Origin of the sequence: Bradyrhizobium sp. ma5, assembly GCF_042258955.1 — a bacterium.
Lineage (GTDB): Bacteria > Pseudomonadota > Alphaproteobacteria > Rhizobiales > Xanthobacteraceae > Bradyrhizobium.
The window spans coordinates 6,676,300-6,730,957 of sequence record NZ_CP170156.1 but is presented as its reverse complement, the minus strand read 5'-3'; the positions used below and the strand labels follow the sequence as shown (position 1 = coordinate 6,730,957).

The window sequence follows — 54,658 nt, the reverse complement described above, 5'->3', positions numbered from 1 at the left end:
TGCTTCACGCTGTCGGCCGAGCTGATGTCCGGCTTTGGCGCGCCTGATTTCACCGCAATGCCGATCGGGGATTTCACGAGGTCGACGCGGCTGTCGGCCACCACCTTGCCCTGCTTGATCAGGTCGCCCAGCGCATAGCCGACCATGATCAGCACGTCGGCCGGCTCGCCGCGCGCCAGCCGCACCGGAATGGCGTTGGTCGTGGTGCCCATCGACGGCCCGAAGGCGGTCACCACCTTGTGCCCGGTCTTGCGCTCGAACTCCGGCACCAGCGCCTTGTAGGCCGCGGTCAGCCCGCCCGAGATCATGACATGGACTTCGGCGGCCGATGCGGCTGACGTGAGGGCGAGGGCGCCGATGACGGCGAGCGTGAGGGTGCGGAAGGTGGCGCGCATCGAGTTTCTCCCTGGACGATTCTTGGGAAACGGGTCGTCTTGGCGGGGGAGACTACTGTGCAGTGGAAAGCGTGGCTAGCCGCCTTAGTCATTGCGAGGAGCGAAGCGACGAAGCAATCCCTCTATCCCCGGGTGGGGATATGGATTGCTTCGCTTCGCTCGCAATGACGGGGAAAGAGCGTCGGGGCGTCTCTCACGAATTCACATGCACGAAATCGCGCAGCAACGGGTAGATCTCGTTGTTCCAGCGCTTGCCGGAGAACACGCCGTAATGGCCGACGCCGGCCTGCATGTGGTGCACCTTGCGATAGGTGCGCACGCCGGTGCAGAGGTCCTGGGCGGCGAGCGTCTGCCCGATCGAGCAGATGTCGTCCTTCTCGCCTTCCACCGTCATCAGGCCCATGCGCCGGATCGCCGCCGGATTCACCGGACGGCCGCGATGCATCAGCATGCCCTGCGGCAACAGATGCTCCTGGAACACGTCGCGCACCGTCTCGATATAGAATTCCGCGGGCAGATCCATTACGGCGAAATACTCGTCGTAGAAGGTCTTGATCAGCTCAGCCTTGGCAGTCTCGCCCTTGGCGAGATGGTCGGCGAGGTCAATGTGCTGCTTGATGTGGCGCTCCAGGTTCATCGAGACGAACGCGGTCAGCTGCACGAAGCCGGGATAGACCTGACGCAGCGCGCCCTTGCACTGCATCGGCACGTAGTTGATCAAATTGTCCTCGAACCATTTGATCGGCTTGCTCTTGGCAAATTCGTTCACCTTGGTCGGCAGGATCCGCGTGTCGATCGGGCCGGCCATCAGGGTCAGCGACGCCGGCCGCGCCGGATGATCGTCCTCCGACATGATCGCGGCAGCCGCCAGCGCCGACACCGAAGGCTGGCAGATCGCCACCATATGCGCGCGCGGGCCGAGCTGGCCGAGGAAGTCGATCAGATGGTCGGTGTAGTCCTCGAGCCCGAAGCGGCCCTCCTTGCGCGGAATGTCGCGCGGATTGTGCCAATCGGTGATGTAGACGTCGTGGTCCTGCAGCAGCGTCTTCACGGTGCCGCGCAGCAGCGTGGCAAAATGTCCGGACATCGGCGCCACCAGCAGCAGCCGCGGCTGCTCCGGTCCGTCCACCTTCCTGAAATGCAGCAGCGAGCCGAATGGCGTCGCATAGGCGACCTCCTCGGTCACCTGGTATTCCCGGTTGCCGGAGGACACGCTGCCGATGGCGTAGTCGGGGCGGGCGTAGGTCAGGGTGGAGCGCGAGATCAGCTCGAGCGCCGCCGCGAGCCGGCCGTAGACCCGGTCGGCGGCGCCCTGCGGCACCAGATTGAGGTATTTCAGCGCCGCCGCAGCCCCGGTCCGCCATGGCGCCGTGAGGTCCATGTGGTTCTGATAGGCTTGGTACATCATTGACATCATACGCATCCGCCCCTGGCAGGGATGGATATGCAATATCGACGCCAGAGAGGGGTCGGGCTGCCCGGCAAATTGGCACGTGGCTTGCTGCAAAAATGAACGGCTTCGGGGGCGCGGCGGCTTGGGCCGGCGCGCGCGGCCCGGGGGTAAGGACGCGTTCAGGGCGTGAGGGACCGGTATGGCGAAGGCGACACTCACCATCAGCAGCAAGAATTATTCGTCCTGGTCGCTGCGCGGCTGGTTGCTGGCGAAATTCGCCGGGCTGGAGTTCGAGGAGGTGGTCACCGCGCCGGATGACCCCACGGCGCGGGCCGAGCTGCTGCTGCTGTCGTCGTCGATCCTGGTGCCCTGCCTGCGCCACGAGGGCGCGACCGTCTGGGACACGCTGGCGATCGGCGAGTATCTCAACGAGATCATGCCGCACGCCGGGCTGCTGCCGGACGACCGGATCCAGCGCGCGCATTGCCGCTCGATCTCGGGTGAAATCCATTCCGGCTTCACCACGCTGCGCTCGTCGCTGCCGGTCAACCTCAAGGGGCATTTTCCCGGCTTCAAGATCTGGTCGCGGGCGCAGGCCGATATCGACCGTGTCTGCTCCATCTGGCGCGATTGCCTTAGCCGGTCAGGCGGACCGTTCCTGTTCGGCGAGCGCCGCACCATGGCGGACGCGATGTATGCCCCCGTCGTGACCCGCTTCATGACCTATGACGTGAAGCTCGACCCTGTTCTGACGGCGTATGCCAGGACCATCATGACGATGCCCGAGATGCAGCAATGGATCGAGGCCGCGAAGGCCGAGCCTGCCGACGTCGAGGAGCTCGAGGTCGAATATTAGGCAACGCGCGCCGGGTCCTGCCGGCGCCGGCGGCTCAAGCTCCAGGCAGGCCTTGCTCAATCGACGTGCCGTCGCCGCCCGGCATCGGCACCGCGCGGCGATCGGGCGCAGCGCGCGCCGAACGCAAATTCAGGCCTTGCTCCAGATGCTTCCGCTGAGATGGCCGAGCATGGCGAGGCCGATCGCCGCAGCACAATCGGGCTGGCAAGGATTTCGCATAGCAATAAGCGAGCTGTGACCGCGACGATGCGACGCTGCCGAAAATTTGGACGCTGAGCCGGCGCCGCGATCTCGCGAACACGAGAACCGTGGAGGCTTGAAATGAACCAGCACGCCGCAGTCAGCAAATTCTCCCACGTCAAACCCGGTGACACCGAGTTCAAAGGCGGAGGTCTGCGCGACTTCTTCCTTTATCGCGATCTCGGCATCGCCGACGCCACCGGCGGGCAGGTGATCTGCCATCTGGTCAAGGCCAATCCCGACCTGCCGCCGGAAGAGGGCACCGGCTGGCACAAGCATCTGTGCGATTTTCAGATCGTCATCATGACCAAGGGCTGGGCGCGCTTCATGTACGAGGACAAGGAGACGCTGGTCGAGGCCGGCGACGTGATCCATCAGCGGCCCGGCATCACCCACTATCTGTTCGATTACTCGAAGGACATGGAATACCTCGAGATCGTCAGCCCGGCCGACTTCAAGACCGTGGATGTGCCGCCGGCAACCGAGACCGTGCCGCCGGTGACGCCGTGGAAATGATCGCCAAGGAGGATCAGAGGAGGGTTCGCAAATGTCGTCCGCGGAGGAATTAACCTTTGTCGTCGGCCGCTGGCTGCGGCCGATCGTCATGCTTCTGTGTGTGGTGCGCCGCCTCGGGCTGATGACCACATCTAGCCGTGAACAACGGAGTACGTCGCTTGATCAGTGATTCGGACGCGGTTCGTTCCATCCGCGTTCCAAATCTTAAAACGCCTCGCATGCGCGTTGCGTTTTGAAACAGTGCGCGCCGATGCGCGCCTCAGGCCATGCCTGCCTGCTTCACGCGCGGCGTGCGCCAGGCGATGACATTGACCTCCAGCGGGCCACCGGTCGTGTCATTACGCCACTGGCCGTCGATGAAGCGGCAGGCGAACGGCAGCTGATACGTTCCGCTGTGATCCTCACAAAGCACTTCCACGCGTTGTTCCGGCGAAGGTTCGCCATTGCCGTCGAATTGCGCCAGCCGTTTTTCGCGCGTAGCCATACGATCTGTCTCCACTGCCCAAGGTCGAGCCAAAAGGGGTCGAACCAAACAAGTTCCGAAGGCCCCCGTCCCCACGAGTAGTCCCCGTAATGAGTGAAGCACACCGCTCGAATGCGGTTTCAGTGTGGTATGTCTGCCCCGCTTTCAGCGTCGCGAGCACAAATCTGTGAATGACGCATGTGATTGGGGGATGCCGATGATCGCGCGTTTCGTTGTTGCCTTGCTGGTGCCGCTTGCACTCGGCGTCGTCGGAACCGCGCATGCGCAGGACGTTCCCGGCATCGAGATCTGCACCGTCGAGAAAACCATGGAGCGGCGCACCAGCTGCCTGCAGAGCAATGTCGATTTCCTGCAGAAGACGATCAGCAAGCTCACATCGGATCACCAGCAGAAGCTCGACGCCGCCAACCGGCAGATCGAGAGCCTGAAGAGCACAATCGCGAGCTTGCAGAAGCTCGTCACCGATTTGCAGGCGGCGCAGGTCAAGCTGGCCGACGACCTGAAGAAGAAAGCCGACGCGCCACCGGCCAAGGATGCGGCGCCTGCGGCGAAGGACGGGACGAAGTAGAAAATCGTCGTTGCGAGGAGCGAAGCGACGAAGCAATCCATGCTTCAGCACGTGCGGTACTATGGATTGCTTCGCTTCGCTCGCAATGACGGCAGAGAGTGTGGCTCGTCACGCCACCCGGTATTTCTCCATCACATCGCGATCCGGTTCGTAGCCGAGCCCGGGGCCTTGCGGCACGGCGACATGACCATTGGCGTCGACGTCGATGCGGTCGCCCCACAGGCAGGCGGGGCGCTTCATGAAGAACATTTCGATCAGGCCTTCGTCGCGGATCGCCATCAGATGCAGCGTGGCGAGGAAACCCGGCCCGAAATAGGGCGAATGCGGAATCACCTGGACGCCGAACTCGTCGGCGAGCACGGCCACGCGCAAAAATTCGGTGACGCCGCCGACCTTGATGACCGACGGCTGGGCGTGACTGACTGCGCCCGCCGTCATCATCTGGCGGAATTGATGCACGGTGCAGGCGTTCTCGCCGGCGGCGATATCGAGCCGGCCTTCTCTGCGCACCTCCGCGAGCGTCGCGAAATCCTCCGGCGGCCAGACCGGCTCCTCCAGAAACATCGGCGCAGCCTGCTTGCAGTCGCGGGCGAACTGGATCGCCGCCGGCCCATCCAGCGGGCAATTCATGTCGACCATCAGCGGCACGCCGGGGCCGATCGCTTCGCGCGCCGCAGCAACGGCCGGCACGGTGGTCTCGTGCAGCTTGATCGCGGCGTAACCGAGCTTGATGGCCTTCTTGCATTCGGCGGCGATGGGCGTGGGATTGCCGATCCGCATCAGGCTCGCGTAGGCCGGAATCGTGCTGCGCTTGGCGCCGCCGATCAGTTGATGCAGCGGCACGCCCTTCACCTTGCCGGCGAGATCCCACAGCGCGATGTCGAGCGCCGAAATCGCAAACATCGTGATGCCGTAGCGGCCGAACAGATGCAGATTGCGCTGGATCTGCTCCATCGCGGCGGGAATGCTGGCCGCATCGGGCACCTCGAGGCCGCGGGCCTGCGGCGCGATCATCTCGGCCACCGCCGCGCAGCTCGTCTTCGGGCAGACATAGGCGAAGGCATCGCCCCAGCCGGTCAGGCCGGCATCGGTCGAAACCTCGACCAGCACCATGTCGAGCGCCGAGATCGCGGAAGCGCCCTGGCGGAAGCTCGCAGGGCCGGCGTCATAGGGAATGCGGATGTGGTGGGCGCGGACGTCGGTGATCTTCATTGTTGTTGTCCTTCCGATCGCAGGCTTGCTTGTGACGAGTCTTGCTCCTGACAAGTCTTGCTCGTCAATCGTGTCGAAGACGTGGATGCCCGGCGTAGCCGCCGGGCATCATGAACTCCGGACCTGTGGGGAGGGCTGCTACGAGCTCTTCTCGCCGCTCATGACGGGCCCGAACCGCTCCCAGCTCTCGCCCTTGAAGCGCATCATCTGCAACTGCTCGATCGGTGCATAGTCGTCCGGTCCGGTCTTGATCTTGGTGCCGGGTAGATAGATGCCGATCTCGAAGTTGAGGCTGGCCGCCTGCTTGATCAGGTTCTCGCGGGTGAGGTTGTCGCCGCATTGCCGCAACACCTGCTCGAGCCCCTTGGCGACGCCGTAACCGAACACGGTCGAGGCGTCGTTCTGGTCGCCCTCGGGATACCACTTGGTCATGAAGGCGCGCCACTCGTTCATGGCCGGATCGGTCTTCCACTCGTGATCCGCGGGATCCTTCAGATACTGGGTCGACAGGATGTCCTGGCTCGCCTCATAGCCGGCCGGCTTCATCACGCCGCCGATCGAGACGGAGACGTTGGTCAGGAACTGGACCGGATGCCAATCGAGCTCGGCGGCCTTCTTGATCGCCTGCGCCGCGAATTTCGGCGTTGCGATGTTGACGAAAATGTCGGGATTGGCGCCCTTGATCTGCACGATCTGCGAATCCACCGTCGGCGACGTGGTCTCGTAGGAGGATTCAACGACGATCAGCTTCTTGGCCGCATCGCCGAGCCCGTCATGCAGGCCGGTCAGATAATCTTTGCCGAAATCGTCGTTCTGGTAGAGCACGCCGATGGTCTTGCCAGGATATTTCTGCAGGATGTATTTGGCATAGATGCGGGCCTCGACCTGGTAGCTCGGCTGCCAGCCCATGGTCCACGGAAAATTCTTCGGATCGTTCCACTTGGCGGCGCCGGTGGAGACGAACAGCTGCGGCACCTTCTTGGCGTTCATGTATTTCTGGATCGCAGTGTTGCCCGGCGTGCCCAGCGGATTGAAGATCAACAGCACCTCGTCGCTCTCGACCAGCTTGCGGGCCTGCTCGACCATCTTCGGCGGGCTGTAGCCGTCGTCGTAGGAGACGAAGTTGATCTTGCGGCCGTTGATGCCACCCTCGCTGTTGAGCTTGTTGAAATAGGCCGCTTCCGTCTTGCCGATCGTGGCATAGGCGGATGCCGGGCCCGAATAGGGCATGATGTTGCCGACCTTGATCTCGGTGTCGGTCGCACCCGGATCGTATTTCTTCTGGGCGTTGGCGGCGCTGGCGACGGCGATCGTCAAAAGCCCCGCAAGCGCCGCAGACTTGACGCAGTTGACATAGCTCAGGCGATGGTGGTGCATCATTGTCCTCCCTGACATGCTGGCCGCGGCTCGTGCAGTCTTGATTTTCGGGCAGCTTGGTGAGCCGTCGGATCGATGCAACTGCGAGTATGCACGATTGTAACATTGTTGCCAGCGACGGCTTTGCGGTAAAATTTCGCAGAGCGGAACCACAGTTTCGCCGTTGCGCAGCAAGGACTGTCAAATGCCGTGCGCTGCGGCCATGCATGATGCCCGAGCTTTGCAGGAAGGCGGTCGTCCATGAATCCAGCCCAGAAGGCGCTCTGGTACATCGAAAGCCACCTGCGCACGTCACTGACGCTGGATGATATCGCTGTTGTCGCCGGGGTCTCGCGCTTCCATCTGGTGCGGGCGTTCGCGGAGGCGACCGGCTTTTCGGTGATGCGCTACGTGCGGGCGCGCCGCCTCAGCGAGGCCGCGCGCGAGCTCGCGGCCGGTGCGCCCGACATTCTCACGCTCGCGCTGGATGCGGATTACGGCTCCCACGAGGCATTCACCCGCGCGTTTCGCGACCATTTCGGCGTCACGCCGGAGACGGTGCGCGCGACGACGTGTCTGACCAAGCTCAAGCTCCAGGAGCCGATCACCATGATCTCGACCGCTCTCGATCACATCGATCCGCCGCGTATCGCGATCGGCAAGGCCTTTCTCGTCGCCGGGGTTGGCGAGCGCTACAATCACGCCAATGACAGCACGGCCGGCATTCCGAACCAGTGGCACGGCTTCCACCAGCAATTCGCGCATATTCCCCGCCAGGCCGGTGACGTTGCCTATGGTGTCGGCTGCAACGGCGACGATGCCGGCAATTTCGACTACATCGCAGGCGTCGAGGTCGCCGATTTCTCCGACCTGCCGCGCGAGTTCGCGCGGGTCCGGATCCCGGCGCAGAAATACGTGGTCTTCACCCACGCCGACCACATCTCGACCATCCGCCGCACCGTCAACACGATCTGGAATCGCTGGCTGCCGCAATCCGGCATGACGGTCGCCGACGCGCCGAACTTCGAGCGCTACGACGAGAAGTTCGACAAGAACAGCGGTAATGGCGGGCTGGAGATCTGGGTGCCGGTCGAGGAGTAGCGGCCGGTGTGGTGGTTGCGCGGGAGGCGAGACGTGCGGGAGAACTTTTCAGATGAACGTCGACAGATATGAAAAGCCGGTTGCCATGAGCGATCCGGGACGTCACGCCGCTCTATTCGATGGCCTGCCGCGGGGCGCCGGCGCGCTTGCGACGACAGTGCAGGGTCTGCTGATCCATCAGCACATCGCTCCGGCCTATGGGGTTACGCTCGGCGGCGACCAACAAGCGCAATCGCAGGTCCGTGCCGTCGAGACGATGCTGGATGAAATCGTGACGCGCGATGCGCGGCCGCTTGCCGTGGCGCGTGCCGTCAACGAACGGCAGGTCGGCGTGTGCAGGCACTTCACGCTGCTTCATGTGGCGATGTTGCGCACGCAGGGCATTCCGGCGCGTGCCCGTTGCGGGTTCGGCGCCTATTTCGAAGCGGGAAAATATCTCGACCATTGGGTGACGGAGTACTGGAACGAGGAACGGAAATGCTGGGTCTTGTTCGATTCCCAGATCGACGATCGGCAGCGCGAGCTGTTCAGGATCGGGTTCGATGCGGCGGATGTGCCGCGAGATCAGTTCCTGGTCGCCGGCGATGCCTGGTCGCTCTGCCGCGAGGGGAGCCGCGATCCCGGCGCCTTCGGCATCCTCGACATGCACGGACTTTGGTTCATCGCCGGCAATCTTGTCCGCGACATCGGCGCGCTGAACAATCGCGAGATGCTGCCGTGGGACGTTTGGGGCGCCATGCGCATGCAGGACAACGAACTGGACCTCGCCTTCTTCGACCGGCTGGCAAGCGTCAGTCGCGAGCCCGATGCTCACGTCGATGAACTCGGTGCGCTTGATCGTGATGAGCGGGTGCGTATTCCCGGAGCCGTGTTCAACGCCGTGCTCGACTGCGTGCAGGAGGTGTAGACGAAGGTCGCGGGCGGGCCGGACTTCGAGCGCTATGACGAGAAGTTCGGCAAGAACAGCGGTAACGGCGGGCTCGAGATCTGGGTGCCTGTCGAAGGGTAGGGCGCTTTCTCCAAGCATGGAACGGTTGCCATTCGAGCGACCCCAGCAGCCTTTGGGGGCCTGATGCGGCGGCTGCTGGGGCCATCTACCGGCCCGATGCGCCGAGCCAGGTTCGCGAGGGCTCCACTTGGACCAAGGCTATGGCGGCTGTTGCGACGCGGGCCACCGAGCCAATCTTTTGGCCGCATCCATGATCTGAATATGTGAGTGGATTTGCAGCTTCCTGAGCAAACGAACGCGCTGGACCGATATCTGCGCTTCGGTCCCACCGATCTGCGCGGCAATCTGAGCATCGCACCGCCCGAGGGCCATGCGCCTCAGGAGCTTCTTTTCGCGCGGGCTCAGGAGCAGCACGGGACGCCTTCACGACACGAACATCGCAATGCCGATAATGACGAGTGGGCTTAGCCCCATCAGAACGATGCAAACGCTCTCAAGTATGTCACTGTCCATGACGCAACTCCTGCGTTGGGACTGGAACCTACACCCGGTGGAACTCGGCGAGCTAGTGCACTTTGTGCCTCGGAAACCAACCGAAACAACTGGGACTGCTGCACTGCGGACCTCCGTTGAACGCGATGGGCCGATGGATTGATCTATCTCAATCTCCGTTCGAAATGCCGACCCAGCCTTGCTCGCAATCCTGCGATACGTCCAGGCGATCGGGAGGTGGGGCATGTATCGGCATCTTCTCATTTCGGTAGATGGCTCGGAACTGGCGGGCTGAGATGTCGGAGGCTTCGGATTCCCTGTTCGGGAGCGTGCTGGATCCGATGGAACGGATCTCCGAAACCCTGTTCGGCCTGATCATGGCTCTCACCTTTATCTGCTCGCTCGGCATCGCAACCGGGACAAACATCAATCTCAAGACCATGCTGATCGGTGCGCTCGGCTGCAACCTTGCCTGGGGTATCGTTGACGGCGGTCTTTATCTGCTGGGCCGGATCAACAGTCGGGGAGGCAAGCTTCGAATGCTCCACGCGGTGCGGCAGGCGCCGGATTCCGAGACCGCGCACAGCGTCATCGCTGACGCACTGCCACCGGAATTGGCGGCGGTCTTGCCTGCGCAGCAATTGGAAGCGATACGGCAGAAACTGCAACGTTTGCCTGAGACGTCCAGCGGACCGAAACTGACGAAGCGTGATTGGATTGGGGCGCTGGGTCTTTGCTTGCTGAGCTTCCTTTCGACCTTCCCGGTGGTCATCCCGTTTCTATTCCTGAGCGACGCCAGATTGGCGCTGCGCGTCTCCTACGCCGTCGCTATCATCATGCTGTTTTGCTGTGGTTACGTGTTCGGAATTCAAAGCGGGTTACGGCCCTGGGCCGCTGGCCTTGCGATGGTGGCAGTTGGTGGTGCGCTGGTTGGCATAGCGGTGGCTCTTGGAGGATAGCGACGGTGAGGCGGCCCGGTGCTGCATTGGTTCGTCGGTTGCGTGATGCCATATGCACCGCGTTGGTCGGGATGTGCCTTGCACCAGTGACCGGGGCTCTCGCACAAGCCAATCCCCCAGGTCCCGGCAGTGCGATCGGGCTTGGTAACCGCGGATGGTCGGCGGCTGATACCAACCGTGATACCACGACAAACGAACTCGAATTCAGCGCCCGCGCGGGCGTTGCATCCGACTACATCTATCGCGGGACCACGCTTTCCGATCATGGGCCCGCGGCAGGTGCCGCCTTCGAAACAAGATTTGGTGCGGTATACGCAGGAACTACCGTGGCCACCGTCAAGCTACCGACCCAGCCGGCCGCCGAGTTGACGTTTGCCGGCGGGGTCCGCCCGAAGATCGCAAACATCGATTTCGATCTTGGCGTCACCTATTTCGCTTATCCCAGTGAACGGCTTCCCGGTGAGACGAACGGCATAAACTATTGGGAAGCGGTTATTCGCGGCGATCGTCGCATCACCGAAGACATCCATATCGCGGCCGGCTACGCCTATTCGCCTGACGTCTCGAACACCGGCGCCTGGAGCCAGTATGCCGCGGCCGGTATCGGCTACGATGTGCCAGGCCGGCTGCTGCCGCAGGACCTGGCCGTGTCGTTCACGGCTGCTGCCGGCTATTCCTGGTTCGGCAATCAGGCCGCGCAACTCGGCGGCTTCCCGCTACCTGCCTATCTCAACTGGCAGGCGGGCGTGACCTTCACACACAAAGCCTTCAATCTCGATCTGCGCTACTACGACACCAATCTGTCGAGGGAGAACTGCTTTGTCTTCACGGGCGATCCGAATGCGCGTTCGGGTGGCCACGTGAATCCCGTCACCAACCCTGACGGCCTGGTCTCGAACTGGTGCGGCGCGACGTTTGTTGCGAAGGCCTGGTTTGCCTTCAACTAGCTCTCGGTGGCGGCTCGCGTGTCTGCTACCGAGCGAAAGCGGATATCGTGAGCCTCGGGACGCCGCGGCCGCTCGCTCAAGCACTTGCGTCTCTGAATACTGGATCACCCGTATGCGCATGCGCGGGTGATGACACCGCGCTGTTTGAAAGGTTGAGCGGAGGACCATCTTCATCGTCGTCCTGGCGAAAGCCAGGACCCATTACCCCAAATGGCAATCGTTCCGCGACGCTGGGGCCGCGATCTCTTTCACAATCAAATTCGGTGGCTATGGGTCCTGGCTTTCGCCAGGACGACACTGTCTTTGATGCTCGAAAGTGCCTAGATCAGTGCGATCTTGCGAGGCAGAACGCGACGACCTGTTCCAGCGCCGTCTTCATCGGCGAGGACGGGAACAGCGCCAGCGCGTCGACCGCCATGGCGCCGTAGTGGTGGGCGCGGCTGATGGTGTCTTCCAGTGCACGGTGCTTGGTCATCAGCCCGATCGCGTGATCGAGATCGGCTGCTCCGATCTCGCCGCGCTCCAGTGCGCGGATCCAGAACTGGCGCTCGGTGTCGTTGCCGCGGCGGAAGGCGAGCACCACGGGAAGCGTGATCTTGCCCTCGCGGAAATCGTCGCCGACATTCTTGCCGAGTTTTGCGGATTTGCCGCCATAGTCGAGCACGTCGTCGACGAGCTGGAAGGCGATGCCGAGATTCATGCCGACCGAGCGGCAGGCGGTCTGCTCGGCCTTGGGCCGGTTGGCGATCACGGGACCGACCTCGCAGGCGGCGGCGAACAGCTCCGCCGTCTTGCCGCGGATCACGGCGAGATACTCGTCCTCGGTGGTCGCGGTGTTCTTGGCGGCGGCAAGCTGCATCACCTCGCCCTCGGCGATGGTGGCGGCGGCCGCGGAGAGAATGTCGAGCGCGCGCAGCGAGCCGACCTCGACCATCATCCGGAATGCCTGGCCGAGCAGGAAGTCGCCGACCAGCACGCTGGCCTCGTTGCCCCACAGCATCCGCGCGGACAATTTGCCGCGGCGCAGCTCGCTCTCGTCGACCACGTCGTCGTGCAGCAGGGTCGCGGTATGCATGAACTCGACCGCGGCGGCGAGCTTGATATGGCCGTCGCCTGTGTAGTCGGCGAGTTGGGCCATCGCCAGGGTCAGCATCGGGCGCAGCCGTTTGCCGCCGGAGGAGATCAGATGATTGGCGACCTCGGGGATCATGGTGACTTCGGAGCCGGTCCGCGAAAGGATGGTCGCGTTGACGCGCTCCATGTCGGCGGCGACAAGTCCCACCAGCCCGTCGATCGAAGCATTGGACGGGCTTTCGAAGGGTACAATAACCGCCACGCTGGTCTCCAATTTTGCCGAATTCGCACTAGCTCAGCTATAACAATAGAAACTGCGCGGTGCAGCGGCAAGGCCACGAAGTTGTTGACATGTGACGCATTGGCCGCACAGCCGGGCGGAGAGGAGAGTGGGTTTTGCGGGAATTGGTACGGACCAATGACGTGGTGCTGGTCTCCGCCGTCGGAGCGCTGCTCGACAGCGCTAACATCCATCATCTGGTGCTGGACCAGAACATGAGCATCATCGAGGGCTCGCTCGGCGTGCTGCCGCGGCGGATCCTGGTGCACGAGGACGACAACCACGAGGCCCGTCAGCTCCTGACCGATGCCGGCCTGGGCCACGAATTGCGGGCCGATGACTAGGGCATCTTCAAGCGAGGTGGGCTCCGGTTCGCGTCAAGAAAACGCGTCAAAAAACCAGTCTCCGGCCGCCGAGATCACCGAAGACGGATTCCTCGGCGGGCAATTGCGGCTGCGGCAGCCGCGCAGCGGCCACCGCGCCGGCCATGACGCGATCCTGCTGGCCGGGGCGACGCCGGCGCGATCAGGCGACCGGGTCGTCGATCTCGGCTCCGGCGTCGGCGCCGCCGGGCTTTCGGTGGCGCGGCGGGTCAGCGGGATCGATCTGGTTCTGGTCGAAATCGACCCTGCATTGGCCGAGCTTGCCCGGAATAACGCCACCGCCAACGCGATCATGGCCGAGGTGATCGTGCTCGATGTCGAGGCCGGCGCTTCAGCGTTCGATGACGCCGGACTGGCGCCCGACAGCGCCGACGTCGTGCTGATGAACCCGCCGTTCAACGATGCCACCAGGCACCGCGCCTCGCCGGACGGCGTCCGGCAGCGCGCCCATGTCGCGACCGCGACGACGCTCGCAGCCTGGGTTCACGTGGCGCGGCGGATCCTCAAGTCGAACGGGCAGCTTGCGATGATCTGGCGGGCCGACGGGATTGCCGAGGTGCTGGCCGCGCTGGATCGCGGCTTTGGCAGCCTCGAGATCCTGCCGGTTCACGGCGAGGCGACGTCGCCGGCGATTCGAATCCTGGTGCGGGCCACCAAGGGCGGCCGGGCGCCGACGCGGCTGCATGCCGCGCTGTTGCTCAATGAAGAGTCAGGTGTGCCCAATAAATGGGTGCAGGAGATTTTGGCTGGAAAGGGAGAATTGCCGCTGGCGCGGCGCTAACGGGCAGGCGCTGCCCGCATCGTCATTGGCACAAAGTTACTGCGGGGCCGTTTCTGACTGGCGTTCAGGCCTGGATGTGAAGTGGATCGCCGTGAGGAGCGTACCGATCAGCAAAATCAGCAGGTAGATCTTCATGGTTTCCTCTCCGCCCGCGCGTTGCAACCCCAATGACAAAATGCAAAACGCGTTCCACGAAATCCAATGACACTGGCGTGATAAAAAGTGGTTAATCCGAGGTAACGGCATGAGTGAACAAACAAGTGATCGCCAGGGGCATTCTGGAGGACGTTCGGGACTGCTCGAACGCGTGCAGGGAATGTTGCCGGCACGTTTCCGGCGCGGCATGGCCGTGGTGCCGGTGGTGCGGCTGTCGGGCGTGATCGGCGCGGTGACGCCGCTGCGGCCCGGCATGTCGCTCGCGGGCGTCGCCAAGATGCTGGAGCGCGCCTTTGGCACTCGGAATGCCAAGGCGGTTGCGCTGGTGATCAATTCGCCGGGCGGCTCGCCGGTGCAGTCGCGCCAAATCTATCTGCGCATCCGGCAACTGGCCGCCGAGAAGAAGCTGCCGGTGCTGGTGTTCGCGGAGGACGTCGCGGCCTCCGGCGGCTACATGATCGCCTGTGCCGGCGACGAGATTTACTGCGACCCGTCGTCGATCCTCGGCTCGATCGGCGTGGTCGGCGGCAGCTTTGGTTTCCAGGAGGCGATCAAGAAGATCGGGGTCGAGCGGCGGCTCTACACAGCCGGCAGCCATAAGGCGATGCTCGATCCGTTTCTCCCCGAGAACCCCGATGACGTCGCCCGGCTGAAGTCGATCCAGCGCGAGATCCATGCAACCTTCATCAACCTTGTAAAGCAGAGCCGCGGCAGCCGTCTGAAGGCTGCCGACGACGTGCTGTTCACCGGCGAGTACTGGGCCGGCGAGACCGCTGTTGGCCTCGGGCTTGCCGACGGCATCGGCGACCTGCGCGCGACGCTGCGGGCCCGGTATGGCGAGAAGGTGCTGACCCCGGTGATCGCGCCCGCGAGCGGCATGTTGTCCGGCCTGCTCGGCCGGCGGGCGCCCGGCGCGGGGTCGATGGCGGCACTGGACGGGCTCGCAAGCCTGCCGGACGATTTGATCTCGGCGGTCGAAACGAGGGCGATTTGGGCCAGATTCGGGCTGTGAACACGGGGATTTGAGCGCGCCATTTTGCCCCAAAAGCGCGATTGCGGCGCAGGCCGCCTTGCGCAAGAATACCTTCCATTGGGGGCCTGACAGACGTGAACGACAAGGATCGACCGATGCCGCCGCTGATTGCATTCGCAGGCGTCCTGGGTGGCCTGGCCGTGGTCCGCTGGGCATACAAGACGGCCGTTCGGATCAACCAGGAACTGGAAGAGGCGCGCTTGTCCCGCGTGGCCGAGCCCACGCGTGCGAGCGAAATCAAGACCCTGCGCCGCGACCCCGTCACCGGGGCCTATCGGCCGGGCTAACAGCTTTCGGATTCCGCAAGATGGCGGTGCCGGATTTTCCGGCATCGCCTTGATTCCATTGGCTGCCGCCGATACGGTCCCGCGCGCTTCAAAACCCCCTCGCGAGACCTGTACTGACGATGGACGCCCTGCCTGACCACATGCGCCCGGAACGTTCGTTCCAGGGCTTCATCCTGGCTCTCCAGCGATTCTGGGCCGAGCAGGGTTGCGTCATCCTGCAGCCCTACGACATGGAAATGGGCGCCGGCACCTTCCATCCCGCGACCACGCTGCGCGCGCTCGGGCCAAAGCCGTGGAATGCGGCCTATGTGCAGCCATCGCGGCGGCCCAAGGACGGCCGCTACGGCGAAAATCCCAACCGGATGCAGCACTACTACCAGTTCCAGGTGATCATGAAGCCGTCGCCGCCGAACCTTCAGGACCTGTACCTGAAGTCGCTCGCGGCCATCGGGATCGACGCCGCCGTCCATGACATCCGCTTCGTCGAGGACGACTGGGAGAGCCCGACGCTGGGCGCCTGGGGTTTGGGCTGGGAATGCTGGTGCGACGGCATGGAGGTGTCGCAGTTCACCTACTTCCAGCAGGTCGCCGGCGTCGAATGCGCGCCGGTCGCGGGCGAGCTCACTTACGGGCTCGAGCGGCTCGCGATGTATGTGCAGGGCGTCGACCGCGTCTACGACCTCAACTTCAATGGCCGCGAGGGCGCCGAGAAGGTGACCTATGGCGACGTCTTCCTGCAGGCCGAGCAGGAATATTCGCGGCACAATTTCGAATACGCCGACACCGCGATGCTGTTCGAGCAATTCAGGATGGCGGAAGAGGCCTGCCGCAAATATCTCGCCGCCGGCTGGCAAGAGAATTCTAAGAATCCGGGTGGCAATCAAAAGGAACATCTGATGGCCTTGCCGGCCTACGACCAGTGCATCAAGGCGAGCCACGTGTTCAACCTGCTCGACGCCCGCGGCGTCATCTCGGTGACCGAGCGGCAGAGCTATATCGGGCGGGTGCGCGATCTGGCGAAGGCCTGCGGCGAGGCCTGGATCCACACTGAAACGGGCAGGGCGGTCTGATGCCCGATCTTCTCCTCGAACTGTTCTCCGAAGAAATTCCCGCGCGCATGCAGGCCAAGGCGGCGGACGATCTGCGCCGCATGGTGACCGACAAGCTGGTCGCCGAGGGCCTCGTCTATGAAGGCGCCAAGGCGTTCGCGACCCCGCGCCGCCTGGCGCTGACCGTGCACGGCATTCCGGCGCGCCAGCCCGATCTGAAGTCTGAACGTCGCGGTCCGAAGATCGGCGCCCCGGATGGGGCGGTGCAGGGCTTTCTGAAAGCGACCGGTCTCAACTCGCTGGATGAAGCGAAGATCCAGAAAGACCCGAAGGGCGATTTCTACATCGCGCTGATCGAGAAGCCCGGCCGCGCCGCGATCGACGTGATCGCGGAGATGATCCCGGTGATCATCCGCACCTTCCCCTGGCCGAAATCGATGCGCTGGGGCGCGCGCTCGGCCAAATCAGGCTCGCTGACCTGGGTGCGCCCGCTGCACGCCATCACCGCGACTTTTGGGCTCGAGACTGAAGAGCCGGACATTGTGAAATTCTCGGTGGACGGCGTCGAGGCCGGGCAGACCACCTATGGCCACCGCTTCATGGCGCCTGGTGCGATCAGCGTGCGCCGCTTCGAGGATTACGAGGCCAAGCTGAAGGCCGCCAAGGTCATCCTCGATCCGCAGGCGCGCAAGGACATCATCCTCGAGGACGCCAAGGAACTTGCATTCGCGCAGGGCCTCGAGCTGGTCGAGGACCAGGTGTTGTTAGATGAGGTCTCCGGTCTCGTCGAATGGCCGGTCGTGATGATGGGATCGTTCGAAAAGGAATTCTTGTCGATTCCGGATGAAGTGATCCGCGCCACCATCCGCAACAACCAGAAGTGCTTCGTGGTCAAGGACCCCAAGACGGGCAAGCTGACCAACAAGTTCGTGCTGACCGCCAACATCGAGGCGCCCGACGGCGGCAAGACCATCGTCGCCGGCAACGAGCGCGTGATCCGCCCGCGGCTGTCGGACGCGAAGTTCTTCTACGAGACCGATCTCAAGACCAGGCTGGAAGACCGGCTGCCGAAGTTCGAGCAGATCGTGTTCCACGAGAAGCTCGGCACACAGGCTGAGAGGATCAAGCGGATCGAACGTCTCGCAGCCGAGATCGCGCCGCTGGTCGGCGCCGATGTCGAGAAGACTAAGCGCGCCGCGCGCCTCGCGAAGGCGGATTTGCTGACCGAAGTCGTCGGGGAATTCCCCGAACTGCAAGGCCTGATGGGCAAGTACTACGCGCTGGCGCAGGGCGAAGATGCGTCCGTGGCGGCAGCGAGCGAAGAGCATTGGAAGCCGCAGGGGCCGACCGATCGCGTGCCGACCGATCCGGTGAGCGTCGCGGTGGCGCTGGCGGACAAGCTCGATACACTTGTTGGGTTCTGGACAATCGATGAGAAGCCGACGGGATCGAAGGACCCGTTTGCGCTGAGACGAGCAGCGCTCGGCGTGGTGAGAACTATTCTGACCCTTAATCGTCCGTTGAACTTGCTCAAGCTCTTCGACGAAGCGTGTGCGCTGTTCCCGCCTAAGCTGCCAGGGGAAGAAAATACGGGAGCTTACGCCGCGCATCGGCTATCGCAAAAGCCAGACACCGGGCCCGCGCGGTCGGAGAGGTACTATGTTTCGCAAGAGTTGCTGGGCTTTTTCGCTGATCGCCTGAAAGTCCAGTTGCGGGAACAGGGCGCCAGGCACGATCTTGTCGACTCAGTGTTCGCGCTTCACGATGACGATGATCTCCTGCGCATTGTTCGCCGCGTCGAGGCGCTTGGAAAATTCCTCGACACCGATGACGGCAAGAACCTGCTCGCGGGCACAAAACGCGCCAGCAACATCCTCAGCATTGAGGAGAAGAAGGACAAGCGTGCGTTTGATGGCGCGCCCGACGCTGCGCTCTACAAGCTCGATGAAGAGAAGATTCTTGCCAAGGCGATCGACCAGGTGAAGGCCGAGGCCTCCGCCGCGGTTGCAAAAGAAGACTTCGCCGGTGCGATGAGCGCGATGGCGAAGCTGCGTCCGGCGGTCGATGCGTTCTTCGACAAGGTCAAGGTCAACGACGACGACCAGAAGGTGCGCGAAAACCGACTGAAGCTGCTCAACGAAATCCGCGCCGCGACGCGTGCGGTGGCGGATTTCTCCAAAATCGAGGGCTGACCGATGGACCGTGCAACGCTCGCCGCTTACGACAAGGAGGCGGCGGCGTTTGCGCGGGACTGGCACGACCAGCCGGCACCTCGCGATCTGCAGGAGATCGTCGGGCAATTCTTCATCAAGGGCGGCGCGACCGCCGATATCGGCTGCGGCAGCGGCCGCGAGGTGGCGTGGCTCAATGCCAGCGGCTTTCCGGCCGAGGGCTTTGATGCTTCCGAGGGCCTGCTCGCGGAAGCGCGCACGCGCTACCCGGCGCTGCGCTTTGTGCACGCCGAATTGCCCGAACTATCTGGCATCGCCGCCAACAGTTTCGACAATGTGCTGTGCGAGACCGTGATCATGCACCTCGATCACGTTGCTGTAGCGCCGTCGGTGCGCCGCATGTTCGAACTCGTGAAGCCCGGCGGTATCTTCTATCTGAGCTGGCGCGTCACCGCCGGCGACGATGCGCGCGATGCGCATGGCCGGCTCTACGCGGCGTTCGATACCGCGCTGGTGCGGGCTGAACTTGCGGCCGCCGAACTGTTGCTCGACGCGGAGGTCGTCAGCGCCTCGTCCGGCAAGGTCATTCACCGGCTGGTTGCCAGCAAGGGCAGGGGATGATGGCGCGGCTTGCGACATGCGCCTGCGGACAGCTCCGCGTCACCTGTCAGGGCGAACCCGTCATGATATCGCTGTGTCATTGCCTGGAGTGCCAGAAGCGGACCGGCAGCACTTACGGCGTCGCTGCGTTCTTTCCGCGCGCCGATGTCGAGCCGCAGGGCGAGGCGCGCGAGTACAGCCGCGTTGGCGGCAGCGGGTCTGCGGTGGTGTTTCATTTCTGCCCGAATTGCGGATCGTCGGTCTATTGGGAGCCCGGTCGCGCGCCGGATCTGGTCGGCGTTGCGGTCGGCGCCTTTGCGGACCCCGATTTTCCGGCGCCGTCGCAGTCGGTCTTCACCCAGCGCCGCCACGCCTGGGTGGTCGACAGGTAAGCGGCCACCGCCACGAGATGTGTCGCGCCAGAAATATCTGGAAATAATTTGCAATTTATTAACCATGCCCTGCGAGGGTCCTGGCGAGTCAACGATTTCTTAAGAAATCGCCCCTCGCGCCAATGCAGGGACCTCCCCGATGACCTCGATCGGCACCACGCCCAATCCCTACGCCCAATATGGCTCGGCCTATGCGCGGGCCGCCGCGACACCCTCGCTGGCGGCGACATTGTCAGGTGACGGCACCGCCGGCGACCTGTCGGCGCCCGCGACATCGAGCGCTGCAACCAACCTGACGCTGTCGGACGCCGCCCGCGCGCAGCTCGCCAAGGCGCCGTTGCCGGATTTTGCGACCGTCACCAACGACGCGCGCGTCACGCTCGACCGGCTTTACACGGCCGCGGGCGTGAAGAAGCCGATCGTCGACGGTAAGACCACGATCGATCTCTCGACCCTGGATCGCCGCTCGCTGTTTGCGATCTCGACCAACAATGGCGGCAAGTTCACGCCGGACGAGCAGGCGGTCGCCGCCACCGAGCTGAAGCAGCGCTTCGACAAGGCCTTGGCGCCGTCGCTTGCGACCACCCGCCTGACCGGCGACTACAGCGTCAGCTACAAGTCGGCGCTCGACTATCTCGACGGCGCCAGCGACGAGGAAAAGGCAACCGCAACCTGGGCCAGCCAGCGCGCCGCGGTGCTGAAGGGGGTTCAGGCGACACAGCAGGATCCGAACAAGGCGCCGACGGGAATTTCAGGCGACCCGATCGCAGCGGCGCTGGCGGGGACCACGTCGCCCACGACGGGCAAGCCACGCGACTTCGGCAGCGTGGCGAGCGATGCGCGTGCCTTCCTCGATCGGCAGAAGAGCGAGGCGGCGAAGAGCGGCAAGGAACTGGTGTACGATTCCCGCCGCAAGACCGGACAACTCGCCGATCTGTCCTCGCTCGACAACCGCTCGCTGTCGGCGATCTCGCTGAACCAGGACAAGAAGTTTTCAGGCGAGGAGATCTTCGCGGCCAGGCACGAACTCAACACGCGGACGCGCCTTGCGGTGCTCGATGCGTTGAAGCAGAGCCAGTCCGCCGGCGATCCGCGCCAGTTCAGCCTCGGCATCCTCAAGCAATATTCATCGATGAGCGCGGAGGAACGCCAGGCCGCCAACTGGACGCAGGATTTCCAGGACGCCGCGATCAAGAACTACAAATCGACCTCGACGCTGCTCTCGATCCTCAAATCGTAAGCCAGCAGAGCGTTTTCGAGCGAAGTGGGTACCGCTTCGCGTGAAGAAAACGCGTCAAAAGAAGAATCTGGAATTTCCAGCGACAGAACAGAAGAGCCCCGCCCGGAGGGGAGGCCGGGCGGGGCTTTCTGGTCCGGTCGATCTGCGCGCACATCCGCTTGCGCGGCGCCCGGACTGTTCGTTCAGGCGATCATGCTGAAGCTGAGCTACTCGACCACCTGAACGATCCGCCGCGAACGCGGCTCGACCAGAACAGTCTCGCCATTCACGACGGTGTAGCGATAGGGCGTCGCGCCGAACCGTTGCGGCACGTCGTAATACGTTACGCCGGCGTCCGGCAGCACGGTGCCGACCACGACGCGATCCGGAACGGCATAGTTCGGCACGCGCTCGCGCACGATGTATTCGCGGAACGCCGGGCGCTGCTCGACCGCAATGCCCTCGTCATCCTCGACGGCAACCGGCGGGCCACCGCGGACAATGCCGACGGTCTGGGCCTGTGCGGCAACAGCCGGCACCGTGATCGCAGCAGCAACCGCTGCAACGGCAAGTATTCTGTTTCGCATGGCTCGCTCCATTCATTTGACGCGCGCGCCGACCTTCGCCGATGCGCACGGCGAGCCAATGCATCTGGTGTGGCGATGTTCCGGAAAAAGCGCCGCCACATACGCGGCAATTTGGAGCAATTTTCGTGAGTTGCGGGAACTCGCAGGCCGGACGGACGTCTTGATGTGGAAACCCCCGCAGCGGATAAACTGCCGCTCGATTCGCTCCTCCAAAAACCGCCGGAGAAACACTTCAATGGTCATCACCGCTGGGCATTTGCCGCACATTGTCGCTCTGATCGCAGGCGTTCTGATCCTGATCATGCCGCGGCTGCTCAACTACATCGTCGCGATCTACCTAATCTTCGTCGGGCTCGTGGGAATGGGGCTGCTGCGCTGGCTGCACCTGTAGCGGGAAAGCGGGGTTTCGCGGCTTGCGCGGAACCCCCCAAAATGGTGTAAGGCGCGCATCTTCGACCCCTCTTTTCGGATTGTTGTCTGACATGGCCAAAGCCGTCGCGAAGTCCAAGAAAACTGCCGAGAAAACCGCAGCGAAATCAAAGTCCTCGGCACCGGCCCGGAAAGCCGCGCCGGCGCGCAAGGCGCTGAAGAAGAGCGTCCCGAAGCCGGCGCCGAAGCCCGCCGCCAAATCGACTGCGAAGCCGGCTGCAAAGCCCGCCAGCAAGGCGCCGGTAAAGGCCGTCACCGCTGTGAAAAAGGCGACTCCACCCGCGATCAAGGCCGGCAAGTGGGTCTATACGTTCGGCGACGGCAAGGCCGAGGGCCAGGCGACCTTGCGCAATCTGCTCGGCGGCAAGGGCGCCAACCTCGCGGAAATGGCCAATCTCGGCCTTCCGGTGCCTCCCGGCTTCACCCTTCCGACCTCGGTCTGCACCTATTTCTACGACCACGACAAGACCTATCCGAAGGAACTGAAAGCACAGGTCGAGAAGGCGCTCGATTATGTCGGCAAGCTGACCGGCAAGACCTTCGGCGATGCCAAGAACCCGCTGCTGGTTTCGGTCCGCTCGGGCGCGCGCGCCTCGATGCCGGGCATGATGGACACCGTGCTCAACCTCGGCCTCAACGACCGCACGGTCGAAGCGCTGGCCGAACTCTCCGGCGACCGCCGCTTCGCCTATGACAGCTATCGCCGCTTCATCACGATGTATTCGGACGTGGTGCTCGGCTTCGAGCATCATCACTTCGAGGACATCCTCGACACCTTCAAGGACGGCCAGGGCTATTCGCTCGACACCGACCTCACCGGCGACGACTGGGTCGAACTGGTCGGCAAGTACAAGGAGGCGGTCGCCAAGGAGACCGGCCACGACTTCCCGCAGGATCCGCACGCCCAGCTGTGGGGCGCGATCGGTGCCGTGTTCTCATCCTGGATGAACGCGCGCGCGGTGACCTACCGCAAGCTGCACGACATCCCGGAATCCTGGGGCACCGCCGTCAACGTGCAGGCGATGGTGTTCGGCAACATGGGCGAGACGTCGGCGACCGGCGTCGCCTTCACCCGCAACCCCTCGACCGGCGAGAGCAAGCTGTACGGCGAGTTCCTGATCAATGCGCAGGGCGAGGACGTCGTCGCCGGCATCCGCACGCCGCAGGACATCACCGAAGAGGCGCGCCAGGAATCCGGCTCCGACAAGCTGTCGATGGAAGCCGCGATGCCGGTCGCGTTCAAGGAGCTGACGCGGATCTACACGCAGCTCGAGAAGCACTACCGCGACATGCAGGACATGGAGTTCACGGTCGAGCAGGGCAAGCTGTGGATGCTGCAGACCCGCGGCGGCAAGCGCACCGCGAAGGCGGCGCTGCGCATCGCGGTCGAACTCGCCAATGAGGGCCTGATCTCGCGCAAGGACGCGGTGACGCGGATCGATCCGGCTTCGCTGGACCAGCTGCTGCATCCGACCATCGATCCGGCCGCGAAGCGCGACGTGGTGGCGACCGGTCTGCCGGCGTCGCCAGGCGCGGCGTCGGGCGAGATCGTGTTCTCGTCGGACGAAGCCACCAAGCTGCAGGCCGACGGCCGCAAGGTGATTCTGGTCCGCATCGAGACCAGCCCGGAAGACATCCACGGCATGCACGCCGCGGAAGGCATCCTGACCACCCGCGGCGGCATGACCTCGCACGCGGCGGTAGTCGCGCGCGGCATGGGCAAGCCCTGCGTCTCCGGCTGCGGCACCATCCGCGTCGATTACGGCCGCGGCACCATGAGCGTCGGTTCGCGCACCTTCAAGACCGGCGACGTCATCACCATCGACGGCTCGGTCGGCCAGGTGCTGGCCGGCCGCATGCCGATGATCGAGCCGGAACTGTCCGGCGAGTTCGGCACGCTGATGGGCTGGGCCGACGAGGTCCGCAAGCTCGGCGTCCGCGTCAACGGCGACACGCCCGATGATGCGCGCACCGCGGTGAAGTTCGGCGCCGAAGGCATCGGCCTCTGCCGCACCGAGCACATGTTCTTCGAGGAGACCCGCATCCGCACCGTGCGCGAGATGATCCTCTCCGAGGACGAGCAGTCGCGCCGCGCCGCGCTGTCGAAGCTGCTGCCGATGCAGCGCGCCGACTTCGTCGAGCTGTTCGAGATCATGAAGGGCCTGCCCGTCACGATCCGCTTGCTCGATCCGCCGCTGCACGAGTTCCTGCCGCACACCCAGGCCGAGATCGAGGAAGTGGCGCGCGCCATGAACACCGATCCGCGCAAGCTCGCCGACCGCGCCCGCGAACTGTCCGAGTTCAACCCGATGCTCGGCTTCCGCGGTTGCCGTCTCGCGATCGCCTATCCTGAAATCGCCGAGATGCAGGCGCGCGCGATCTTCGAGGCCGCCGTCGAAGCCGGCAAGCGCACCGGCAAGCCGGTCGGTCTCGAGGTGATGGTGCCGCTGATCGCGACCAAGGCCGAGTTCGATCTGGTCAAGGCGCGGATCGATGCCATGGCCAATGCGGTGATGAAGGAAACCGGCGCCAAGCTCAGTTACCAGGTCGGCACCATGATCGAGCTGCCGCGCGCCTGCCTGATGGCGGGCGAGGTGGCGGAGACCGCGGAGTTCTTCTCCTTCGGCACCAACGACCTGACGCAGACCACCTACGGCATCAGCCGTGACGACGCCGCGAGCTTCCTCGGCACCTATGTTGCCAAGGGCATTCTCGAGATCGATCCGTTCATCTCGGTCGATCGCGATGGCGTCGGCGAGCTGGTCAGGATCGGCGTCACGCGCGGCCGCAAGACGCGGCCGAACCTCAAGGTCGGCATCTGCGGCGAGCACGGCGGCGATCCCGCCTCGGTCGCGTTCTGCCACGAGGTCGGGCTCGATTACGTCTCGTGCTCGCCCTATCGCGTGCCGATCGCGCGTCTCGCAGCCGCCCAGGCCGCGCTCGGCAAGGAGATCGCCAGCCAGGCGTGAGCGATCGCGCAGCGGCCAACAAAGTCATGCCCGGGCTTGTCCCGGGCATTTTCGTTTGAGCACCGCCAGAAGACATCGTCATTGCGAGCGGAGCGAAGCAATCCATCGCGCCGCTTCCGGTGACGTGGATTGCTTCGTCGCTGGCGCACCTCGCAACGACGGAGGCCTGCAACACTTTGTTCACCATCTCCGTTGACCTGTTGTTTACGACTTTCATGCGCTGCGCATTTACCAAGCCGCGTGATGCCGCGCGCGTCGCATCTGCGATCGCTTGAGTGTAGCGCGCGGGCAACGCCGATTAACTCCGCGGCAACCTAAACAAGTTAGCAACGGGAAAGGTCGAACTGCGCGGATGTACCGCGTTCGATTGCACTCAGTAAGCGTTGCGTGAGCGTACGATGTTTGTGTCGCGTAACCAGCCGAAGGGCGCACGTCTTGCGCTCTTCGGTCTCGGTCTCAGCATCTTCGCCTTGATGCCGACCGAGCTCGGATATCAGGATATTGCCTCGCTTTTGGCCCGGCAGCCCGGCGTCGCCGAGCGCTGGCAGAAGCGCGTCTTCGCCTCCGCGGTCGGCTCCATCCAGGTCGCGACCTACAGCCTCGGCCGTCCGATCGGAACCTCCACGCCGCAGGATCCGCAAATCCTGCTCGCACGGCTCGACAATTCGAGCGTCGACATCACCGGCACGGTGACGCGCAATCCGATCACAGCAACGCCGCCGCGCTACCAGGCATCGGATTTTCCCAAGGTCGATCGCACGCTGAAGGGTGATCGTCTCGTCGTCGGACGGCCCGACCAGGCCGATCCTGCACAGCCCGCCAATACCGCTCCGGCGAACGAGGATCCCGCGACATCGAATTCGTCGGTCAAGGGCATGAAGACTGCGACCGCGCCGGCCGATAACGCGCCGCTCGATCCCGAATTGCAGGAGGCGCTGCGTGCGCCGCCACTGCCGCAATATGTCAAGCCGTCGCCGCAGCAATACGACGTGTCGATGTCGCTCGAGGCCAGCCCGCTCGACGATCTGAAGCCTGTGCCCGCAAAGCCTGCCGCTGCACCGCCCGTCGATGCAACGCATGCGCGCGACCCGTTCGCGTTCAAGACCGCCAGTCTCTTTTTTGGCTCGTCGCTCGGCACGCCGGAGAATCTCGAGCGCTGGCAGCCCGGCGAGGCGCCGGTCGTCGTGGCGCCTGTGGCGCAGCCCGATCCCGACCTGAAGGTGATGGCGTCACTGCCGGTCGATGCCGATGGCCCGGTCAAGGCCGGTGAGATGGGCGAGAGCATCGCGCCGAAAGGCGAGGTCAACGCCGATGACCAGCACACCAAGACGCCGGCGGAACGGCTCGGCCTGTTCGACGAGAAATCGCGCGCCAAGTCGGAGAAGTGCCTCGCCGAGGCGGTCTATTTCGAGGCGCGCGGCGAGGCGGTGCGCGGCCAGATCGCGGTCGCCCAGGTGGTGCTGAACCGCGCCTTCTCCGGCAAGTATCCGGAGACGGTGTGCGGCGTGGTTTACCAGAACAAGAACCGCCACTACGCCTGCCAGTTCACCTTCGCCTGCGACAACATCCCGGACGTCGTCCGCGAGCCCGACATGTGGGACCGCGCCAAGAAGATCTCGAAGGCGATCCTCGACGGCCAATTGTGGCTGCCGGAAGTCGATCGCTCGACTCACTACCACGCCTATTGGGTGCGGCCGTCCTGGGTCAGTGAAATGAAGAAGACGTACAAGTTCGGCGTCCACACCTTCTATCGCCCTCGCGCCTGGGGCGACGGTAGCGATGCGCCGAGCTGGGGCAACCCGGCCGAGACCGCCAAGATTTCGGCGCAACTCGCCGAAGCCGCCCAGAGCTCGGCCGAGCAGGCCAGCGCCAAGCGATAGCAGCTGATACGTCATTCCGGACTGGCCCGTAGGGCCAGACCTCAGATGCGCGCAGCGCATCGGGGAATCCCGATGTAAGGGGCAATCCCTCGAGATTCCCCGATGCGCAATTGCGCATCTGAGGTTCGCTCTTCGCGCGCCCCGGAATGACAGCCGCATAATCTGCAGAGCTGCCTTGCGAGCGAATATTTTTCTCCGCCGCCTCTTGGGGTTTTCATGCAGATGCATTAACTCCGCGTAATGTTTCGCGGGGCGGTTCCCCCGCACCAGTTGCGGGGGAAGACAACATGGCCGTTAGCAGCGGGGATCTCCGACCGACGTCCGGAACCTGGCGCACGCCGCTCGTCATCATCGTCTGCGGCTGTGCGATCGCGCTGCTGAGTTTCGGCCCACGCTCCAGCCTCGGCTTCTTCGTGCAGCCCATGGGCCGCGAATTCGCCTGGGGCCGCGACGTGTTCGGCCTTGCCATCGCGCTGCAGAACCTGTTGTGGGGGCTCGGCCAGCCGATCGCAGGCGCCATTGCCGACCGCTTCGGCCTGCTGCGCGTCATGATCGTCGGCGCCTTGCTGTACGCCGCCGGCCTGCTGCTGATGCGTTACTCGACCACCTCATTGTCGCTCGACATCAGCGCCGGCGTGCTGATCGGCTTCGGCCTGTCGGGCTCCTCGTTCAATCTGGTGCTGGCGGCCTTCAGCAAGCTGTTGCCGCCGGAGAAGCGCGGCATCGCGCTCGGCGCCGGCACCGCCGCCGGCTCGTTCGGCCAGTTCCTGTTCGCGCCGTTCGGCGTTGCGATGATCGACAATTTCGGCTGGCAGACCGCGCTCGTCGTGTTCAGCGCGCTGATGCTGCTGATCGTGCCGCTTTCGCTTGCGCTGGCGACGCCACCCGCCGCGACCGGTAATGTGCCGGCTGCCGACCAGCAGTCGTTCAAGACCGCGCTCGCCGAAGCCTTCGGCCATCGCTCCTACGTGCTGCTGGTGCTCGGTTTCTTCACGTGCGGCTTCCAGCTCGCCTTCATCACCATCCATCTGCCGGCCTATTTGGCCGACCGCGGCATTCCCGCGACCACCGGCGGTTGGGTGGTTGCGGCGATCGGCCTGTTCAACATCGTGGGCTCGCTCAGCGTCGGCTGGCTGCAGAACTTCTTTCCGAAGCGCTATTTGCTCTCGGTGATCTACTTTTCGCGGGCGCTGGCGACCGTCGCCTTCATCTCGTTCCCGGTGACGCCGTTCTCGGCGATCGCGTTCGGCGCAGTCTCGGGGCTGCTGTGGCTGTCGAGCGTGCCGCCGACCTCGGCGCTTGTCGCGCTGATGTTCGGCACGCGCTGGTTCTCCACGCTCTATGGCTTCGCCTTCGTCAGCCATCAGGTGGGCGGCTTCCTCGGGGTCTGGCTCGGCGGCATCGTATTCGAGCAGTATGGCTCCTACACGCCGATCTGGTGGCTGTCGGTGCTGTTCGGCGTGCTGTCGGCGCTGATCAACCTGCCGATCGTCGAAAAGCCGGTCGTGCGCCCGGTTGCGCAGCCTGCCTGATGGGTTAAACACTCCCCGAAACCAGAATTACGGGGAGTGCACATCATGGCAACGTTCAAGGCAGTCAGGATCGACAAGGCGGACAAGGGTACCACCGCCGCACTGACCCAATTCGACGACGCGGAATTGATGGACGGCGACGTCACCGTCCGCGTCGAGTGGTCGACGCTGAACTACAAGGACGGCCTGGCGCTGACCGGCAAGGCGCCGGTGGTGCGCCGCTTCCCGATGATCGCCGGCATCGATTTCGCCGGCACGGTCGAGCAATCCAGCCATCCCGACTGGAAGGCGGGCGACAAGGTCGTCTGCAACGGTTGGGGCATGGGCGAGACCCATCTCGGCGCCTATGCGGAAAAGGCCCGCGTCAAGGGCGACTGGCTGGTGCGGCTGCCGGACGGGATTTCGGCCCGTGACGCGATGGCGGTCGGCACCGCCGGCTATACCGCGATGCTCTCGGTGCTGGCGCTGGAGAAGCACGGTCTCACGCCGAAGAGCGGCCCGGTGGTGGTGACAGGCGCCGCCGGCGGCGTCGGCTCGGTGGCGATCGCTGTGCTCTCGAAGCTCGGTTATCACGTCATCGCCTCGACCGGGCGGATGTCGGAGGCCGACTATCTCAAGGGCCTCGGTGCCACCGAGGTGATCGATCGCGCCGAGCTGTCGGGTGCCCCCAAGGCGCTTGCGAAGGAACGCTGGGCCGGCGGCGTCGACAGCGTCGGGTCGACCACGCTCGCCAATCTGCTTTCGATGACCAGGTATGGCGGTGCCATCGCGGCCTGCGGCCTGGCCGCCGGCATGGACCTGCCGTCGTCGGTCGCGCCCTTCATTTTGCGGGGTGTGTGCCTTCTCGGCATCGATTCCGTGATGTGCCCGATCGAGCTCCGCAGGACCGCGTGGCGGCGTCTTGCCAGTGATCTGGATAAGGCAAAACTGGCTGATATCACTCATGAAATCGCCTTGGACGATGTCATGGGTTATGGCGCGAAGATCCTCAATGGCCAGGTCCGCGGCCGCATCGTGGTAAAAATAGTCTGAGGACGTTCAGACTTTACCAACCAAGCTGCTCCAATGTTGCCACGGTTGGTATGGTAAGCAGCGGGTAAAGAGACTTGCGGCATGATCCCGGGGGGCCGGGTGTCCTCGCGCAGACGTCGAGAAGCGTCGGTGTGGGGATCATGCTCAACAAGGAGCGGGTGCCCGCGCTCGTTAGTGGAGTAGCTCATGCTTGCGCGTTTGGTGTTGGGGGCCGTCACGGCCGGAGCAATGGTCGTGCCGGCATTCGCAGGCAGCATGAACGCCGATGAGGCCCGCAAGTTCGTCGCGGGCAAGGTGTTCGCCTTCACCTGTTTCGACGGCACAAGGGGTGCCGGCCGCATCCTCGACGACCTGGGCGCGACAGGCTCGATCCAGTTCTCCGGCTCCGGACCGATCCGCCACGTGCGCCTGCCCGGCAATACGCTGCAAATCCGTGGTCAGAGCGTTTGCGCCTCGCTGAAGGGCATTCCGTTCGAACCGTGCTTCAATCTCGACAAACAGGACGACCGTACGTTCCGCGGCTCGGTCTCCGGGATGGGCTTCGCCTATTGCGATTTCCATCACCAGGGCGGCCAGCAGATGCTGATGGCACGTGCGGTGGCGCGTCCGCGTTCGCTGCACCCGCGCACCCGATCCGCGGATGCCTCGCCGACCGAAGTGTCGCGCGTTGAGACGCCGCAGGTCGAAAGGGCGAAGCTCGAGCCGGTCAAGGCCGAGCCCGCCAAGGTCGAGAGCGCGCCGGAACTACGTCGCTCCACTGACTAACATTTCATCTGCGCGCTAGCGGGAATAGCTGCCGAGCCGTAGTCATACGGATGGCGGTCGCCACGCGTTGATAGCTACTCAATACCTTAGCGTTCGCCGACAGGCGGGATGACGAGGACACCGATTTGAGTAGTCATATGGCGCAGTATTTTTTCCGTATCAGTGATGGCGATTACGCTGGTGCGTCCGACCACGCGACGGAGTTTGAGAGCCGTGACGTGGCCTGGGCCGAGATGACCAAGGTCTGCGGCAATTTCCTTGGCAGCATTTCGCGCAACATGAAGCAAGACAGCGAATGGCACATGGAGCTGCTCGACGAGAGCCACAAGCCCGTGTTCAGGATTCGGCTGGTTGCCGAATCCGTCGACTAAGGCGTTCGCCGTTCAGGACGACTAACTTCAACCCTCAGCCTGCGGCACAGGCGGAGCGGCCCTCCTGCGGAACAGGATCCGCTGATACAGCCAGCCAATCCCGACCAGCACGATGCCAAGGCACATGAACGACAGCGCCCGGTAGACACCCGATAGCGTCGACATGTCGACCAGGAACGCCTTCAGGATCGTGAGCCCAATCACCGCAGCGGAGGCGAGCCGCGCCCGCTGCGAGTTGACGACGATTCCGATGCCGAGCAGCGCGACGCCGAACATCAGCCACGCGATCGAATAGGTGTATTGCTCCGCGCCCGTGGTCTCGCCGCGCGTCAGCACCGGTCCGTGATAGAGCCTGCGGATTTCGAACGTGACGTAAGCGAGCGCAAGCACCAGCGCGCCGGCGGCGATCGTGTTGGCGTAGCTTCCGGGACGATGCCCCGCCACCGCGTAGGACAACAGCAGCGCCAGCACGGCCGGCAATGCATAGCCGAGCAGCAGCAGATTGATGAAGCTGCCGCCGACGTCCTGCCACCACAGCATCGGGTTCTCCAGCCCCAGCAATCCGAACAGGCTGGCAAGCCCGGCGAACGCGGTCAGCAGCACCGCGCCGACATTGTGCACGATGCTGCCGCTGCGCAGCCGCAGCCGCTCCAGCCCGATCGCCATCGCGAGCGTCACGCCGACCTGCAGCGCGACCTCGGTCAGTCCGGCGCTCTCGCGATAGACGTCACCGGCATTGACCGCGTGGCGGATCTCCATAAAGGCGAGCAGCACCGTGAACAGGATCGCGGCGGATTCCACCATGCGCAGCGGGACGTCGTCGCCGTTGCGGCGCAGGAAATGGCTTGCCGCCCAGAACGACAGCGCCGGAACGCCGTAGCCCCACAGCAGCCAGTTGAAGATCGGCGTGGTGCCGACGGCATCGCCGGCGATGCGCGGCTCGTAGCCGATGCGCAGCACCACGATGCCGGCGAGGATCGCGGCGAGCCAGCGCAGGAACGGGATCGGCCGCTGCACCGACAGCCATGCCGTGCCCATCGACACCAGCGCCAGCGCGATGGTGAGCCAGCCCTTGTCGAGCGCGAAGGTGAGCGCCAGCGCCAGCGAGGCGAGGGCGCCGGTGGCCGACAGCGCGATCGAGCGCGACAGCTCCGGTCGCTCGCCGCGCCGGGTCAGCGCTTCGGTCGCGGCCGCGTAGGCGGCTGCGAGCAGCACGGCGAGGATCGCGAACGGGATCGAGCGATCGAGATGCGCGATACGTGCATAGAGTGCGACCAGCAGCGCGACCGGCGTGAACACGGCCGCCGCGGCCCATGTCACCGTGATCTTCGTGGTGGCAAAACGGAATTGCGCGAGGAAGCCGGCGACGCCGAAGGCGGCTGCGAACAGCGCGGCGGTCACGAGATGCAGCGAGACCGAGCCGTCGGTCGCGGACGGGCCGATGCCCGGGATCGCACCGCCCGGCAGCACCAGCATGTCGACGTTGCGGCGGACCGCCCACTCGCCGAACACGATGAAGACGAAGGCCGACGCGGCGGCGATCGCGCCGGCAGCGGCGGGTGCGCGCCAGGCGACGAAAAGGCTGCCCGCCGTCAGCAGCGCGAAGCCGATCATCGCGCTGTCGGCATGCGCGCTGTTGAGCACGATCAGCATCGCGCCGAACAGATAGGCCGCGATCGAGCCGGATGAGATCGGCTCGATCTCCTCGCCATCGCCGTCGGGGCCGAACATGAAGCCGCAGACCACGAGCAGCGCCGCCAGCACGAAGCCCGCGATGACGTGGAAGACGTGCGGCGCGATCATCTCCGGCCCGCATTGCAGGCAGGGGAAGGTCCACAACAACGCGAACGCGATCGTCGTGACCGCGAGCCAGCGCCACAGCCGGATCCGCGCGAGGCTGAACGCCGCCGCCGTGACGATGGCAAGATAAATGTAGAGCGACCAGAAGTCCGGCTTGTCGGAGGAGACCAGGATCGGCGTGACGAAGGCGCCGACGATGCCGAGCCCCGCCAGCGCAGGTCCGTGCAGCAGCGCGGCCGCGAGCGTGCCGAGCGCGACCATGCCGAGCAGGATGAAGGCGGTTGCCGGCGCGAGGAAATCATACAGCGCATAGGCGGCGTAGACGGTGGCGAACGCCACCGCGGTGCCGGCGGCGGTGAGGATCGCCGGAATGTTGGCGATCGGCAGTGCCGCGATGCTGGAGATGCTTTCCTTGCGCCGCGTCCACTCGCCGGCGCCGAGCAGCGCCAGCGCAAACAGTTCGCCGAGCAGCGTGCGCACGCCGGGGCCGAGCAGCCCGGCCTCGATCGAATAGCGCACCATGAAGAAGCCGCCGAGCGCAAGCGTCAGGCCGCCGATCCACACCACCCAGCGCGTGCCGAGCGTCTCCTCGAAGCCGGGCGCCGGGGGCGGCGGGGCGGGTGGTTCTGGCAGCGGCGGTGGCGCGGCGCCTGCCGCGGCTGTCTCTGCATGCGCATCCGGCTCGCTCGCGGCCGCTTCGGGCAGCGGCGGCGGCGCGATGGGAGGCGCCGCCGGTAGCGTCTGTTCGAACGCCTCGAGCGGCGCCAGCGGTGGCGGCACGGCCGTCCGCGCGGCGGACACGCCCGCGGCCTCGACCGCATCCAGCCGGCGCTGCAGCACCGCAATCTGGCTCAGCGCCTTGCGCGCGAAAATGATCGCGACAATGGCGATGACGAGCGTGAGGAAATCGAACGGCGAATCGAACATCGGGCCTCCGGCAGGACGCGCCGGACCATCGGCCAGCGGGCCGCCCGTCGCAACCTAGTAGTGCAGTTGAGCGGACTGGAAGTTCAAGCGCTCGGGCGTGGCAGGCCGCGTTAGTCCAGATCGATGTGGAAGGGCCGGCCCTCGACGCTCATGCTGCCGGGGCCCATCGCATCGAGCGCGCGCAGCATCCGGCCCTCGCGCCCCAGCGCCTTGTCGGCAAGGCTGACGATCAGGCGGTTGGGTGCGGCGATCGGCGAGGCCTCGCGGATCAGCCGGGCGATGGACATTTCGTCGCGGTGCGGATTGAGCGCGCAGACGGTGGCGAATGCGCTTGCGGTCGAGCGGCTGATGCCGGCGTAGCAATGCACCACCATCGGCGCGCGGCGATCCCAGCCGCGCACGAAGGCCAGCACGCGCTCGATATGGGTCTCGTTGGGGGCAACGAATCCGTCCATCTGTTCGACGATGTCGTCCATCGACACCTTCAGATGGTTGGCCGGAAGCACCGAGGGCGGTCGCTGCACCTGGTCGACATTGGCCATCACGGTCAGCACGTGGCTGGCGCCGGTGGCACGAACCGTGTCGGAGAGCGCGGCAAGCGAGCAAACGTGAAGCATGATGGTCCTTGGCTATCGGTACGCCCGATTATAACGGCTGCTCCCGGGCGGGCAAAGCCGGGCGGCGCGATGCCCGCGCTGCGTTTTGCGGCGCAACCGGCAGCAAGCTTCGTGATGCCGCGCCTACGATGCGTGCAATGCGTTGAAGCGTTCGAGGAACTGCTTTTCGGCCCTCGCTGCGGTCCATGGCGTCAGATAGTCGCGCTCGGTGGCTTCCGGCAATTCCGGATCGCGGCCGAACAGCCGCCTGGCTTCGGCTTGCGAAAATCCCGCCAGATGCGTCGCCTCGAGATAGGCGGCGCCGCGATCGGCGGCCTTGATCTGTTGGGTGATCTCGTCCGCCAGCACGGCGGGCAGGCCGAAGCGGATATGGATCGCCGCCAAAAGCCGCTTCTCCACCGCCTTGTATTCACCGGCAAGCACGGCCTTGAACGGCGAGATCATGTCGCCGATGACATATTCCGGCGCGTCGTGCAGCAGTGCTGCGAGACGATGGCTGATATCGACGCGCGGCGTCTGCTGGCGCATCACGGCCTCGACCAGCAGCGTGTGCTGGGCCACCGAGAAGATGTGCGCGCCAGAGGTCTGGCCATTCCAGCGCGCGACCCGCGCCAGTCCATGCGCGATGTCGACGATCTCGATATCGAGCGGCGACGGGTCGAGCAGGTCCAGCCGGCGCCCCGACAACATCCGCTGCCAGGCGCGAGTGGTCTCGGTCGATCGACGCGCAGTCATTTCTTCTTGAGCCGCGGTGTACGGAGCTTGCCGCTGCAGGCCTCGTGGCAAAAGCAGGTCACAAGGTGATCGTTGACCATGCCGGTCGCCTGCATGAAGGCGTACACGATGGTGGGGCCGACGAATTTGAAGCCGCGCGCGCCGAGCTCCTTGGAGACCTTGATCGAGACCGGTGTCGAGGCCGGCACGCTCGCGGTGGTCTTGAACTGATTGACCTTCGGCTTGCCGTCAACGAAGTCCCACAGGAATTTCGCGAAGCCGGGGCCCTTCTCCATGATCTCCAGATAGCCCTTCGCGCTCGCTATCGTGCCTTCGATCTTGGCACGGTTGCGAACGATGCCGGCGTCGTTCATCAGCGCATGCACCTTCTTGTCGGTGTAGCGCACGATCTTGTCGGGCTGGAAATCGTCGAAGGCTTTGCGGAAGTTGTCGCGCTTGCGCAGGATCGTGATCCAGGACAGGCCGGCCTGGAAGCCGTCGAGGATCAGCTTCTCGTAGAGCGCGCGGTCGTCGTATTCCGGCACGCCCCATTCATTGTCGTGATAGGCGACGTAGAACGCGTCCTCGCCCGGCCACGGGCAGCGCGTCTTGCCGTCGGGATGCAGTTGTGCGGTACGGCTCATGCAACGGTCTGTTTGGGTGTGATGCGGACAGCGTCCGGTTCGGCGAGGTGAAGCGGAAGTCCGCCTGCGGTCAGCGGCAGGCCGGCGTCGAGCGCATCGGCGACGCGATCGATACGTACCAGCGCGAGGCCTTTCTCGCCGGCGGTCGAGCCCATGGTGCCGACCTGCTTGTCGCCGGCCTGGATCGTCGCGCCGGTCTCGGGGGAGGGGCCGTCGAGAATGATCTTCACCGTGCGGGTGCGCAGCGTGCCGCGATGCTGCATGCGCGACACCACCTCCTGGCCGACATAGCAGCCCTTATCGAAATCGACGCCGTGGAGACGGTCCATATTGGTCTCGTGCGGGAAGGCGTCGCCATAGATGAAGTCGAGCCCGCCGCGCGGCACGCCGGTCGCGATGCGATGTGCCTCATAGGCGCTGCTATCGACGAGATCGGCGCCGATCAGGTCAGCGAGCTTCTGCTTCAGATCTTCCGGGATCAGGACGCGCCAGCCGAGCGCCGGGTTGCGCGGATCGGCGAAAGCGAGATCGGGGATCGCCGCCGGCTCGCCATCCCAGGCGGCCAGCACGCCGAGGCTGTCGGAGAGGTTCTCGACCACGACCTTGGCGCGCAGCTTGTAGAAGCCGAGCTTGTCGGCAAGCCCCTTGGCGAGCGCGCGCGGCGCGTCGATCAGGAAGCCGCCGCCATGGCCTGGGGGTATCTCGGTGATCAGGAAGTCGACGATGATCTTGCCCTGCGGCGTCAGCAGCGCGCCGAACCGGGCCTGTCCCGGGGCCAGTTGCTCGACATCGGTCGTGATGAGGCCGTTGAGGAAGTTGCGGGCGTCCTCGCCAGAGACCTTGATCACGCCCCGATCTGGAAGAAACGCTGCTTTCATTCGCAAAATTGGCTCTTTTTCCAAGTTCCTTGGGAAACGCGCGGCGCGCGGATATCCCCAGCCAAGCTAAGGCGCTACAGTGCGCCGAACAAGGCCCGCGCGACACCCGAAAGCGGGCGCCGAGGACCGATGAATCAGCATTTTGACACCATTCTAAAATCCGGCACTGTGGTCAATCAGGACGGCGAGGGCGTACGCGATATCGGCGTCACGAATGGCCGCATTGCCGCGATCGGATCGCTGGGCCAAGCCTCGGCCGGGGAAGTGATCGACTGCAAGGGCCTGCACATCCTGCCCGGTGTGATGGACACACAGGTGCATTTCCGCGAGCCCGGGCTGACGCAGAAGGAAGATCTCGAGACCGGCTCGCGCAGCGCCGTGATGGGCGGCGTTACCGCCGTGTTCGAGATGCCGAACACCAACCCGCTGACCGTCACGGAAGAGGCGTTCACCGACAAGATCAAGCGCGGCCACCACCGCATGCATTGCGATTTCGCGTTCTTCATTGGCGGCACCCGCGAGAACGTGCAGGACCTGCCGGAGCTGGAGCGCGCGCCGGGCTGCGCCGGCGTCAAGGTGTTCATCGGCTCCTCCACCGGAGCGCTCTTAGTCGAGGACGACGAGAGCCTGCGGCGGATATTCCAGGTGATCCGGCGCCGCGCCGCATTCCATGCCGAGGACGAGTACCGCCTCAACGAGCGCAAGCCGCTGCGGATCGAGGGCGATCCACGCTCGCATCCGGTGTGGCGCGACGAGACCGCGGCGCTGATGGCGACTGAGCGGCTGGTCAATCTCGCGCGCGAGACCGGCAAGCGCATCCATGTGCTGCACATCTCGACCAAGGAAGAGATTCTGTATCTGCGCGACCACAAGGATGTCGCCTCCTGCGAGGCGACGCCGCACCACCTCACGATGGCCGCGCCGGAGTGCTACGAGCGGCTCGGCACGCTGGCGCAGATGAATCCGCCGGTACGCTCGGCCGATCACCGCGCCGGCATCTGGTACGGCATCGAGCAGGGCATCATCGACGTGCTCGGCTCCGACCACGCGCCGCATACGCTGGAGGAGAAGGCCAAGACCTATCCGGCCTCGCCGTCGGGCATGACCGGCGTGCAGACGCTGGTGCCCTTGATGCTCGATCACGTCAACGCGGGTCGGCTGTCGCTGGCGCGGTTCGTCGACCTCACCAGCGCGGGGCCGGCGCGCCTGTTCAACATGGCCTGCAAGGGCCGCATCGCGGCGGGCTATGATGCCGATTTCACCGTGGTCGATCTCAAGCGCAGCGAGACCATCACCAACAAATGGATCGCCTCGCGTGCGGCCTGGACGCCCTATGACGGTGTGCGGGTGCAGGGCTGGCCGGTCGGCACCTTCGTGCGCGGCAAGCGGGTGATGTGGCAGGGCGAGGTCACGACGCCGTCAACCGGCGAGCCGGTCCGGTTCCTCGAGACGCTGAAGGCCTAGCGCATCAAATGCGCTAGATTCTTGTTTGACGCGTTTTCTTGACGCGAACCGGTGCCCACTTGGCTCGAAAGCGCTTTGTGGGATTACTGCCGGGCCAATGCCAGCGAGAATTCGCCGTTGCGCACGCGCGCGGCGAGGCCCTCGGCGAACTTCGCCACTGCGTCCTCGCCATAGGTGCCGACCAGCTCGGCGAGCGCCGCAAACAGGCTCGCCTGCGCCAGGCAGTCGCCATCGACGCCGTCGTGACGCGCTTCCGCCCAGGCTTCGTTCAGGTAGCCCAGCGCGGCCTGTTTCTGTTCGTGATCGGGACGAGGGTCTTGGTGATGGGGGGAAGACGCTGGATGGCGCATGAAACTCTGCAAAATGAATGCGCGCGGTCCGAGGAGCGAACCACTGCGAGGCCCGCGAGATGTATCACGCATGCGGGTACCGCCTAGCCCACATCTTTCGAAAAGGTTAACGGCCGGGACGGCATTTAAAGGGGAATTCCGGACGCCGCCGCCGCGATCAACCAAATGAGCTGTGGATATGGTCCAGCACCGCGCGCGGCGAGGCGCACAGATGGCTGGCGCCGGCCCCGATCAGCTCCTCCGGCGTGCCGTAACCATAGGTGACGCCGATCGCGCGGATGCCGTTGCTGACAGCACCGACCACGTCGTGGCTGCGGTCGCCGATCATCACGGCCTTAGCCGGATCGGCCCCGGTCTGCGCCAGGGCGTAGGCCAACAGGTCGACCTTGTTGACCCGGGTTCCGTCGAGCTCGGAGCCGAACACGTGGTCGAAGTACGCGCTGAGGCCGAAATGGGCGACGATCCGCGTCGCGAACACGTGCGGCTTCGAGGTCGCAACAAAGATGCGCCCCGGCGCCTGCCGCAGCTCCGCCAGCACATCAGCGATATCGGGATAGACGCTGTTCTCGAACAGCCCGACATCGCCGAACCGCTCACGGTAGAACTCGACGGCGCGGTCGGCGAGCTCCTCGCCGCCGAGCAGCATGGCAAAGCTCGCCCGCAGCGGCGGGCCGATGCACCAGGTCAGTTCATCCTGCGACGGAACCGGCCGGCCGAGCTTTGCCAGCGCATACTGGATCGAGCCGGTGATGCCGGGCTTCGGATCGGTCAGGGTGCCGTCGAGGTCGAAAAAGATCGCGCGGTCAGTTGGCATAGCGGGCCGTCAGGTCGCGCGAGATCTTCGAGCCTTCCTCGATGTAGCGGCGGATCGCCACCGAGGCTGCGGGGGTGCAGGTTCGGTAGGTCTGCTGGAAGCCGTTGTAGCCGCGGTTGAAGCCCGCGATCATGCGGGCGCGGCGGTCGCCGGAGGGAGTTTCGGCGTCGATCAGCGCCTGCATCTCGTTGCGCCATTTGGCACCCTCGTTAGAGCCGCAGATGCCGCGCAGATAGTGCAGGGCGCCGAGGATCTCGGCCAGCCGCTGCAGGTCGCCGTCGAACGGCGCAGCCGCGTCCTGCGCCCGGGCGGGCGTCGCGAGGCATGCCGACATCAGGATCACAACGGCGAGAAAGGCTCTGATCATCAGGGGTTCCGGAATCGCCGTGGTATGCCCCCTCAATGCGCCCGGCGCAAGGCGGCAAGGCTCCAATACCGCCCCCAAACGGGCCTCAGACCAGCCGCCGGGCGGCCGCAATGACCTCGTGCAGCCCGCCGGTGACCTTGAGGTCGCCGATCTCCTCCGGCGCCAGCCATTTGAAATCGTCGTGCTCGTCGTTCAGCACCGGCTCGCGGGAGGCCCAGCGTGCCGCAAACGTCATGATCAGATAATGCCCGGTGCCGGGCCCGGTCGGCAGCACCTCGCGCCAGCCGGCCAAGCCCAGGATATCGACCCTGAGGCCAGTCTCCTCGTCGATCTCCCGGTGCAGGGCCGTGTGCAGCGTTTCGCCGAATTCGACCCGGCCGCCGGGCAGCGAATAGAAGCCCTTGCCCGGCGAGCGGGCACGGCGGACCAGCAGCACCTTGCCGTCGCGGAAAATCACGCCGGAGACGGCGAGCTGCGGGCGGATCGGAGGTTCGGGAGAGCTCAAGACGACAACCAGTTTTGACGACCATCATGCCCGATAATTCAGGCGCCCGCCATGATGCTGTCGACGTCGGCCTCAGCGGCGCCGTTGATGACACCAGCGGTCTGCATCACCAGCGGCTTGACCCAGACGATGGCCTGCTCGGCGAGCGCGACCCGGCTCTTGTCCTGATGCAACTGCCGCATCGCGGCGCCGACCTCGGTCAGGATACTGGTCATGCTGGCGGTGAGCTGGTCGAATTCGGCCCGGATTCGAGCGTCCGCGGTCTCATAGGCCTCGATCGCGAGGTCGCGCGCCTTGAAGTTGGACGCGGTGAAATGCTCGGCATAGGACAGTGGCTGCCATTCCAGGAAATCGCTGGCGCATTCCGGCAGGTCCGGCACCATCTCCAGCAGCATGATGGCTTCGTTGAAGTGATTGAGGTAGTCGGTCGCAAGCCCGGTGCGGGGATTGATGTTGGCGGCGCGCAACTGCGCCGCCCGCGCCTCGTCGGGGTACGTCGGTCGCGGGCGAGAGCCCGCTATGGCGGCCGTTGAGGTCATTGGTCGCAGTCTTTAACGGTCCAAGTTAAGGCGGAATAAACGGATACCACCCTGGACAGGATATGTGCGGACGCTTTGTCATTACCTCGCCGCCGGCGGCCTTGCGAGAGATGTTCGGCTACATCGAGCAGCCGAATTTTCCGCCGCGGTATAATGTTGCGCCGACCCAGCCGATCCCGGTCGTGCTGCTGCAGAATGGCGGCCGGCATTTTCAACTGATGCGCTGGGGCCTGATCCCGTCCTGGGTCAAGGATCCCCGCACGTTCTCGCTGCTGATCAACGCCCGCTCCGAGACGGTGCGGGAGAAGCCGGCCTTCAAGAACGCGATCAAGCGGCGTCGCGCGCTGATCCCGGCCGACGGCTATTACGAATGGCAGGATGCCGGCGGCCGCAAGCGGCCGTTCTTCATTCATCGCCGCGACGGCCATCCACTCGCTTTCGCCGCGCTCGCCGAGACCTGGATGGGACCGAACGGCGAGGAGCAGGACACGGTCGCGATCGTCACGGCGCCCGCGAGCCCCGACCTCGCGCAACTGCATCACCGCGTGCCCGTCACGATCCGGCCCGAGCAATTCGCCCGCTGGCTCGACTGCCTGCCCAACGATGTCGACGACGTGATGCCGATGCTGAAGGGCCCCGACGTCGGCGAGTTCGCCTGGCACCAGGTGACGATGCGCGTCAATGCCGTCGCCAACGATGACGCGCAATTGCTGCTGCCGATGACCGCGGAAGAGATCGCGGCGGAAGACGCGCCGGCGGCGAAGAAGGCAGCAGCGCGCAAGGCGCCGGTGCGTGAGGACGACGGGCAGGGGTCGTTGTTTTAGGGGCTGGCTGAAGAAGCGCGGTGCGTGGTGCGGATAGCGGCCCGCGTCTCTCCACGTCGTCGTTCCGGCGAAAGCCGGCACCCATAACCACCGAATTTGCTTGTGAACGGGAACGCGGCCCCAGCGTCGCGCAACAATCGAGATGCGGGATAATGGGTCTTGGCTTTCGCCAGGACGACGGCGGGTGTGTTGCACGGTCTGGATTCAATCAGCTTGTTTTGTAGCAGGCGTGGGCTCTCTCCATTCGTCCTCTATTCGTCATTCCCCGGTGCGCAATTGCGCACCTGAGGGCTCGCGAAGCGAGAGCCCGGAATCCATTTCACCGCGAAACTTGCGGCTTGATGGATTCCGGGCTCGTGCTGCGCACGCCCCGGAATGACGGAGGGAGTTGTCACCCCTTCACGGACGCCACGCCCTCGATCTCGATCAGCATCTTCGGATTGGGCAGCGCCACCACGACGCAGGTGGTGCGCGCGGGATAGGGCGCGGGGCCGAACGCGCCGGCATAGAGGACGTTCATCGTCGCGACGTCGCTGGCGCGGGTCAGCAGCACGTTGACCTTGACGAGATCGCGCATCGTTGCGCCGGCCTCGGTCAGCACGCGCCGGAAATTGGTGACGACGTTGGCGAACTGCGCCTCGAAGCCATCGGGCAGCTCGCGGTTGGCGTCGAAGCCGGGAATGCCCGAGATGAACAGGAGATCGCCGACGCGGGCGCCGAACGAGAGCGGCGGCGCCGTGACGCCGGGCGGAGGAGGGAAGTGCTTGATCTCAGTCATGGGGTCACCCGTCTGCGCGAGATGGAAGTGGAGGATTGTCGAGGCGCGGCGCCATTGTGCGCCGGCGCCAGAGATTCTTGCCGAACAGATTCTGGCCGATCATGCCTGCCAGCATCGCGACGACGAACACCACGATCGGCAGCGAGAGCCCGGCGAGATTGACCAGTGCAGGCCCCGGGCAGATGCCGGCGAGGCCCCAGCCGATGCCGAACAGGATTGCGCCGCCGACCAGCGGCGCATCGATGTCGTTGCGGTCGGGCCAGAGGAAGCGCGCCGAGAACGCAGGCGTGGTGCGCCGCCGCGCGATCGCGAAGCCAGACGCTGCGACCGCAACGGCTCCCGCCATCACGAAAGCGAGCGTCGCATCCCACGCGCCGAACAGATCGAGGAAGCCGAGCACCTTCTGCGGGTCGGTCATGCCCGAGATCAGAAGGCCCGCGCCGAAGATCAGGCCGCAGAGGAAGCTTGCAAGAACCGGCATGGCTAGCCTCCGATTCCGTGCCTGACGACCGCAACTGTGACCATCGCCGCCGTCATGAAGATGAACGTGGCCACGATCGAGCGGCCGGACAGCCGCGCGAAGCCGCAGACGCCGTGGCCCGAGGTGCAGCCATTGCCCATTTTTGTGCCGAAGCCGACCAAAAGGCCCGCGATCGCGATCACCACGAGGCTCGCATTCATCGCCGGACGCGGCAGCGGCGCGCCGAACAATGCCGCGATCAGAGGCGCTGCGATCAGCCCCGCGATGAACGCGATGCGCCAGGATCGATCGGCGCTGCGGTCGGCGGTATCGGGCTGGAGCAGGCCGCCGACGATGCCGGTGACCCCTGCGATCCGCCCGGTCAGCAGCATCAGCAGCGCCGCGGCGAGGCCGATCAGCGCGCCGCCGAGAAGGCCGGAAACTGGGGTGAAATCGTGCATCGGTGCAGGTCCCTGTTGCGCAAACTCCTCAGCGATGGCGCAAAGCGGTGGGCGCGCATGCGCCAATGGTCGCTTGGCTGCGTGGGCGATGATAGACTCCGCAATAACAGGAACAAGCGCAATCCCGCGTGTTTTGCCGGCATTCAACGTGCCGCCGCTCGGCCGGATTGCCGCGATTCGCTTCACTTCGTCCGGAGAACTCCCCATGAGATTGTCATCCGTCGCCCGCGCCGTGCTGTTCGCGCTGGCGCTGCTCACCGGCTCGTCCGCCGCACTGGCCGACGAGGGCGCGGTGACGCTCGTCATCTTCAAGGGCGGCTGGATCTTCGGCGGCTCCGCCGGCAAGGGCGTCCTGACCTTCCACGGCCAGACCTACGGGCTCACCGCCGGCGGGCTCGACTATGGCCTCGTGTTCGGCGGCTCGCAGACCACGTTGCAGGGGCGGGTGCGCAACATCCGCCGCGCCCAGGATATCGCCGGCGTCTACGCCGCGGCGGGCATGGGCGTTGCGGTCGGCGCCGGCGTGCGCGGCATCCTGTTGACCAACCAGAACGGCGCGGTGCTCGAACTGAGCGGCAAGCAGATCGGGCTGATGGCCAATGTCGATCTCAGCGGGCTTGCGATCACGTTGAAGGAGTAACGGGCGCGGTGCGTAGGGTGGGTTAGCCGAAGGCGTAACCCACCGACTTATATCCGCGATTGAAGATGGCGGGTTACGCTGCGCTAACTGTGGAATCTCAGGAGGTCGTCCATCGGAAGGCCGAGGCGGCTGATGGGTGGTTTGGCTTGCAGACTACCGTGCGGACGATGCCAGTTGTAGTGATGAAGCCAGATTGGCAGGTCTTTGGCGCGCTGGTCTGAGGTGTCGTAGGCGCGAGCGTAGGCCCACTCGCGCAGCACTGTTTGGATGAAGCGTTCGGCCTTGCCGTTTGTTTGCGGCCTGTAGGGCCTGGTGAAGATGTGCTTGAGGCCGAGCTTGCTGCACGCTCTGGCGAAGGCCTTGGCGCGGTAGCAGGAGCCGTTGTCGGTCATGATGCCGGTGACCTTCATGCCGAGGCTGCGATAGTAGGTGACGGCCTCCTTGAGGAAAGCGACGGCGCTCTCCTTTTTCTGATCCTGCCGGATCTGGGAGAAGGCCAGGCGCGATGTATCGTCGATGGCCACGTGGACGAACTCGTGGCCGGCGCCACGGCTTTCTCCCATCTGGCGGTCATGCGTGATGCGGTGGCCTGGTCTGACGAACCTGCCGAGCTTCTTGATGTCGATATGGATGAGCTCGCCGGGCTGTTCGCGCTCATAGCGCCGTACCGACTCGGCCGGCTCCAGATCGCGTATCCGGCTTAATCCCAAGCGGCGAAGGATGCGGCTGACAGTGGCCGGCGACACCCTGACCTCGGCTGCGATCTGCTTGCCGGTGTGGCGCTGCCGGCGCAACGTCTCGACGGCGGCACGCGTGGCTGGCAGGGTTTGGCTTGGCGATGAAAGAGGTCTCGAGGAGCGATCACGCAACCCTTCGACACCTTCTGCGCGGAACCGCTTGACCCATTTGGCAACGGTCTTCGGTGTGGTGTTGAACTGGTGGGCCGCGTCGGCCTGGCTCAGCCCGCCCTCGACGACGCTACGCACCATCGCCTCTCGACCTTTGGGCGTCAAAGGCGCATTCTTGTGGACGTTCATCTGGTCTTTCCTTGGAACACTGAAGCTTCGCAACCTCAGCTTCCTCGGTTCAGACCAGATGGACAACCTCCTGAAACAGCAAAGCTAACCCGCCCTACGATTCTGCAATCCACTGCGCCAGCTCACGCCACGGCTGCAAGCTCCAGTGCCCGGATGCCGCACCCGATGGCGACGGCAATACGAACACATCAGGAAAGCCGCTTGTTGCCGGCTGCCGCCCGAGCGAAAGCGCGCTGGTCGGCTTGTCGTAAAACAGGCTCGCCGCCTTCTTGCTGGTAAAGGCGATGGTCTTCGGCCGAACCATCTCGATCTTCGTCCTGAAGCCCATGACATCGAACGAGCCGCGCGCGATCTCATGATCCATCCCGGCGCCGGTCTTTGAGAGATCGGTGAAGCCGATGCCGAGTTCGAGCAGCGCTGCGAACTCGTCCGGCCGATAAAGCCGCGGCGTGATGCCGGCCTCATATAGCGCGCGCCAGAAGCGGTTGCCGGGATGCGCGTAGTAATGCCCGACGGCGGCGGAGCGCGTGCTGGCCGCCGTGCCGACGAACACCAGCCGCAGATTGGCGCGGAGCTGGTCGGGGAGGCGGTGAGTGTCGTTGTCGGGCATTGAGAGATCGTGGAAGGTGCCGCCGGTGTGACGGACCCGACCGCTACCATTTCCGCCGCTCCCGTCATATACCTCGGCGATGACCCGCGAAGAATTGGTCGCCGCCTACACGGCGCCCGGCCGCCACTATCACAACCTTGCGCATATCGACGACTGCCTCGCGGCGCTGGCGCGCGTCGACGATCTTTCCGCGGCTGAGCGCGAGATGTTGTCGGAAGCGATCTGGTGGCACGATGTCGTCTACGATCCGACCCGGCCGGACAATGAGGAGCGCAGCGCGCAACTCGCCGAACGACACGTCCGCGCCGGGATCGGCGACGAGGTCGGCCGCCTGATCCGTTTGACCAAGACGCACGACGTGCAGGCCAGCGATCGCCTCGGCGCGATCCTGATCTCGATCGACCTCAGCATTCTCGGCGCCGAGCCCGCGCGCTACGATGCCTATGCCGCGGCGATCCGGCAGGAGTTCATCCATGTCGGCGATGCCGATTATCGCGCCGGCCGCGCTAAGGTGCTGCGCCACTTTGCTGCACGCCAGGTGATCTTCCCCGATGCCGGTTTCGCCGCGAGCTATGACCGCCGCGCCCGCGACAACCTCGCGCGCGAGATCGCGGCGCTGGAGTGAGGGGCTCCAACCGCATATGGCCTGCCTCCGCAGGGGCGCATTGCCAAAATATCGAAAACAACCCCATGCACAGTAGCCGGCGGCGTGCCGGCATTCGACGCGGCCACTTGACATGTCGGGCAAATCAGTGACATTATTCTATTATTCCGAAATGACGCAGGCGCGCCTCACCCTCCGCGACGGGACGTGCCTTGCCGCAAGCGGGGCGAGGTCGCGACTCGATTGCCCTGATCTCGTCAGGTGCTAACGCACCGGCTCCTTGATCTCGTCTTCGGCCGTCACCGCCTGCGCCGGCCCCGTCGCGCGCACCATCAAGAACCGTCCCGAGAACGCCGTGCCGCGGATGCTCCAGCGGCCGTCGATCTCGGTCGCGTCGGCATTGACGGCGCCTTCATAGTGGACGGTGTCATAGCCGTAGCCCGGCGGCTCGTAGCGTTTGACGAACGATACCGCGCTGCCGGAGCGATGACCCGCGAGCGAGGCATTGTGGGTGCTGATCGGGCAGCCGGGCGCGACGCAGGGTTCGGTCACGCTGCCGCCGAGCGCGCCGCCGGCGTCGATCAGCGTCGCCAGGAACGTGACCATGCTGCCTGGCTGAACGTAGCTGCCGTCCCAGACGCCGGTGAGATTGTCGGTCATGCTGCTCGTCCGGATTGCGCGCGTCGAATTGCAGAGATCGATGTGGTGCAGGCAGCGCCTCAACGCAAGTCGCGCGAGTGCCACCAGTAGGCGTCGTTCTCCTACTCATCGTCATGCCCGGGCTTGTCCCGGGCATCCACGTCTTCGCTTACGGCCACTGGAAAGACGTGGATGGCCGGGACAAGCCCGGCCATGACGAATGCGATCGTTCCACGTCGCGCCCGGTTGCCTGATCAGGCAAAAGGGTCTGTAATCCGGCCCAATAGATCAAGAAGAATTTCGGGAGCAGGACATGACGGGAGAGCCGAAGACCCATTACGAGGTGATCGTGGTCGGCGCCGGCGTCGCCGGCATCTACCAGATCAAGCGGCTCGCCGATCTCGGCATCGACGCCACCGTGCTCGAAGCCGCGCCCGATCTCGGCGGCACCTGGTACTGGAACCGCTATCCGGGCTGTCGTTTCGACTCGGAGAGCTACACCTACGGCTTCTCGTTCTCGCGCGAGCTGCTCGACGAGTGGCACTGGAAGGAGCGCTTCTCCGCCCAGCCCGAGAATCTGCGCTACCTCAACTACGTCGCCGACAAATTCGACCTGCGCAAATACATGCAGTTCAACTGCAAGGTCGAGGCGATGCAGTTCGACGAAACGCGCGATCTCTGGCAGCTCAAGCTCAGCGACGGCCGCACGCTGACCTGCCGCTTCGTCGTGCTCGGGATCGGCTTGCTCTCAGCGCCGACCATGCCGCGCGTGCCGGGCACCTCCGACTTCAAGGGCCGCTCGTTCCACACCTATTACTGGCCGCACGAGCCGGTCGATCTCGCGGGCAAGAAAGTCGCGGTGATCGGCACCGGCGCGACCGGCATTCAAGTGATCGGCGAGATCTCCGACAAGGTAGGCCAACTCACCGTGTTCCAGCGCCGGCCGAACTGGAGCGCGCCGCTCAACAACAGCGCGATCTCGGAAGCCGAAATGGCCGACATCCGCGCCCGCTACGACGAGATCTTCGCCGCCTGCGCACTGACGCCCGGCAGTTTCGTCCATGGCCCCGACAAGCGCGGCTTCTACGAGGTGAGCCGCGGGGAGCGGCTTAAGCTGTGGGACAAGCTCTACGATGAGCCCGGCTTCGGCATCTGGCTCGCGAATTTTCGCGAGATCTTCATGGACGAAGCCGCCAATGCGGAGCTGTCCGAATATATCGCCTGTCGCATCCGCGGCCGCGTGAAGGATCAGAAGGTAGCCGAAAAGCTGATCCCGCGCGATCACGGCTTTGGCGTGCAGCGCCTGCCGCTGGAGACCCGGTATTTCGAGGCCTACAACCGCGACAATGTGCATCTCGTCGACCTCAGCGAGACGCCGCTGGTGCGCGTCACCGAGACTGGCCTGCGCACCACGGCGCGCGACTACGATTTCGACATCATCGTCTACGCCACCGGCTTCGATGCCATCACGGGCGCCTACGATCTGATCGACATCACCGGCATCGGCGGCGCGAAGCTATCGGACAAATGGAAGCAGGCGCCGTCGACCTTCCTCGGCATGCTCGTGCACGGCTTCCCGAATTTGCTGATGCCGACCGGTCCGCAAAGCGCGTCAGCTTCGACCAACTTTCCGCGCGGCATCGAGAACGGCGTCAACTGGTGCACCAACCTGCTGCAATACATGTGGGACCGCGCCCTGACCCGCGCCGATGCCACCTTGGAGGCACAGCAGCGCTGGACCGCGCATGTCGCCAAAATGTACGAGATCATGCTGATGCGCAAAGCCAAGTCGTGGTTCACCGGCTACAACTCCAACGTCGCCGGCCACGAGGAGGGCACCGTCCGCTACTTCGTCTACAACGGCGGTACGCCGAAGTTCTTGGGGATCATCAACGGTGTGGCGGCGGAGGGGTATCGGGAGATTGAGTTTAGAAGCGGGGCGGCGACCGCAACATCGCATCGTAGGGTGGGTTAGCCGAAGCGCATGCTCGACCAGACGGTGGATTACGCTTCGCTAACCCACCGACGAGCTATCATGCTCAAGCAAGGAGCTAAAGCGCGATGACGATTCAACCATTTCATCGCGCTTTAGCGCAGCGTAGCCAACCAATCGTCCAGCATCCTGCGTGCCGTCACAAGCAGTGCCGGAAGCGATCGCCGTCCACCAGTCGTGCAGCCGGGGTCGTTCTGCTCTTCTTTTTCCTTGAGGATGCCGGCGGCAACAAGCGCGGCACGGTCATCAGGGCAAAACTCGGACGATTTTCGATCTAACTCCTCGAGGCTAAGGGAAGTTGTGAGAATGCACGCACCCTTGCTGCGATAGCCTGTGGTCTGCACGATTGATTTGAGAATTAGCTTGTAAGCACGAGTAGCCGTGATCTCGTGGTCCCAGGGAGATGGCAGCCACCAATTGCCGGCGACGATCCGCGCAGTGGAGACGACGCCGACGTGGTAGGACGTCGTTGCATCGCCAAAGCTCGTAGAAAACGCATAGCGCCAGTTCCAGGCCTCGACCTTCAGATCGAACGGAACAAGAAGATACTTGAACGAGCGCGCGTTTCCTTCGCCCGCCGTTCGCTCGATGAACCGATCTGCCACCTTCGCGACCTCGAATTGCGTGGGCGTTGCGCGCAATTCGGGTCCGAGCGGAAAGTCTAGAGCTTGCACGGAGACTGGTGCGACGAGCACACGCTGAAGCGCGCAAACCAGCGGATGAACAAAGTCTGTTCGTTTCAAGTCCGACTGGATGTAAAGCACGACCTCCGCGGGCGCGGCTACGCGCGGCTGTTCCTGCGCCAACGCGACTGACGTTCCGGCGAGAAGAAAAAGTATCAGAGAGTGCGATCCGTACTTCAAAGGCCGCCAGCCTTCACAATGGCTTGTTTTGGCACTTTATATCCATACCAAGTGGCTCGCGACCGGTAGGGGCAGAGACTCGTAGGCTAAGTTAGTAAAGTGTAACCGGCATACCGACGGCGGCGAACGACGGATCTGGCTTTGCCGCAAACAAAAAAAGACCGGGCGCTCTGGCCCGGTCTCTTGTTCGGTGAGCGCACTGTAGTCTCACAACACTCTGTTGCTCTCCTTCACCTTCTCCGCGTCGAGATACAGGTTCTCGCCCATCTCCTTGAACTTGGCGCTCATCGTCGCCATGCCGTCCTCGATGGTGCCTGAGATCGACGCGCCGACGCCGGTCGGATCGTTCAGTGTCGCGGCGTAGTCGCGAACGTCCTGGGTGATCTTCATCGAGCAGAACTTCGGGCCGCACATCGAGCAGAAATGCGCGACCTTGTGGGCTTCCTTCGGCAGGGTCTCGTCGTGGAAGTTCTTCGCGGTCTCGGGATCGAGACCGAGGTTGAACTGGTCCTGCCAGCGGAAGTCGAACCGGGCGCGGCTGAGCGCATCGTCGCGGAGCTGCGCGGCGGGGTGGCCCTTGGCGAGATCGGAGGCGTGGGCCGCGATCTTGTAGGTGATGACGCCGACCTTGACGTCGTTACGATCAGGCAGGCCGAGATGCTCCTTCGGCGTGACGTAGCAGAGCATCGCGCAGCCGAACCAGCCGATCATCGCGGCGCCAATGCCCGAGGTGATGTGGTCATAGCCCGGTGCGATGTCGGTGGTCAGCGGTCCGAGGGTGTAGAACGGCGCCTCGCCGCATTCCTTGAGCTGCTTGTCCATGTTGATCTTGATCTTGTGCATCGGCACGTGGCCGGGGCCCTCGATCATGACCTGGCAGCCCTTGTCCCACGCGATTTTTGTCAGCTCGCCGAGTGTCTCCAGTTCGGCAAACTGCGCGCGATCGTTCGCGTCGGCGATCGAGCCGGGGCGCAGGCCATCGCCGAGCGAGAACGAGACGTCATACTTGCGCATGAGGTCGCAGATCTCGTCGAAATGTGTGTAGAGGAAGCTCTCCTTGTGATGCGCGAGGCACCACTTCGCCATGATCGAGCCGCCGCGCGACACGATGCCGGTGACGCGGTTCGCGGTGAGGTGGATATAGGAGAGGCGTACGCCGGCGTGGATCGTGAAATAGTCGACGCCCTGTTCGCACTGCTCGATCAGGGTGTCCTTGTAGAGCTCCCAGGTCAGCTTGACGGGATCGCCTTCGCACTTCTCCAGCGCCTGATAAATGGGAACGGTGCCGATCGGCACCGGCGAGTTGCGCAAAATCCATTCGCGGGTGGTGTGGATGTTGCGCCCCGTCGAGAGGTCCATCACGGTGTCGGCGCCCCAGCGGATCGCCCACACCATCTTGTCGACCTCTTCCTCGACCGACGAGGTCACCGCCGAGTTGCCGATATTGGCGTTGATCTTGGTCAGGAAGTTGCGGCCGATGATCATCGGCTCGAGCTCGGCATGGTTGATGTTGGAGGGGATGATGGCGCGGCCGCGCGCGATCTCGCTGCGGACGAATTCCGGCGTGATGAAGGCGGGGACCTCCGCGCCAAAGCTCTCGCCGTCGGCAAGCGCTGCCTCAGCGCGTTCGAGCTGCTGCTTGCGGCCGAGATTCTCGCGTTCGGCGACGTAGATCATCTCCTTGGTGATGATGCCGGCGCGGGCGAATTCGAGCTGGGTGATCTTGTGGCCGTCGAGGCCGCGCAGCGGCTTGTGGTGCGCGGTGAACGCCTTGGCGGCGTGCGATGCGCCGACATTGCCGTTGTCCTCCGGCTTGATGTCGCGGCCGACATACTCCTCGACGCCGCCGCGCTCCTTGACCCAGGCGAGGCGATTGCGCGACAGGCCGCTGTTGACGTCGATCGTTACGGCCGGATCGGTGTAGGGGCCCGAGGTGTCATAGACCGGCAGGTTCGGCTCGCCGGCGCCCTCGGACAGGATGATCTCGCGCAAGGGAACGCGGATGTCGGGCGCGGCCTCCGGGGTCGCAAAGATCTTGCGCGAGGAGGGCAACGAGCCGGTGGTGACGGCGGGGAGCGTGGTGTCGGGGTTGGAGCGGATGTTCATGGGATCCTCCGGTTTAATTCGTGTCAGTTGAATTCGTCATTGCGAGCGCAGCGAAGCAATCCATGGTCCCGCAAGCGGAGGAATGGATTGCTTCGTCGCTTGCGCTCCTCGCAATGACGGTGGTGAGATTGGTGGCCATCACGCGGCCTCCGCACGGATGCCGAGCCATTGCCGCACCCGCGCGTCGGGGTCGGCGTTCTGGGTGACGTCACTGACCACGGCGATCGAATCGGCGCCGGCGGCGAAGATCTCGGCGGCGTGCTCGAACTTGATGCCGCCGATCGCGACCAGCGGAATCGCGCCGATCCGCTTCTTCCACTCGGTGATCTTCGGAATGCCTTGCGGCGCGAACCGCATCGACTTCAAAGTGGTGAAGAAGATAGGGCCGAGCGCGACATAGTCGGGTTTCGCCGCGAGCGCGGCGTCGAGTTCGGCATCGTCGTGCGTGGAGACGCCGAGCGTGAGTTTTGCTTTGCGGATCTCGGCGAGGTCGGCGTCAGCGAGGTCTTCCTGGCCGAGATGCAGATGCTCGGCGCCGGCGACAACAGCCGCGCGCCAATAATCGTTGACCACGAGTTTCGTGCCCGTGCCCTTGGTCACGGCCAGCGCGTCGGTGACGATCTGCAGCGCCTCGGCATCGTCGAGCTCTTTGGCGCGGAGCTGGATGGTGCCGACGCCGAGCTTGGTCAGTCGCTCGACCCACTTGACGCTGTCGACGACGGGATAGAACGGATCAGGATACGGCATGCCAGAACGGGGTCCCAACGACAGGGGTGGAAGGGGAAGCGAAGTCGCGGGCTTCCATCAGCCCGGCTTCATAGGCGGTACGGCCGGCCTCGACGCCGAGCCGGAAGGCGTTGGCCATCGCAACCGGATCGGCGGCTTTCGCCACCGCGGTGTTGAGCAGCACGGCGTCGTAGCCGAGCTCGAGCGCTTCGGCGGCATGCGACGGCGCGCCCAAGCCCGCATCGACCACCAGCGTGATGTCGGGCAGGCGGTCGCGCAAAAGCTTCAGCGCATCGCGGTTGGTGATGCCTTTCGCACTTCCTATTGGCGCGGCCCACGGCATCACCACCTTGCAGCCGGCCTCGACCAGCCGCGAGGCGACCGAGAAATCCTCGGTGCAATAGGGGAACACTTCAAAGCCGTCCTTGATCAGGATGGTGGCGGCCTCGACCAGGCCGACCACGTCGGGCTGCAGCGTGTCGTTGTCGGCGATCACCTCGAGCTTGATCCAGGGCGTGCCGAACAATTCGCGCGCGAGCTTTGCGGTGGTGACCGCCTCGCGCACGCTGCGGCAGCCTGCGGTGTTGGGCAGCACGGTGACGCCGAGCTCGCGGATCAGCGCCCAGAACGCGTCGCCGGTCTTGCCGCCGGCGGCTTCTCGGCGCAGCGACACCGTGACGATGCTGGCGCCCGAGGCGCGGATCGCGCCCTGCATGATCGCAGGCGAGGCATACAGCGCCGTGCCGATCAAGAGGCGCGAGGGGAAGGATTTGCCGTAGAAGGTGACCATGTGTCTCCTCACACTATGCCGTCGTCCCGGCGAAGGCCGGACCCATACGCCGCGGCCCTTCAATGTGGCGCGCTGGGCGACGTTCTTTCCGATAATTACCGGTCGTGGTTATGGGTCCCGGCTTTCGCCGGGACGACGAGGGGAGGGAGCGCGCGAACAAATTCACATCACCCTCCCTGCCGCGGCGTGATGATCTCGATCTCGTCGCCGGCCTTGAGCGCGGTGTCGGCCCAGCGCCCCTTCGGCACCACGTCGTAATTCACTGCGATCGCGAAATGCGTGCCCTCGTAGTCGAGCTCGGCCAGCAGCGCGTCGACGCTGGCGGCGTTGATCTCCCGCTGCTCGCCGTTCACGATCACGCGCATTGCATCACCTCATTGTCGATTTCGCCGCGCGACAGATAGGCGAGCGTCAGCTCGGCCAGCGCCGGCGCCAGCAGGAAGCCGTGACGGTAGAGCCCGTTCACCGTGATGCGTTCCTGCTCGATTTTGATCTTGGGCAGATTGTCCGGAAAGGCCGGGCGCAGGCCGGCGCCGAATTCGACGATGCGCGCCTCGCCGAACGCTGGATGCACCACATAGGCGGCCCCTAGCAGCTCGAGCGCCGAGCGCACGCTGACGCCGTTGTCCTCGGCCTCGATCGAGGTCGCCCCCAGCATGAAGCGGCCGTCGCCGCGCGGGATCACGTAAAGCGGCCAGCGCGGATGGATCAGCCGCACCGGGCGCAACAATTCGACTTCCGCGGTCTCGATGACGATCATCTCGCCCTTGACGCCGCGCAAATTCGGTTCGCGGTCGCGCGCGGCAAGACCGCGGCAGTCGATCACGAGGCCGTCGAGATCGTCAGCCTCGGCGTCGCTGCCGAATTTGATGTCGCCGCCGGCTTTGGCGATCGCGGCATGCAGCCGCGGCAGCACGCGGCGCGGCTCGACATGACCCTCGTCGGGATAGAACAGGCCACTACCGAAGCGGCCCTCGAGCGACGGTTCGAGTTCGCGGACGCCCTCGGCGTCGAGCCGGCGATAACCTGACGTGAGGCGCGCAAAGCGCTCGAAATCGGCGCGGTCGCGCGGATGCGCCACCACTAGCGAGCCGTTGAACGCCGTTTCCGGAAGATGCTGCCGCCAGAGGTCCAGCGAGCGGATGCCGAGCCGCGAGATCACCGGCTCGGAGGCCTCTGCCTCGCACCACGGCGCCAGCATACCGCCGGCGAAGTGGCTTGTGGATTGCGTCATCGCGGCGTCACTGCGCTCATGCAGGGTGACCGCACGTCCGGCCTCTGCGAGCAGCAACGCATGCCAGGCGCCGGTTATGCCTGCGCCGATGATGGAGACGGGGGAATCCCCCCGCAGTCGTGACGTCTGATACATCCCTGTCCCTTCGCCGGCATGACCCGGATCAGGTTCAAAGGGTCACCGCGGTCCCGAACTGATCGTCGTGATGGCGAAGTCCAAGCTTGCGGTATCTCAGCTCCTCCTTCGGAGCACCCCTCGGAACGCCCCTAATGTAGGCGGATGGGCGGACGTGTCAACTTGTATGCCAGGAGCGGCACCGCGGTGGGCGCAGGGCGCTCGTGCTCCGAAAGCAGCGCAGCGCGACAGCGGTGCGCCGCGTCCGGGACACGCAAGCAGCTATTTGGGAGCGAGTTCCGGCTTCGGCTCGGCGGTATCGGCCGACATTTGGTCCGGCATCAGGTCCTGCTTGGCGAGCTCCTTCGGTGGCGCACCTGCGCCGCCATGGATCGCCTCCTTGAGGTGACCGCCGCGCTGCCGCTTTGCGACGTAGTAATACCCGCCCGCGAAATAACGCACGGCCCGGTTGAAATCACCATTGGCGGCGCGATAGGCGCCCGCGAGGTATTTGACGCCGTATTTTAGGTTGGTCGCGGCGTCGCGCAGCCCTTCGGCGGTACCCGTGTAGCCGACCCCGCGGGCGGTCGCGAGCTTGATCTGCATCATCCCGATGGCGCCGCCGCGCCCGATCAGCTGCGGATGGTACTTGCTCTCGCGCACGATGACGCGATGCACCAGCTCTTCCGGCACCAAATTGGC

59 protein-coding genes and 1 riboswitch (2 of these 60 running past the window's edge) are annotated in these 54,658 nt (G+C 64.6%); of the genes, 28 read left to right on the top strand and 31 right to left on the bottom strand.

Annotation, left to right across the window (positions count from 1 at the left end):
* On the bottom strand, positions 1 to 395 hold the 5' portion of the coding sequence (locus ACE103_RS31780; protein WP_375776259.1) for an extracellular solute-binding protein. The gene continues 394 nt to the left of window position 1, outside the view; the window shows 395 of its 789 coding nt (coding positions 1-395); its start codon is at positions 393 to 395; its stop codon lies off the left edge, out of view.
* A 193-nt stretch (positions 396 to 588) separates the two neighbouring features.
* Positions 589 to 1,812, bottom strand: coding sequence for a polyhydroxyalkanoate depolymerase (locus ACE103_RS31775; RefSeq protein ID WP_375781223.1), 1,224 nt, complete (start codon positions 1,810 to 1,812; stop codon positions 589 to 591).
* A 175-nt stretch (positions 1,813 to 1,987) separates the two neighbouring features.
* Here ACE103_RS31775 and ACE103_RS31770 point away from each other — a divergent pair, with 175 nt between their 5' ends.
* Both ACE103_RS31770 and ACE103_RS31765 read left to right on the top strand, forming a co-directional pair.
* Entirely contained in the window at positions 1,988 to 2,644 is a 657-nt protein-coding gene (locus ACE103_RS31770) for a glutathione S-transferase (protein ID WP_375776258.1), read from the top strand.
* Between the two features lie 321 nt (positions 2,645 to 2,965).
* The gene (locus tag ACE103_RS31765) at positions 2,966 to 3,400 is read left to right on the top strand and encodes a cupin domain-containing protein (RefSeq protein ID WP_212310646.1); all 435 of its coding nucleotides are present in this window, start codon (positions 2,966 to 2,968) and stop codon (positions 3,398 to 3,400) included.
* A gap of 259 nt (positions 3,401 to 3,659) precedes the next feature.
* Here ACE103_RS31765 and ACE103_RS31760 read toward each other — a convergent pair whose 3' ends face one another.
* Entirely contained in the window at positions 3,660 to 3,884 is a 225-nt protein-coding gene (locus ACE103_RS31760) for a hypothetical protein (RefSeq protein WP_375776257.1), read from the bottom strand.
* A 196-nt stretch (positions 3,885 to 4,080) separates the two neighbouring features.
* Between ACE103_RS31760 and ACE103_RS31755 the strand changes: the two genes are divergently transcribed.
* Positions 4,081 to 4,452, top strand: a complete 372-nt coding sequence (locus ACE103_RS31755) for a hypothetical protein (RefSeq protein WP_375776256.1) — start codon at positions 4,081 to 4,083, stop codon at positions 4,450 to 4,452.
* 108 nt (positions 4,453 to 4,560) lie between these two features.
* Here ACE103_RS31755 and ACE103_RS31750 read toward each other — a convergent pair whose 3' ends face one another.
* Positions 4,561 to 5,664 carry a mandelate racemase/muconate lactonizing enzyme family protein gene (locus ACE103_RS31750; protein WP_375776255.1) on the bottom strand — a complete coding sequence of 368 codons (1,104 nt, stop codon included), beginning with the start codon at positions 5,662 to 5,664 and terminating at the stop codon, positions 4,561 to 4,563.
* Positions 5,665 to 5,802: 138 nt separating this feature from the next.
* Entirely contained in the window at positions 5,803 to 7,044 is a 1,242-nt protein-coding gene (locus ACE103_RS31745) for an ABC transporter substrate-binding protein (RefSeq protein WP_375776254.1), read from the bottom strand.
* Between the two features lie 237 nt (positions 7,045 to 7,281).
* On the opposite strand from ACE103_RS31745, the gene ACE103_RS31740 reads away from it, so the two are divergent.
* Together ACE103_RS31740 and ACE103_RS31735 are read left to right on the top strand one after the other, a co-directional pair.
* Positions 7,282 to 8,121 carry a GyrI-like domain-containing protein gene (locus ACE103_RS31740; RefSeq protein ID WP_375776253.1) on the top strand — a complete coding sequence of 280 codons (840 nt, stop codon included), beginning with the start codon at positions 7,282 to 7,284 and terminating at the stop codon, positions 8,119 to 8,121.
* Positions 8,122 to 8,173: 52 nt separating this feature from the next.
* Positions 8,174 to 9,028, top strand: a complete 855-nt coding sequence (locus ACE103_RS31735) for a transglutaminase-like domain-containing protein (protein ID WP_375776252.1) — start codon at positions 8,174 to 8,176, stop codon at positions 9,026 to 9,028.
* 240 nt (positions 9,029 to 9,268) lie between these two features.
* Here the strand turns inward: ACE103_RS31735 and ACE103_RS31730 are convergent, their stop codons facing one another.
* Complete coding sequence (locus tag ACE103_RS31730) at positions 9,269 to 9,442, bottom strand: hypothetical protein (protein WP_375781222.1); 174 nt, start codon at positions 9,440 to 9,442, stop codon at positions 9,269 to 9,271.
* A gap of 416 nt (positions 9,443 to 9,858) precedes the next feature.
* Between ACE103_RS31730 and ACE103_RS31725 the strand changes: the two genes are divergently transcribed.
* Complete coding sequence (locus tag ACE103_RS31725; RefSeq protein ID WP_375776251.1) at positions 9,859 to 10,521, top strand: VIT1/CCC1 transporter family protein; 663 nt, start codon at positions 9,859 to 9,861, stop codon at positions 10,519 to 10,521.
* A 71-nt stretch (positions 10,522 to 10,592) separates the two neighbouring features.
* Entirely contained in the window at positions 10,593 to 11,468 is an 876-nt protein-coding gene (locus ACE103_RS31720) for a TorF family putative porin (RefSeq protein WP_375776250.1), read from the top strand.
* Between the two features lie 325 nt (positions 11,469 to 11,793).
* On the opposite strand, the gene ACE103_RS31715 is transcribed toward ACE103_RS31720, so the two are convergent.
* Complete coding sequence (locus ACE103_RS31715; RefSeq protein WP_173638096.1) at positions 11,794 to 12,804, bottom strand: polyprenyl synthetase family protein; 1,011 nt, start codon at positions 12,802 to 12,804, stop codon at positions 11,794 to 11,796.
* 134 nt (positions 12,805 to 12,938) lie between these two features.
* Between ACE103_RS31715 and ACE103_RS31710 the strand changes: the two genes are divergently transcribed.
* From ACE103_RS31710 to ACE103_RS31670, 9 genes are all read left to right on the top strand, one after another.
* On the top strand, positions 12,939 to 13,166 hold the full coding sequence (locus ACE103_RS31710) for a DUF2007 domain-containing protein (protein ID WP_092116072.1): 228 nt from the start codon (positions 12,939 to 12,941) through the stop codon (positions 13,164 to 13,166).
* Entirely contained in the window at positions 13,159 to 13,986 is an 828-nt protein-coding gene (locus ACE103_RS31705; RefSeq protein ID WP_375776249.1) for a tRNA1(Val) (adenine(37)-N6)-methyltransferase, read from the top strand. Before ACE103_RS31710 ends, ACE103_RS31705 begins: the two co-directional genes overlap by 8 nt.
* A gap of 244 nt (positions 13,987 to 14,230) precedes the next feature.
* Positions 14,231 to 15,154 carry a S49 family peptidase gene (locus tag ACE103_RS31700; protein ID WP_375776248.1) on the top strand — a complete coding sequence of 308 codons (924 nt, stop codon included), beginning with the start codon at positions 14,231 to 14,233 and terminating at the stop codon, positions 15,152 to 15,154.
* 116 nt (positions 15,155 to 15,270) lie between these two features.
* Positions 15,271 to 15,462, top strand: coding sequence for a hypothetical protein (locus ACE103_RS31695; protein WP_223975290.1), 192 nt, complete (start codon positions 15,271 to 15,273; stop codon positions 15,460 to 15,462).
* Positions 15,463 to 15,581: 119 nt separating this feature from the next.
* Complete coding sequence (locus ACE103_RS31690; protein ID WP_375776247.1) at positions 15,582 to 16,532, top strand: glycine--tRNA ligase subunit alpha; 951 nt, start codon at positions 15,582 to 15,584, stop codon at positions 16,530 to 16,532.
* Complete coding sequence (gene glyS, locus ACE103_RS31685; RefSeq protein WP_375776246.1) at positions 16,532 to 18,703, top strand: glycine--tRNA ligase subunit beta; 2,172 nt, start codon at positions 16,532 to 16,534, stop codon at positions 18,701 to 18,703. The genes ACE103_RS31690 and glyS overlap by 1 nt, the downstream gene beginning before the upstream one ends.
* 3 nt (positions 18,704 to 18,706) lie before the next feature.
* Positions 18,707 to 19,303: a class I SAM-dependent methyltransferase gene (locus ACE103_RS31680; RefSeq protein WP_375776245.1), complete on the top strand. Its 597-nt coding sequence runs from the start codon at positions 18,707 to 18,709 to the stop codon at positions 19,301 to 19,303.
* A 62-nt stretch (positions 19,304 to 19,365) separates the two neighbouring features.
* A complete protein-coding gene (locus ACE103_RS31675; protein ID WP_375776244.1) occupies positions 19,366 to 19,674 on the top strand; it encodes a GFA family protein in 309 nt (102 codons plus the stop codon).
* Between the two features lie 139 nt (positions 19,675 to 19,813).
* Positions 19,814 to 20,914 carry a hypothetical protein gene (locus ACE103_RS31670; protein ID WP_375776243.1) on the top strand — a complete coding sequence of 367 codons (1,101 nt, stop codon included), beginning with the start codon at positions 19,814 to 19,816 and terminating at the stop codon, positions 20,912 to 20,914.
* Positions 20,915 to 21,120: 206 nt separating this feature from the next.
* Here the strand turns inward: ACE103_RS31670 and ACE103_RS31665 are convergent, their stop codons facing one another.
* Complete coding sequence (locus ACE103_RS31665; protein ID WP_223975299.1) at positions 21,121 to 21,480, bottom strand: DUF1236 domain-containing protein; 360 nt, start codon at positions 21,478 to 21,480, stop codon at positions 21,121 to 21,123.
* A gap of 235 nt (positions 21,481 to 21,715) precedes the next feature.
* Here ACE103_RS31665 and ACE103_RS31660 point away from each other — a divergent pair, with 235 nt between their 5' ends.
* The 7 genes from ACE103_RS31660 to ACE103_RS31630 all read left to right on the top strand — a co-directional run bounded on the left by ACE103_RS31660 (position 21,716) and on the right by ACE103_RS31630 (position 30,458).
* The gene (locus ACE103_RS31660) at positions 21,716 to 21,871 is read left to right on the top strand and encodes a DUF3096 domain-containing protein (RefSeq protein WP_080891118.1); all 156 of its coding nucleotides are present in this window, start codon (positions 21,716 to 21,718) and stop codon (positions 21,869 to 21,871) included.
* 91 nt (positions 21,872 to 21,962) lie between these two features.
* Positions 21,963 to 24,878 (top strand): pyruvate, phosphate dikinase, encoded by a 2,916-nt coding sequence (gene ppdK, locus ACE103_RS31655; protein WP_375776242.1) that lies wholly within the window; start codon positions 21,963 to 21,965, stop codon positions 24,876 to 24,878.
* A gap of 398 nt (positions 24,879 to 25,276) precedes the next feature.
* The gene (locus tag ACE103_RS31650; protein WP_375776241.1) at positions 25,277 to 26,758 is read left to right on the top strand and encodes a cell wall hydrolase; all 1,482 of its coding nucleotides are present in this window, start codon (positions 25,277 to 25,279) and stop codon (positions 26,756 to 26,758) included.
* Between the two features lie 287 nt (positions 26,759 to 27,045).
* Entirely contained in the window at positions 27,046 to 28,290 is a 1,245-nt protein-coding gene (locus ACE103_RS31645) for an MFS transporter (protein ID WP_375776240.1), read from the top strand.
* 45 nt (positions 28,291 to 28,335) lie between these two features.
* Positions 28,336 to 29,322 (top strand): MDR family oxidoreductase, encoded by a 987-nt coding sequence (locus tag ACE103_RS31640; RefSeq protein ID WP_375776239.1) that lies wholly within the window; start codon positions 28,336 to 28,338, stop codon positions 29,320 to 29,322.
* A gap of 186 nt (positions 29,323 to 29,508) precedes the next feature.
* Positions 29,509 to 30,087 (top strand): hypothetical protein, encoded by a 579-nt coding sequence (locus ACE103_RS31635; protein ID WP_223975309.1) that lies wholly within the window; start codon positions 29,509 to 29,511, stop codon positions 30,085 to 30,087.
* A gap of 137 nt (positions 30,088 to 30,224) precedes the next feature.
* On the top strand, positions 30,225 to 30,458 hold the full coding sequence (locus tag ACE103_RS31630) for a DUF6894 family protein (RefSeq protein WP_223975311.1): 234 nt from the start codon (positions 30,225 to 30,227) through the stop codon (positions 30,456 to 30,458).
* A gap of 27 nt (positions 30,459 to 30,485) precedes the next feature.
* On the opposite strand, the gene ACE103_RS31625 is transcribed toward ACE103_RS31630, so the two are convergent.
* From ACE103_RS31625 to ACE103_RS31605, 5 genes are all read right to left on the bottom strand, one after another.
* Positions 30,486 to 33,185 carry a DUF2339 domain-containing protein gene (locus ACE103_RS31625; RefSeq protein ID WP_375776238.1) on the bottom strand — a complete coding sequence of 900 codons (2,700 nt, stop codon included), beginning with the start codon at positions 33,183 to 33,185 and terminating at the stop codon, positions 30,486 to 30,488.
* 110 nt (positions 33,186 to 33,295) lie between these two features.
* Positions 33,296 to 33,802, bottom strand: coding sequence for a tyrosine phosphatase family protein (locus tag ACE103_RS31620; RefSeq protein WP_375776237.1), 507 nt, complete (start codon positions 33,800 to 33,802; stop codon positions 33,296 to 33,298).
* A gap of 123 nt (positions 33,803 to 33,925) precedes the next feature.
* Positions 33,926 to 34,537 (bottom strand): YfbR-like 5'-deoxynucleotidase, encoded by a 612-nt coding sequence (locus ACE103_RS31615; protein WP_375776236.1) that lies wholly within the window; start codon positions 34,535 to 34,537, stop codon positions 33,926 to 33,928.
* Entirely contained in the window at positions 34,534 to 35,160 is a 627-nt protein-coding gene (locus tag ACE103_RS31610; protein WP_375776235.1) for a DNA-3-methyladenine glycosylase I, read from the bottom strand. The genes ACE103_RS31615 and ACE103_RS31610 overlap by 4 nt, the downstream gene beginning before the upstream one ends.
* Entirely contained in the window at positions 35,157 to 36,038 is an 882-nt protein-coding gene (locus tag ACE103_RS31605) for a YgfZ/GcvT domain-containing protein (RefSeq protein WP_375776234.1), read from the bottom strand. Before ACE103_RS31605 ends, ACE103_RS31610 begins: the two co-directional genes overlap by 4 nt.
* A gap of 129 nt (positions 36,039 to 36,167) precedes the next feature.
* On the opposite strand from ACE103_RS31605, the gene ACE103_RS31600 reads away from it, so the two are divergent.
* Positions 36,168 to 37,502, top strand: coding sequence for a dihydroorotase (locus ACE103_RS31600; RefSeq protein WP_375776233.1), 1,335 nt, complete (start codon positions 36,168 to 36,170; stop codon positions 37,500 to 37,502).
* Positions 37,503 to 37,585: 83 nt separating this feature from the next.
* Here the strand turns inward: ACE103_RS31600 and ACE103_RS31595 are convergent, their stop codons facing one another.
* The 5 genes from ACE103_RS31595 to ACE103_RS31575 form a co-directional block, all read right to left on the bottom strand.
* Positions 37,586 to 37,852: a hypothetical protein gene (locus ACE103_RS31595; protein ID WP_097675200.1), complete on the bottom strand. Its 267-nt coding sequence runs from the start codon at positions 37,850 to 37,852 to the stop codon at positions 37,586 to 37,588.
* A gap of 157 nt (positions 37,853 to 38,009) precedes the next feature.
* A complete protein-coding gene (locus ACE103_RS31590) occupies positions 38,010 to 38,666 on the bottom strand; it encodes an HAD family hydrolase (protein WP_375776232.1) in 657 nt (218 codons plus the stop codon).
* Entirely contained in the window at positions 38,656 to 39,033 is a 378-nt protein-coding gene (locus ACE103_RS31585; protein WP_342727539.1) for a TIGR02301 family protein, read from the bottom strand. Before ACE103_RS31585 ends, ACE103_RS31590 begins: the two co-directional genes overlap by 11 nt.
* A gap of 85 nt (positions 39,034 to 39,118) precedes the next feature.
* On the bottom strand, positions 39,119 to 39,538 hold the full coding sequence (locus tag ACE103_RS31580; RefSeq protein WP_375776231.1) for an NUDIX hydrolase: 420 nt from the start codon (positions 39,536 to 39,538) through the stop codon (positions 39,119 to 39,121).
* 38 nt (positions 39,539 to 39,576) lie between these two features.
* On the bottom strand, positions 39,577 to 40,077 hold the full coding sequence (locus ACE103_RS31575) for a hypothetical protein (RefSeq protein WP_223975328.1): 501 nt from the start codon (positions 40,075 to 40,077) through the stop codon (positions 39,577 to 39,579).
* Between the two features lie 62 nt (positions 40,078 to 40,139).
* Here ACE103_RS31575 and ACE103_RS31570 point away from each other — a divergent pair, with 62 nt between their 5' ends.
* Positions 40,140 to 40,901, top strand: a complete 762-nt coding sequence (locus tag ACE103_RS31570; RefSeq protein WP_375776230.1) for an SOS response-associated peptidase — start codon at positions 40,140 to 40,142, stop codon at positions 40,899 to 40,901.
* Positions 40,902 to 41,292: 391 nt separating this feature from the next.
* Here the strand turns inward: ACE103_RS31570 and ACE103_RS31565 are convergent, their stop codons facing one another.
* The 3 genes from ACE103_RS31565 to ACE103_RS31555 are packed head-to-tail and all read right to left on the bottom strand — an operon-like array spanning position 41,293 to position 42,600.
* On the bottom strand, positions 41,293 to 41,679 hold the full coding sequence (locus ACE103_RS31565; protein WP_229168840.1) for a RidA family protein: 387 nt from the start codon (positions 41,677 to 41,679) through the stop codon (positions 41,293 to 41,295).
* A 4-nt stretch (positions 41,680 to 41,683) separates the two neighbouring features.
* A complete protein-coding gene (locus ACE103_RS31560) occupies positions 41,684 to 42,160 on the bottom strand; it encodes a DUF6691 family protein (RefSeq protein ID WP_375776229.1) in 477 nt (158 codons plus the stop codon).
* A 2-nt stretch (positions 42,161 to 42,162) separates the two neighbouring features.
* Positions 42,163 to 42,600, bottom strand: coding sequence for a YeeE/YedE family protein (locus ACE103_RS31555; protein WP_375776228.1), 438 nt, complete (start codon positions 42,598 to 42,600; stop codon positions 42,163 to 42,165).
* A gap of 205 nt (positions 42,601 to 42,805) precedes the next feature.
* On the opposite strand from ACE103_RS31555, the gene ACE103_RS31550 reads away from it, so the two are divergent.
* A complete protein-coding gene (locus tag ACE103_RS31550) occupies positions 42,806 to 43,240 on the top strand; it encodes a hypothetical protein (RefSeq protein WP_375776227.1) in 435 nt (144 codons plus the stop codon).
* 83 nt (positions 43,241 to 43,323) lie between these two features.
* On the opposite strand, the gene ACE103_RS31545 is transcribed toward ACE103_RS31550, so the two are convergent.
* Positions 43,324 to 44,277, bottom strand: coding sequence for an IS481 family transposase (locus ACE103_RS31545; RefSeq protein ID WP_375776226.1), 954 nt, complete (start codon positions 44,275 to 44,277; stop codon positions 43,324 to 43,326).
* A 94-nt stretch (positions 44,278 to 44,371) separates the two neighbouring features.
* Positions 44,372 to 44,887 (bottom strand): mismatch-specific DNA-glycosylase, encoded by a 516-nt coding sequence (locus tag ACE103_RS31540; protein WP_375776225.1) that lies wholly within the window; start codon positions 44,885 to 44,887, stop codon positions 44,372 to 44,374.
* 79 nt (positions 44,888 to 44,966) lie between these two features.
* Here ACE103_RS31540 and ACE103_RS31535 point away from each other — a divergent pair, with 79 nt between their 5' ends.
* Entirely contained in the window at positions 44,967 to 45,512 is a 546-nt protein-coding gene (locus tag ACE103_RS31535; protein ID WP_375776224.1) for a phosphohydrolase, read from the top strand.
* A gap of 243 nt (positions 45,513 to 45,755) precedes the next feature.
* Here the strand turns inward: ACE103_RS31535 and ACE103_RS31530 are convergent, their stop codons facing one another.
* On the bottom strand, positions 45,756 to 46,151 hold the full coding sequence (locus tag ACE103_RS31530) for a hypothetical protein (protein ID WP_375776223.1): 396 nt from the start codon (positions 46,149 to 46,151) through the stop codon (positions 45,756 to 45,758).
* A 292-nt stretch (positions 46,152 to 46,443) separates the two neighbouring features.
* Here ACE103_RS31530 and ACE103_RS31525 point away from each other — a divergent pair, with 292 nt between their 5' ends.
* Positions 46,444 to 48,105, top strand: a complete 1,662-nt coding sequence (locus ACE103_RS31525) for a flavin-containing monooxygenase (RefSeq protein ID WP_375776222.1) — start codon at positions 46,444 to 46,446, stop codon at positions 48,103 to 48,105.
* A gap of 113 nt (positions 48,106 to 48,218) precedes the next feature.
* On the opposite strand, the gene ACE103_RS31520 is transcribed toward ACE103_RS31525, so the two are convergent.
* The 7 genes from ACE103_RS31520 to ACE103_RS31490 all read right to left on the bottom strand — a co-directional run.
* The gene (locus ACE103_RS31520) at positions 48,219 to 48,929 is read right to left on the bottom strand and encodes a hypothetical protein (protein ID WP_375776221.1); all 711 of its coding nucleotides are present in this window, start codon (positions 48,927 to 48,929) and stop codon (positions 48,219 to 48,221) included.
* A 264-nt stretch (positions 48,930 to 49,193) separates the two neighbouring features.
* Positions 49,194 to 51,092, bottom strand: a complete 1,899-nt coding sequence (gene thiC / locus ACE103_RS31515) for a phosphomethylpyrimidine synthase ThiC (RefSeq protein ID WP_375776220.1) — start codon at positions 51,090 to 51,092, stop codon at positions 49,194 to 49,196.
* A gap of 138 nt (positions 51,093 to 51,230) precedes the next feature.
* Positions 51,231 to 51,839, bottom strand: a complete 609-nt coding sequence (locus ACE103_RS31510) for a thiamine phosphate synthase (protein ID WP_375776219.1) — start codon at positions 51,837 to 51,839, stop codon at positions 51,231 to 51,233.
* On the bottom strand, positions 51,826 to 52,608 hold the full coding sequence (locus tag ACE103_RS31505) for a thiazole synthase (protein ID WP_092116008.1): 783 nt from the start codon (positions 52,606 to 52,608) through the stop codon (positions 51,826 to 51,828). The genes ACE103_RS31510 and ACE103_RS31505 overlap by 14 nt, the downstream gene beginning before the upstream one ends.
* Positions 52,609 to 52,775: 167 nt before the next feature.
* Entirely contained in the window at positions 52,776 to 52,973 is a 198-nt protein-coding gene (gene thiS, locus ACE103_RS31500) for a sulfur carrier protein ThiS (protein ID WP_375776218.1), read from the bottom strand.
* On the bottom strand, positions 52,964 to 53,977 hold the full coding sequence (locus ACE103_RS31495; protein ID WP_375776217.1) for an FAD-dependent oxidoreductase: 1,014 nt from the start codon (positions 53,975 to 53,977) through the stop codon (positions 52,964 to 52,966). Before ACE103_RS31495 ends, thiS begins: the two co-directional genes overlap by 10 nt.
* Positions 53,965 to 54,108: riboswitch (TPP riboswitch) on the bottom strand. Its footprint overlaps the gene before it by 13 nt.
* A 130-nt stretch (positions 54,109 to 54,238) precedes the next feature.
* Positions 54,239 to 54,658, bottom strand: the 3' portion of a protein-coding gene (locus ACE103_RS31490; RefSeq protein WP_375776216.1) for a transglycosylase SLT domain-containing protein. The gene runs 120 nt beyond the window's last position; only the last 420 of its 540 coding nucleotides appear in the window; the start codon falls outside the window, past its right edge; its stop codon occupies positions 54,239 to 54,241.

Bases quoted from the DNA above. Each gene is read 5' to 3' on its own strand.
- ACE103_RS31775 (WP_375781223.1), bottom strand. From the start codon at position 1,812: ATGATGTCAATGATGTACCAAGCCTATCAGAACCACATGGACCTCACG.
- ACE103_RS31770 (WP_375776258.1), top strand. From the start codon at position 1,988: ATGGCGAAGGCGACACTCACCATCAGCAGCAAGAATTATTCGTCCTGG.
- ACE103_RS31765 (WP_212310646.1), top strand. From the start codon at position 2,966: ATGAACCAGCACGCCGCAGTCAGCAAATTCTCCCACGTCAAACCCGGT.
- ACE103_RS31760 (WP_375776257.1), bottom strand. From the start codon at position 3,884: ATGGCTACGCGCGAAAAACGGCTGGCGCAATTCGACGGCAATGGCGAA.
- ACE103_RS31755 (WP_375776256.1), top strand. From the start codon at position 4,081: ATGATCGCGCGTTTCGTTGTTGCCTTGCTGGTGCCGCTTGCACTCGGC.
- ACE103_RS31750 (WP_375776255.1), bottom strand. From the start codon at position 5,664: ATGAAGATCACCGACGTCCGCGCCCACCACATCCGCATTCCCTATGAC.
- ACE103_RS31745 (WP_375776254.1), bottom strand. From the start codon at position 7,044: ATGATGCACCACCATCGCCTGAGCTATGTCAACTGCGTCAAGTCTGCG.
- ACE103_RS31740 (WP_375776253.1), top strand. From the start codon at position 7,282: ATGAATCCAGCCCAGAAGGCGCTCTGGTACATCGAAAGCCACCTGCGC.
- ACE103_RS31735 (WP_375776252.1), top strand. From the start codon at position 8,174: ATGAACGTCGACAGATATGAAAAGCCGGTTGCCATGAGCGATCCGGGA.
- ACE103_RS31730 (WP_375781222.1), bottom strand. From the start codon at position 9,442: ATGGCCCTCGGGCGGTGCGATGCTCAGATTGCCGCGCAGATCGGTGGG.
- ACE103_RS31725 (WP_375776251.1), top strand. From the start codon at position 9,859: ATGTCGGAGGCTTCGGATTCCCTGTTCGGGAGCGTGCTGGATCCGATG.
- ACE103_RS31720 (WP_375776250.1), top strand. From the start codon at position 10,593: ATGTGCCTTGCACCAGTGACCGGGGCTCTCGCACAAGCCAATCCCCCA.
- ACE103_RS31705 (WP_375776249.1), top strand. From the start codon at position 13,159: ATGACTAGGGCATCTTCAAGCGAGGTGGGCTCCGGTTCGCGTCAAGAA.
- ACE103_RS31700 (WP_375776248.1), top strand. From the start codon at position 14,231: ATGAGTGAACAAACAAGTGATCGCCAGGGGCATTCTGGAGGACGTTCG.
- ACE103_RS31695 (WP_223975290.1), top strand. From the start codon at position 15,271: ATGCCGCCGCTGATTGCATTCGCAGGCGTCCTGGGTGGCCTGGCCGTG.
- ACE103_RS31690 (WP_375776247.1), top strand. From the start codon at position 15,582: ATGGACGCCCTGCCTGACCACATGCGCCCGGAACGTTCGTTCCAGGGC.
- glyS (WP_375776246.1), top strand. From the start codon at position 16,532: ATGCCCGATCTTCTCCTCGAACTGTTCTCCGAAGAAATTCCCGCGCGC.
- ACE103_RS31680 (WP_375776245.1), top strand. From the start codon at position 18,707: ATGGACCGTGCAACGCTCGCCGCTTACGACAAGGAGGCGGCGGCGTTT.
- ACE103_RS31675 (WP_375776244.1), top strand. From the start codon at position 19,366: ATGATATCGCTGTGTCATTGCCTGGAGTGCCAGAAGCGGACCGGCAGC.
- ACE103_RS31670 (WP_375776243.1), top strand. From the start codon at position 19,814: ATGACCTCGATCGGCACCACGCCCAATCCCTACGCCCAATATGGCTCG.
- ACE103_RS31665 (WP_223975299.1), bottom strand. From the start codon at position 21,480: ATGCGAAACAGAATACTTGCCGTTGCAGCGGTTGCTGCTGCGATCACG.
- ACE103_RS31660 (WP_080891118.1), top strand. From the start codon at position 21,716: ATGGTCATCACCGCTGGGCATTTGCCGCACATTGTCGCTCTGATCGCA.
- ppdK (WP_375776242.1), top strand. From the start codon at position 21,963: ATGGCCAAAGCCGTCGCGAAGTCCAAGAAAACTGCCGAGAAAACCGCA.
- ACE103_RS31650 (WP_375776241.1), top strand. From the start codon at position 25,277: ATGTTTGTGTCGCGTAACCAGCCGAAGGGCGCACGTCTTGCGCTCTTC.
- ACE103_RS31645 (WP_375776240.1), top strand. From the start codon at position 27,046: ATGGCCGTTAGCAGCGGGGATCTCCGACCGACGTCCGGAACCTGGCGC.
- ACE103_RS31640 (WP_375776239.1), top strand. From the start codon at position 28,336: ATGGCAACGTTCAAGGCAGTCAGGATCGACAAGGCGGACAAGGGTACC.
- ACE103_RS31635 (WP_223975309.1), top strand. From the start codon at position 29,509: ATGCTTGCGCGTTTGGTGTTGGGGGCCGTCACGGCCGGAGCAATGGTC.
- ACE103_RS31630 (WP_223975311.1), top strand. From the start codon at position 30,225: ATGGCGCAGTATTTTTTCCGTATCAGTGATGGCGATTACGCTGGTGCG.
- ACE103_RS31625 (WP_375776238.1), bottom strand. From the start codon at position 33,185: ATGTTCGATTCGCCGTTCGATTTCCTCACGCTCGTCATCGCCATTGTC.
- ACE103_RS31620 (WP_375776237.1), bottom strand. From the start codon at position 33,802: ATGCTTCACGTTTGCTCGCTTGCCGCGCTCTCCGACACGGTTCGTGCC.
- ACE103_RS31615 (WP_375776236.1), bottom strand. From the start codon at position 34,537: ATGACTGCGCGTCGATCGACCGAGACCACTCGCGCCTGGCAGCGGATG.
- ACE103_RS31610 (WP_375776235.1), bottom strand. From the start codon at position 35,160: ATGAGCCGTACCGCACAACTGCATCCCGACGGCAAGACGCGCTGCCCG.
- ACE103_RS31605 (WP_375776234.1), bottom strand. From the start codon at position 36,038: ATGAAAGCAGCGTTTCTTCCAGATCGGGGCGTGATCAAGGTCTCTGGC.
- ACE103_RS31600 (WP_375776233.1), top strand. From the start codon at position 36,168: ATGAATCAGCATTTTGACACCATTCTAAAATCCGGCACTGTGGTCAAT.
- ACE103_RS31595 (WP_097675200.1), bottom strand. From the start codon at position 37,852: ATGCGCCATCCAGCGTCTTCCCCCCATCACCAAGACCCTCGTCCCGAT.
- ACE103_RS31590 (WP_375776232.1), bottom strand. From the start codon at position 38,666: ATGCCAACTGACCGCGCGATCTTTTTCGACCTCGACGGCACCCTGACC.
- ACE103_RS31585 (WP_342727539.1), bottom strand. From the start codon at position 39,033: ATGATCAGAGCCTTTCTCGCCGTTGTGATCCTGATGTCGGCATGCCTC.
- ACE103_RS31575 (WP_223975328.1), bottom strand. From the start codon at position 40,077: ATGACCTCAACGGCCGCCATAGCGGGCTCTCGCCCGCGACCGACGTAC.
- ACE103_RS31570 (WP_375776230.1), top strand. From the start codon at position 40,140: ATGTGCGGACGCTTTGTCATTACCTCGCCGCCGGCGGCCTTGCGAGAG.
- ACE103_RS31565 (WP_229168840.1), bottom strand. From the start codon at position 41,679: ATGACTGAGATCAAGCACTTCCCTCCTCCGCCCGGCGTCACGGCGCCG.
- ACE103_RS31560 (WP_375776229.1), bottom strand. From the start codon at position 42,160: ATGCCGGTTCTTGCAAGCTTCCTCTGCGGCCTGATCTTCGGCGCGGGC.
- ACE103_RS31555 (WP_375776228.1), bottom strand. From the start codon at position 42,600: ATGCACGATTTCACCCCAGTTTCCGGCCTTCTCGGCGGCGCGCTGATC.
- ACE103_RS31550 (WP_375776227.1), top strand. From the start codon at position 42,806: ATGAGATTGTCATCCGTCGCCCGCGCCGTGCTGTTCGCGCTGGCGCTG.
- ACE103_RS31545 (WP_375776226.1), bottom strand. From the start codon at position 44,277: ATGAACGTCCACAAGAATGCGCCTTTGACGCCCAAAGGTCGAGAGGCG.
- ACE103_RS31540 (WP_375776225.1), bottom strand. From the start codon at position 44,887: ATGCCCGACAACGACACTCACCGCCTCCCCGACCAGCTCCGCGCCAAT.
- ACE103_RS31535 (WP_375776224.1), top strand. From the start codon at position 44,967: ATGACCCGCGAAGAATTGGTCGCCGCCTACACGGCGCCCGGCCGCCAC.
- ACE103_RS31530 (WP_375776223.1), bottom strand. From the start codon at position 46,151: ATGACCGACAATCTCACCGGCGTCTGGGACGGCAGCTACGTTCAGCCA.
- ACE103_RS31525 (WP_375776222.1), top strand. From the start codon at position 46,444: ATGACGGGAGAGCCGAAGACCCATTACGAGGTGATCGTGGTCGGCGCC.
- thiC (WP_375776220.1), bottom strand. From the start codon at position 51,092: ATGAACATCCGCTCCAACCCCGACACCACGCTCCCCGCCGTCACCACC.
- ACE103_RS31510 (WP_375776219.1), bottom strand. From the start codon at position 51,839: ATGCCGTATCCTGATCCGTTCTATCCCGTCGTCGACAGCGTCAAGTGG.
- ACE103_RS31505 (WP_092116008.1), bottom strand. From the start codon at position 52,608: ATGGTCACCTTCTACGGCAAATCCTTCCCCTCGCGCCTCTTGATCGGC.
- thiS (WP_375776218.1), bottom strand. From the start codon at position 52,973: ATGCGCGTGATCGTGAACGGCGAGCAGCGGGAGATCAACGCCGCCAGC.
- ACE103_RS31495 (WP_375776217.1), bottom strand. From the start codon at position 53,977: ATGTATCAGACGTCACGACTGCGGGGGGATTCCCCCGTCTCCATCATC.